Annotated in this window: 48 protein-coding genes, 1 pseudogene and 1 riboswitch; of the genes and pseudogenes, 45 read left to right on the top strand and 4 right to left on the bottom strand. The window is 59.1% G+C overall.

The window, feature by feature from the left end; all coding sequences use genetic code 11:
- Window positions 1-180: 180 nt before the first annotated feature.
- The 9 genes from hflX to ACUVTU_RS06425 all read left to right on the top strand — a co-directional run bounded on the left by hflX (window position 181) and on the right by ACUVTU_RS06425 (window position 9,066).
- Window positions 181-2,001: a GTPase HflX gene (hflX, locus tag ACUVTU_RS06465; protein ID WP_445889141.1), complete on the top strand. Its 1,821-nt coding sequence runs from the start codon at window positions 181-183 to the stop codon at window positions 1,999-2,001.
- 47 nt (window positions 2,002-2,048) lie between these two features.
- The gene (locus tag ACUVTU_RS06460) at window positions 2,049-2,309 is read left to right on the top strand and encodes a DUF4160 domain-containing protein (RefSeq protein ID WP_445889140.1); all 261 of its coding nucleotides are present in this window, start codon (window positions 2,049-2,051) and stop codon (window positions 2,307-2,309) included.
- Between the two features lie 23 nt (window positions 2,310-2,332).
- Window positions 2,333-2,626: a DUF2442 domain-containing protein gene (locus ACUVTU_RS06455; protein ID WP_445889139.1), complete on the top strand. Its 294-nt coding sequence runs from the start codon at window positions 2,333-2,335 to the stop codon at window positions 2,624-2,626.
- A gap of 138 nt (window positions 2,627-2,764) precedes the next feature.
- Complete coding sequence (locus tag ACUVTU_RS06450) at window positions 2,765-3,952, top strand: DegT/DnrJ/EryC1/StrS family aminotransferase (protein ID WP_445889138.1); 1,188 nt, start codon at window positions 2,765-2,767, stop codon at window positions 3,950-3,952.
- 363 nt (window positions 3,953-4,315) lie between these two features.
- Complete coding sequence (locus tag ACUVTU_RS06445; RefSeq protein ID WP_445889137.1) at window positions 4,316-4,528, top strand: 4Fe-4S dicluster domain-containing protein; 213 nt, start codon at window positions 4,316-4,318, stop codon at window positions 4,526-4,528.
- 6 nt (window positions 4,529-4,534) lie between these two features.
- Window positions 4,535-5,683: a 2-oxoacid:acceptor oxidoreductase subunit alpha gene (locus ACUVTU_RS06440; RefSeq protein ID WP_445889136.1), complete on the top strand. Its 1,149-nt coding sequence runs from the start codon at window positions 4,535-4,537 to the stop codon at window positions 5,681-5,683.
- Complete coding sequence (locus ACUVTU_RS06435) at window positions 5,676-6,497, top strand: 2-oxoacid:ferredoxin oxidoreductase subunit beta (protein WP_445889135.1); 822 nt, start codon at window positions 5,676-5,678, stop codon at window positions 6,495-6,497. The genes ACUVTU_RS06440 and ACUVTU_RS06435 overlap by 8 nt, the downstream gene beginning before the upstream one ends.
- 7 nt (window positions 6,498-6,504) lie before the next feature.
- Window positions 6,505-7,041 (top strand): 2-oxoacid:acceptor oxidoreductase family protein, encoded by a 537-nt coding sequence (locus ACUVTU_RS06430; RefSeq protein ID WP_445889134.1) that lies wholly within the window; start codon window positions 6,505-6,507, stop codon window positions 7,039-7,041.
- A gap of 162 nt (window positions 7,042-7,203) precedes the next feature.
- On the top strand, window positions 7,204-9,066 hold the full coding sequence (locus ACUVTU_RS06425) for a sigma-54-dependent Fis family transcriptional regulator (protein WP_445889133.1): 1,863 nt from the start codon (window positions 7,204-7,206) through the stop codon (window positions 9,064-9,066).
- Here the strand turns inward: ACUVTU_RS06425 and ACUVTU_RS06420 are convergent.
- The gene (locus ACUVTU_RS06420; RefSeq protein WP_445889132.1) at window positions 9,050-9,196 is read right to left on the bottom strand and encodes a hypothetical protein; all 147 of its coding nucleotides are present in this window, start codon (window positions 9,194-9,196) and stop codon (window positions 9,050-9,052) included. The genes ACUVTU_RS06425 and ACUVTU_RS06420 overlap by 17 nt on opposite strands.
- Before the next feature lie 158 nt (window positions 9,197-9,354).
- Here ACUVTU_RS06420 and ACUVTU_RS06415 point away from each other — a divergent pair, with 158 nt between their 5' ends.
- Window positions 9,355-9,960: an FmdE family protein gene (locus tag ACUVTU_RS06415; protein ID WP_445889131.1), complete on the top strand. Its 606-nt coding sequence runs from the start codon at window positions 9,355-9,357 to the stop codon at window positions 9,958-9,960.
- A gap of 93 nt (window positions 9,961-10,053) precedes the next feature.
- On the opposite strand, the gene ACUVTU_RS06410 is transcribed toward ACUVTU_RS06415, so the two are convergent.
- Window positions 10,054-10,446, bottom strand: a complete 393-nt coding sequence (locus tag ACUVTU_RS06410) for a hypothetical protein (RefSeq protein WP_445889130.1) — start codon at window positions 10,444-10,446, stop codon at window positions 10,054-10,056.
- Window positions 10,447-10,518: 72 nt separating this feature from the next.
- A complete protein-coding gene (locus tag ACUVTU_RS06405) occupies window positions 10,519-12,057 on the bottom strand; it encodes a SpoVR family protein (protein WP_445889129.1) in 1,539 nt (512 codons plus the stop codon).
- Window positions 12,058-12,786: 729 nt separating this feature from the next.
- Between ACUVTU_RS06405 and ACUVTU_RS06400 the strand changes: the two genes are divergently transcribed.
- The 16 genes from ACUVTU_RS06400 (at window position 12,787) to ACUVTU_RS06325 (ending at window position 33,070) form a co-directional block, all read left to right on the top strand.
- A complete protein-coding gene (locus ACUVTU_RS06400; RefSeq protein ID WP_445889128.1) occupies window positions 12,787-13,155 on the top strand; it encodes a DnaJ family domain-containing protein in 369 nt (122 codons plus the stop codon).
- A 142-nt stretch (window positions 13,156-13,297) separates the two neighbouring features.
- Window positions 13,298-13,816, top strand: coding sequence for a thioredoxin family protein (locus ACUVTU_RS06395; protein WP_445889127.1), 519 nt, complete (start codon window positions 13,298-13,300; stop codon window positions 13,814-13,816).
- Window positions 13,817-13,833: 17 nt separating this feature from the next.
- Window positions 13,834-14,196 carry an ArsR/SmtB family transcription factor gene (locus ACUVTU_RS06390; RefSeq protein ID WP_445889126.1) on the top strand — a complete coding sequence of 121 codons (363 nt, stop codon included), beginning with the start codon at window positions 13,834-13,836 and terminating at the stop codon, window positions 14,194-14,196.
- A 157-nt stretch (window positions 14,197-14,353) separates the two neighbouring features.
- The gene (locus ACUVTU_RS06385) at window positions 14,354-17,890 is read left to right on the top strand and encodes a PD-(D/E)XK nuclease family protein (protein WP_445889125.1); all 3,537 of its coding nucleotides are present in this window, start codon (window positions 14,354-14,356) and stop codon (window positions 17,888-17,890) included.
- Window positions 17,865-21,857 carry a helicase-exonuclease AddAB subunit AddA gene (gene addA, locus ACUVTU_RS06380; RefSeq protein WP_445889124.1) on the top strand — a complete coding sequence of 1,331 codons (3,993 nt, stop codon included), beginning with the start codon at window positions 17,865-17,867 and terminating at the stop codon, window positions 21,855-21,857. The genes ACUVTU_RS06385 and addA overlap by 26 nt, the downstream gene beginning before the upstream one ends.
- 19 nt (window positions 21,858-21,876) lie before the next feature.
- A complete protein-coding gene (locus ACUVTU_RS06375) occupies window positions 21,877-23,877 on the top strand; it encodes a cell division FtsA domain-containing protein (protein WP_445889123.1) in 2,001 nt (666 codons plus the stop codon).
- A 265-nt stretch (window positions 23,878-24,142) separates the two neighbouring features.
- A complete protein-coding gene (cax, locus tag ACUVTU_RS06370; protein WP_445889122.1) occupies window positions 24,143-25,183 on the top strand; it encodes a calcium/proton exchanger in 1,041 nt (346 codons plus the stop codon).
- Window positions 25,184-25,453: 270 nt separating this feature from the next.
- The gene (locus ACUVTU_RS06365; protein ID WP_445889142.1) at window positions 25,454-25,795 is read left to right on the top strand and encodes a DRTGG domain-containing protein; all 342 of its coding nucleotides are present in this window, start codon (window positions 25,454-25,456) and stop codon (window positions 25,793-25,795) included.
- A gap of 21 nt (window positions 25,796-25,816) precedes the next feature.
- A complete protein-coding gene (locus tag ACUVTU_RS06360) occupies window positions 25,817-26,233 on the top strand; it encodes an ATP-binding protein (RefSeq protein WP_445889121.1) in 417 nt (138 codons plus the stop codon).
- A gap of 64 nt (window positions 26,234-26,297) precedes the next feature.
- The gene (locus tag ACUVTU_RS06355) at window positions 26,298-27,641 is read left to right on the top strand and encodes a [Fe-Fe] hydrogenase large subunit C-terminal domain-containing protein (protein ID WP_445889120.1); all 1,344 of its coding nucleotides are present in this window, start codon (window positions 26,298-26,300) and stop codon (window positions 27,639-27,641) included.
- The gene (locus ACUVTU_RS06350) at window positions 27,634-28,008 is read left to right on the top strand and encodes a DRTGG domain-containing protein (RefSeq protein WP_445889119.1); all 375 of its coding nucleotides are present in this window, start codon (window positions 27,634-27,636) and stop codon (window positions 28,006-28,008) included. Before ACUVTU_RS06355 ends, ACUVTU_RS06350 begins: the two co-directional genes overlap by 8 nt.
- A gap of 100 nt (window positions 28,009-28,108) precedes the next feature.
- On the top strand, window positions 28,109-28,615 hold the full coding sequence (gene nuoE / locus ACUVTU_RS06345) for an NADH-quinone oxidoreductase subunit NuoE (RefSeq protein WP_445889118.1): 507 nt from the start codon (window positions 28,109-28,111) through the stop codon (window positions 28,613-28,615).
- Window positions 28,615-29,190: an ATP-binding protein gene (locus ACUVTU_RS06340; protein ID WP_445889117.1), complete on the top strand. Its 576-nt coding sequence runs from the start codon at window positions 28,615-28,617 to the stop codon at window positions 29,188-29,190. The genes nuoE and ACUVTU_RS06340 overlap by 1 nt, the downstream gene beginning before the upstream one ends.
- Entirely contained in the window at window positions 29,165-29,539 is a 375-nt protein-coding gene (locus tag ACUVTU_RS06335) for a (2Fe-2S) ferredoxin domain-containing protein (RefSeq protein WP_445889116.1), read from the top strand. Before ACUVTU_RS06340 ends, ACUVTU_RS06335 begins: the two co-directional genes overlap by 26 nt.
- A complete protein-coding gene (nuoF, locus tag ACUVTU_RS06330) occupies window positions 29,536-31,329 on the top strand; it encodes an NADH-quinone oxidoreductase subunit NuoF (protein ID WP_445889115.1) in 1,794 nt (597 codons plus the stop codon). The genes ACUVTU_RS06335 and nuoF overlap by 4 nt, the downstream gene beginning before the upstream one ends.
- A 16-nt stretch (window positions 31,330-31,345) precedes the next feature.
- Window positions 31,346-33,070, top strand: a complete 1,725-nt coding sequence (locus ACUVTU_RS06325) for an NADH-dependent [FeFe] hydrogenase, group A6 (RefSeq protein ID WP_445889114.1) — start codon at window positions 31,346-31,348, stop codon at window positions 33,068-33,070.
- 122 nt (window positions 33,071-33,192) lie between these two features.
- On the opposite strand, the gene ACUVTU_RS06320 is transcribed toward ACUVTU_RS06325, so the two are convergent.
- Window positions 33,193-34,107, bottom strand: a complete 915-nt coding sequence (locus tag ACUVTU_RS06320; RefSeq protein ID WP_445889113.1) for a LysR substrate-binding domain-containing protein — start codon at window positions 34,105-34,107, stop codon at window positions 33,193-33,195.
- Window positions 34,108-34,295: 188 nt separating this feature from the next.
- On the opposite strand from ACUVTU_RS06320, the gene ACUVTU_RS06315 reads away from it, so the two are divergent.
- The 19 genes and pseudogenes from ACUVTU_RS06315 to ACUVTU_RS06225 form a co-directional block, all read left to right on the top strand.
- Window positions 34,296-34,946 (top strand): thiamine diphosphokinase, encoded by a 651-nt coding sequence (locus tag ACUVTU_RS06315; RefSeq protein ID WP_445889112.1) that lies wholly within the window; start codon window positions 34,296-34,298, stop codon window positions 34,944-34,946.
- A gap of 76 nt (window positions 34,947-35,022) precedes the next feature.
- A riboswitch (TPP riboswitch) is annotated at window positions 35,023-35,128 on the top strand.
- A 133-nt stretch (window positions 35,129-35,261) separates the two neighbouring features.
- A complete protein-coding gene (locus ACUVTU_RS06310; RefSeq protein WP_445889111.1) occupies window positions 35,262-35,897 on the top strand; it encodes an MtnX-like HAD-IB family phosphatase in 636 nt (211 codons plus the stop codon).
- Window positions 35,898-36,101: a sulfur carrier protein ThiS gene (gene thiS / locus ACUVTU_RS06305; RefSeq protein WP_445889110.1), complete on the top strand. Its 204-nt coding sequence runs from the start codon at window positions 35,898-35,900 to the stop codon at window positions 36,099-36,101.
- Window position 36,102: 1 nt separating this feature from the next.
- Window positions 36,103-36,894 (top strand): thiazole synthase, encoded by a 792-nt coding sequence (locus ACUVTU_RS06300; protein WP_445889109.1) that lies wholly within the window; start codon window positions 36,103-36,105, stop codon window positions 36,892-36,894.
- A 1-nt stretch (window position 36,895) separates the two neighbouring features.
- Entirely contained in the window at window positions 36,896-38,014 is a 1,119-nt protein-coding gene (gene thiH / locus ACUVTU_RS06295; protein WP_445889108.1) for a 2-iminoacetate synthase ThiH, read from the top strand.
- A 93-nt stretch (window positions 38,015-38,107) separates the two neighbouring features.
- Window positions 38,108-38,734 carry a sulfur carrier protein ThiS adenylyltransferase ThiF gene (gene thiF / locus ACUVTU_RS06290; RefSeq protein WP_445889107.1) on the top strand — a complete coding sequence of 209 codons (627 nt, stop codon included), beginning with the start codon at window positions 38,108-38,110 and terminating at the stop codon, window positions 38,732-38,734.
- 206 nt (window positions 38,735-38,940) lie between these two features.
- Window positions 38,941-39,516: an ANTAR domain-containing response regulator gene (locus ACUVTU_RS06285; RefSeq protein ID WP_445889106.1), complete on the top strand. Its 576-nt coding sequence runs from the start codon at window positions 38,941-38,943 to the stop codon at window positions 39,514-39,516.
- 184 nt (window positions 39,517-39,700) lie between these two features.
- Window positions 39,701-40,036 (top strand): ethanolamine utilization microcompartment protein EutS, encoded by a 336-nt coding sequence (gene eutS / locus ACUVTU_RS06280; RefSeq protein ID WP_445889105.1) that lies wholly within the window; start codon window positions 39,701-39,703, stop codon window positions 40,034-40,036.
- 71 nt (window positions 40,037-40,107) lie between these two features.
- Window positions 40,108-40,542, top strand: a complete 435-nt coding sequence (locus ACUVTU_RS06275) for a EutP/PduV family microcompartment system protein (RefSeq protein WP_445889104.1) — start codon at window positions 40,108-40,110, stop codon at window positions 40,540-40,542.
- Between the two features lie 22 nt (window positions 40,543-40,564).
- Window positions 40,565-42,010 (top strand): sensor histidine kinase, encoded by a 1,446-nt coding sequence (locus ACUVTU_RS06270; protein ID WP_445889103.1) that lies wholly within the window; start codon window positions 40,565-40,567, stop codon window positions 42,008-42,010.
- Between the two features lie 23 nt (window positions 42,011-42,033).
- Window positions 42,034-42,507 carry a response regulator gene (locus ACUVTU_RS06265; protein WP_445889102.1) on the top strand — a complete coding sequence of 158 codons (474 nt, stop codon included), beginning with the start codon at window positions 42,034-42,036 and terminating at the stop codon, window positions 42,505-42,507.
- Between the two features lie 64 nt (window positions 42,508-42,571).
- Window positions 42,572-42,727 (top strand): hypothetical protein, encoded by a 156-nt coding sequence (locus ACUVTU_RS06260; protein WP_445889101.1) that lies wholly within the window; start codon window positions 42,572-42,574, stop codon window positions 42,725-42,727.
- Between the two features lie 25 nt (window positions 42,728-42,752).
- Window positions 42,753-44,174, top strand: coding sequence for an ethanolamine permease (eat, locus tag ACUVTU_RS06255; protein WP_445889100.1), 1,422 nt, complete (start codon window positions 42,753-42,755; stop codon window positions 44,172-44,174).
- A gap of 25 nt (window positions 44,175-44,199) precedes the next feature.
- Window positions 44,200-45,576 carry an ethanolamine ammonia-lyase subunit EutB gene (locus ACUVTU_RS06250; RefSeq protein WP_445889099.1) on the top strand — a complete coding sequence of 459 codons (1,377 nt, stop codon included), beginning with the start codon at window positions 44,200-44,202 and terminating at the stop codon, window positions 45,574-45,576.
- Window positions 45,577-45,578: 2 nt separating this feature from the next.
- Entirely contained in the window at window positions 45,579-46,523 is a 945-nt protein-coding gene (gene eutC / locus ACUVTU_RS06245) for an ethanolamine ammonia-lyase subunit EutC (protein ID WP_445889098.1), read from the top strand.
- A gap of 24 nt (window positions 46,524-46,547) precedes the next feature.
- Window positions 46,548-48,005, top strand: a complete 1,458-nt coding sequence (locus ACUVTU_RS06240) for an ethanolamine ammonia-lyase reactivating factor EutA (protein WP_445889097.1) — start codon at window positions 46,548-46,550, stop codon at window positions 48,003-48,005.
- Window positions 48,006-48,039: 34 nt separating this feature from the next.
- Window positions 48,040-48,693 (top strand): ethanolamine utilization microcompartment protein EutL, encoded by a 654-nt coding sequence (eutL, locus tag ACUVTU_RS06235; RefSeq protein ID WP_445889096.1) that lies wholly within the window; start codon window positions 48,040-48,042, stop codon window positions 48,691-48,693.
- A gap of 46 nt (window positions 48,694-48,739) precedes the next feature.
- Entirely contained in the window at window positions 48,740-49,024 is a 285-nt protein-coding gene (gene eutM, locus ACUVTU_RS06230) for an ethanolamine utilization microcompartment protein EutM (protein WP_445889095.1), read from the top strand.
- Window positions 49,025-49,062: 38 nt separating this feature from the next.
- Window positions 49,063-49,539: pseudogene (locus ACUVTU_RS06225) on the top strand (hypothetical protein); the annotation flags it as partial.

Here is a 49,539-nt window from a genome sequence, read left to right as displayed (position 1 = left end):
TCTATGGACATTATAATAAATTTTTATATAACAATAATCCGTAATTAAATATTTGTATATTTTCCCGGTACTGTGCCCGGTGGTCCAGGTGGGCCTGTGCCAGTTCCGGCAGATCCAGTTGCCTGGCGGTTCTGGTTTTGTTAAGCTGAAAGTACAGGTAGGGCAGAGAGGAGAACTGGTTTGGACCGGGAAGTTTATGGACAGATCAAGGGTCTGGGCAGGAGCGATCTGGAAACGCTGCGCAGCCTTTATGCTCTGGCGGTGGACCGGGCACAGCTGGTGAGTGAGGATATTGTTTCCGTGCTGGTAGCGCTGACCGAAAAACTGCGGCGGGAAATAGCGGTATTCCTCGACCGGCACGGCCGGGTGGTCAGTGTGGGGGTGGGCGATGCCGGCACGGCGCCTCTACTGGCCAGGAGCCGGCGGCGGGGCGATTTGCGCCTTTCCGGCCTGCGCTGCGTGCATACCCATCCCGGCGGCAGCGGTATGCTCAGTTCGGTGGATCTGGCCGCGCTGCTGAGCATGCGGCTGGACGCCATGGTGGCTCTGGGGGTGCGGGATGGCCGCCTGCGGGAAGCCTTTGTGGCCCTGCCCGAGGTCCGAGAGGGTCGGCTGGCGGATGGTGGGCGAACCTATGGCCCAATGACCGTAAGGGAACTGGAAAGGTTTGACTGGCGGCGAGCGGTGGATGAGGTGGAAAAACAGCTGGGCAGAACCCCGGCGGATTTCAGGACAGGGGAACAGCCGGAGAAAGCGCTGCTGGTTTCCATTGACAGTGAGGAATCGTTGGACGAACTGGCCCGGCTGGCCGAGGCGGCCGGTGCCGGGGTATTGCACAAGGTTTTGCAAAGACGGGCCAGCCCTGATGCTGCTCTGGCCATCGGCCGGGGCAAGGTGCGGGAACTGGCTCTGCTTTGCCAGAGTCTGGGGGCCGAACTGGTCATATTTGATGATGAACTCACTCCAGTACAGGCCAGGAATTTGCATAAAGAGCTGGGCTGCCGGATGATTGACCGCACGGCGCTGATTCTGGATATATTCGCCCGGCGGGCCCGCACCCGGGAGGGACAGCTGCAGGTGGAACTGGCCCAATTGCGCTACCTGCTGCCCCGTCTGACCGGGCAGGGCGAGGCTCTCTCCCGGCTGGGGGGCGGTATCGGCACCCGGGGGCCGGGGGAGACCAAGCTGGAAACCGACCGCCGGCACATTCGGCGGCGTATCGAAGATATCAGCCGGGAGCTGGAGGAAGTGCGCCGGCACAGACAGCAGCAGCGGCGGAAAAGGCAGCAGGGGGAAATACCCGTGGTGGCCCTGGTGGGCTATACCAATGCCGGGAAAAGTACCTTGCTCAATGCGCTGACGGGGGCCGACGTACTGGCGGCCGACCAGCTTTTTGCCACGCTGGACCCCACCACCCGTCGGCTGTTGCTGCCGGATAAACAGCCGGTTTTGCTTACCGACACGGTGGGTTTTGTGCGCAAGCTGCCCCACCAGCTGGTAGCCGCCTTTCGGGCCACCCTGGAAGAGGTGCAGCAAGCCGACCTGTTGCTGCATGTGGTGGATGCCAGCAGCGCGGACATGATGGGGCAGATGGCGGCCGTGGACAATGTGCTGCGGGAGCTTAATGCACATAATAAGAAAACCGTACTGGTTTTGAATAAAATGGATTGTCCGGTGCAGCCCGAACTGCTGGAGCAGGTGCGGCTTTCCTTTGCGGGCCCTGTGCTGGAGATTTCGGCCCGCACCGGCTCCGGTTTGGAGCAATTGAAACAGGAAATAGCCCGGCAACTGGACCTGAGGGGATGGCTTTTTCAAGGCGTGATCCCTTACAACCGGGCTGATTTGCTGGCTCTGGTGCACCGTACGGGCCAGGTGGAGCAGGAGGAATATCTCCCTGAGGGGATCAGGGTGGTGGCCCGTTTGGCCGGTCGACCCGATCCGCGTATAAGGCATTATCAGGGCAATACTGGGTTTACTCCTGGAGCTATAGATTCCGATTGAGTGCTATTAATCTAAATCGCTTCTAAAGAAAACAGGAGTCGATAAAAATGGTTCAACTCAGCTGGTTTCACGGCATAAAAGTATCTATGTTTTATAGCGATCACTTGCCACCACATGTTCATGTGGAATACGGTGATTACAAGGCGATTGTGGATATTCAAAAGGCGGTGATCATTTCAGGCAGACTGCCGCGTAAACAGGCGAGTTTTGTAATTGCCTGGACATTGCTACACCAGGATGAATTAATGGATAACTGGCATAATGCCTGTCACGGCAAAGAATTATTTAAAATTGATCCGCTTAGATAGCCATGGGTTCAGCGGGACGGGAGGTGAATTATTTATTGATACCGCCTGATTTGATTCAAGTTTTCCCTGATGACAAATGCGATTATAGTATTATTTGTCAGTTTGTGGATGGCAAGGTAACTCGCTATAAGATGGGAGATAAATTGTCGGGGGTATTTGAAGTATTAAAAGACAGGCAAATTTTCCGCGATAAATTAACCATACTCAATGGCACTGCGGCCTGGGATTTAACAGGTAAAAGAGATGAGACTCAGTGTCTGGATCTTGATCCCTGGGTGCTCTACAATGCTGAGGATGTCACGGAAGAATTTATGTAAGCTAAAATTTTGTGTGATGAACTTTAGGAAACCTACCATTATTAATCTCTGGTTATCAGTTTTTGCCAGGGGGAAATTTTTATTTTAAAAGTTGGTGATAATTTGCCTGGTTTACCCGCAATTGAGGGAGGCAAACCGGTGCGCTCCGAGTTGCTCCCCTTTCAAAAGCCCTGGATCACTGAACAGGACATAGCAGCCGTTAAGCAGGCTCTGCAGGGAAGTACAGACCTGTCCGCCGGGCTGCTGGTGCGCCGTCTGGAAGAAAAATTTGCCGCTCTGGTGGGCAGCCGTTTTGCTGTGGCCACATCCAGCGGTGCGGCCGGTTTGCATATTGCCCTCATGGCCGGCGGAATCGGTCCCCAGGAGGAGGTTATCGTTACCTCGCTGACCCATCCGGCTACTACCAACTGCGTGCTGTACCAGAAAGCTGTGCCCATTTTTACCGATATCGACCCCGCCACGGGCAATCTGGATCCCGGGGCGGTACAGTGGCGCCTGACCGAAAGGGCCCGGGCTATGATTGTTACCCATTACGGCGGTTTCCCTGCTCCGCTGCAGCCGCTGCTGGAAATAGCGAAGGCCAGAGATTTGCTGGTGGTGGAGGACTGTACCCGGGCGGTGGGAGCGCGCTATGACGGACAGGCGGTGGGCAGGGCCGGACACATGGGTGTGTACAGCTTTTCTCCGGCCAATGGGCCCACTTGCGGCCAGGCCGGTATAGTGGTGACCGATGACGAGGAAACCTATAACTGGCTGGCCATGTTCCGCGACAACGGCCTGGTGCGGGATGCCGCCCGCTTTACCCGGAGGCGGGGAAGCTGGCAAGTGGCCGAAATGCAGGACCTGGGGTTTAACTACCGTTTGACCGAAATGCAGGCCGCCCTGCTGCTCAGTCAGCTGGAGCGCTGGGAAGAGATGTGTGCCCGCCGGGAGAAGATTGCTTCTGTATACAACCAGGCCCTGGCGGAGCGCCGGGATGTGGAACTGCCCCGCTGGTCGGCGAAAGGCGAGCCGGGATGGAATTTTTACCCTGTTCTGTTAAGCCTGGAACAATTAACCGTGAGCCGGGAGCACTTTGTGGATGCTTTGAGAGCGGAAAACATCGAGACTGCGGTCAAATACCTTCCGGTGTATCTGCAGCCCTACTACCTCTGGATTGGTCACCCCGATGTCTGTACCATCACGGACAGCCTGTGCCCGGGGGCCGAGGAGTTTTTCCAGCGGGTGGTGTGTTTGCCTGTGTATCCGGCCATGAGCGAACAGGATGCGGTTGATGTAGTAGCGGCGGTGGCCAAATTGCTGGATTATTATGCAAAAGCCGCATAATAAATCTGGCGGTGTGTCTTGCCCGAGCCAGACTTGTAAGATTCGAACTACAACACCTGATGCAGGTACTGAACCGGATCGCTGGGCGCGGACACCTGACCTGCGTCAGGGCTGACCTGGGTAGCGGTATCATATTGAGATGATGTCTCATATTGATATAGGGATGTGCCGGGCGGGCAGGTTTATTTGTATCATCGTGAGATGGCTATGTCCTGTATGGATGGTCAGTTTTCAGCTAAAAGCGCCCAATATATTGGCAGCCGGCTTTTTTTCAGGAAAAAAATTAACTGGCACACATATTGCTAAGAAGCATGGCAAAGAACAAAAGCCTGTGTGCTAACCTGGAAAGGGCTGGTGATAGATATGGCAGTCAGAAAATTGGCCACTAAACCGGTAATCAGCATCAACAAGGCCTGGTGCAAGGGCTGTGGCATCTGTGCCGCCCTGTGCCCGCAAAAGGTACTTACCCTGGATAGCCGCAAAAAGGCCGTGGTGGTGCGGGAAAGCGCCTGTATCGGTTGTGGCAGTTGTGTGTGGCATTGTCCGGATATGGCCATAAGTCTGGAGAGAGAGTGAAAAGATATGTCTGATCCTACCCCCCTGGCCAGCCTGATGCAGGGCAACGAAGCAGTAGCCAGCGCTGCCCTGGCGGCTGGCGTGTCTTTTTATGCCGGCTACCCCATTACGCCGTCCACCGAAATCGCCGAGTACATGGCCAGGTACTTGCCCGATGTGGGCGGCGTCTTTATTCAGATGGAGGATGAAATCTCCTCCCTGGCGGCGGTGATTGGAGCTGCCGCTACCGGGGCGAGAGCCATGACAGCTACCAGCGGACCTGGCTTTTCACTGATGCAGGAGAATCTCGGTTTTGCCGTGATGGCCGAGATACCGCTGCTGCTGGTCAACGTGATGCGGCAGGGGCCGTCCACCGGTATGCCCACGGCGCCCGGACAGGGTGATGTGATGCAGGCCCGCTGGGGCTCGCACGGCGATCGTTTGTTGCCTGTGCTGGTGCCGTCCACGGTCAGCGAAGCCTACCACCTGACTGTTGAGGCGGTGCGCTGGGCGGAGGAAGTGAGCACGCCGGTCATCCTGCTCATGGATGAGGTGGTCGGGCATTTGCGGGAGCGGGTGGTGCTGCCCCCGCAGGGGCCGGCTTTGCCGGCGCGCCGGCAGCCCGACTGCCCGCCCGGAGAATATCTGCCCTATCGCACCGGGGAGGACGGGGTGCCCGTACTGGCCGCCTTTGGTGGGGCATACCGCTATAATATTACCGGTCTGGTGCACGACCAGCGGGGGCTGCCCAGCAACAGCCCGCGGGTGGCCGGGGAACTGCTGCGGCGCCTGCGGGACAAGATTATCCGGCGGCTTGCCGATTTCCCGGCTCCCGAAGTGTACCAGGGCGATGATGCGGAATACCTGGTGGTTGCCTACGGCGGCGTGGCCCGGGCAGCGCGCCAGGCGGTGCGCCGGGCCCGGCAGGAGGGAGTGGCGGCCGGCCTTTTCCGTCCGGTGACCCTGTGGCCCTTCCCGGGTGAGAAGCTGGCAGCAGCTCTCTCCGGTAAAAAGGGTGTGGTGATTGCGGAAATGAACGACGGGCAGCTGGCGGCGGAAATAGAGCGCTGGCTTCCTTCCGGGTGCCGGCAGGTTTATTGTTTGAAAAACTGCGGCGAGCTGATCGCCCCCGATGAGATCAGCGGTGCGCTGCGGGAGGTGGCCGGCGGTGTCTGAAAACTGGCTTTCCTATTTCCGGCCCAACACGCTGCCGCATATGTGGTGCCCGGGCTGCGGTAACGGCATTGCGGTGCAGGCCATGTTGCGCGCCATTGATAAATTGCAGCTGGATAGAAATAAAGTGGTGGTAGTGGGAGGTATTGGATGTTCCTCCCGGGCGGTCAGTTATCTGGATTTTCACACCCTGCACACCACCCACGGCCGGGCGGTGGCTTTCGCCACCGGCATTAAAATGGCCCGTCCGGACCTGACGGTCTTTGTAATCATGGGGGATGGTGATGCCAGCGCCATTGGTGGCAACCATTTAATCCATGCGGCCCGGCGCAATATTGATTTGAATTTGCTGGTATTCAACAACAGCATTTACGGCATGACCGGCGGCCAGGTATCGCCCCTGACGCCCGGCGGCAGCAAAACCACCACCTCACCCTACGGGGCCATCGATCCGCCATTCGACCTGGTTCAGCTCATGAAAGGGGCGGGGGCCACTTTTGTCGCCCGCTCCACCACCTACCACGCCCGTTTACTCAGCGAGCTGATTGTGCGGGCGGTGCAGCACAAGGGACTCAGTTTTGTCGAGGCGGTCACCCACTGTCCCACCTCGTTTGGCCGGCGCAACAAAATGCCCGATCCGGCCGTGATGCTGGAATGGCAGAAGCAAAGCGGTGTACCCAAAGAGAAGTATGAGCAGCTGGCGCCCGAGGAAAAGGTGGGCAAATATCCCATCGGTCTGCTGCATGTGGCCCGGGCACCGGAATACTGTGAGACCTATGCCGCCCTGCTCCAGGCGCGGCAGCAAAAGCCGAGGTGAAAACGCGGTGAGTTACTACCGGGAAATTTGCCTGAGCGGTTCGGGCGGGCAGGGCATTATTCTGGCCGGCATCCTGCTGGCCGAAGCCGCCATTTTAGAGGGCCGCTATGCTCTGCAGACCCAGTCCTACGGGCCGGAAGCACGCGGTGGGGCCAGCCGGGCCGAAGTGATTATCAGTGAGGAATTTGTGGACTACCCCCATGTGCAGCAGCCCGACGTGCTGCTGGCCATGAGCCAGGAAGCCTATGAAAAATATGTATCCGCCGTCCGGCCGGGCGGGCTGGTGCTGGTGGATGCCACCTTTGTGCAGCCTGACGGTGCGGCCAGCTACAAACAAATATCGCTGCCCCTGACCGAGACCGCTCGCCAGCGGCTGGGCAAGGAAATATCCGCCAACCTGGTGGCCCTGGGGGCGCTGGTGCGCCTGACCGGGCTGGTGCGGCCGGAGAGTTTGCAGCAGGCTGTGACCGGGAGGCTGGGAAGCGCTCCGGCCAACCTGGCAGCGCTGGAAGCCGGCCGGGAGCTGGCGGAGAGTGCGGGATAATCTCTGGGTCATTTTGCTGTGAAACCGATGGGTAAAGGTAGCACAGTCTGAACATAGTCCAGGTTGATGAGCCATACATCTGGCCCTGTTTGTCAAAGCAGGGCGTTTCTTTTTGTTTGCGCCGGTGGTAGAATAGTATGGACTACCGGAGGGGAAAATCTTATGTCAGCAAACCATACTGCTTCCCGTCTTTCCCAGGTGCGGGGCAGCGGCCAAAAAATTGCCGCCGCCATGGCCAGTGTGCTGGGTGTCGAGGTGGAAATCATCGACACCCACCTGGTGCGGGTGGCGGCTACCGGCAGTGTGCGCAGCCAGGTAGGGTCGCGCCTGAAACACGGTTTTGTGAATAAATATGTCCTGGAGCACGGCCAGCCCGTGTTCATCAATCAGGCCGGTCATCATGCCATTTGTGCCGCCTGCCCGCTCCAGGGGGACTGTTTTTACCGGGCCTCTATTGTTTATCCCATCCGCGCTGCCGAGGCGGTGATTGGTACCATCAGCCTGACCGCCTTTGACGAGGGTCAAAGAGAGCGTCTGACCACCAACACCGAGAATTTGCAGGAATTTATCGGTCACATGGCCGACCTGATCGGCAGCAAAGTGCTGGAAATCGAAAGTTTTGCTGAAAAAAGCAAGGTGGCGGGCCAGCTGGCCGCCGTGGTGGATGCGGTTTACGAGGGGCTGGTGGCGGTGGACCGGGAGGGTGTGATCACCCATTTCAACAGCTCGGCCGAGCGCATCTTCAAGCTGCCCAAGGAAAAGGCCCTGGGCCGGCCTTTGAAGCAGGTGCTCACCGGCGTACCGCTGCTGGAGGTGCTGCAGGATGGGCGGGGCTTCAGCTCACGGGAAGTTTTCGTCAATGCCGGCGGCAGGCGCTTTCACCTTTTATCCACGGCCCGCTCCATCCGGGGGGAGAATAACCTGGTGTTGGGGGCGGTGGCCTCTTTTCGGGACTTTCAGGAAGCCCAGAAACTGGCTTATGAATATATCAGTGCCGGGCAGGTCATCACACTGGATCAGATTATCGGGGTCAGCCCGGCTATGCAAAGGGTGAAGGCCCAGGCCGAAAAAATTGCTCACGGCAACTCCACGGTGCTTATTCTGGGTGAAACCGGTACCGGCAAGGAAATCTTCGCCCGGGCCATTCACGCCGAAAGCCCCTTTGCCGGTAAACCCTTTGTGGCCATCAATTGCGGGGCCATCCCGGAAAGCCTGCTAGAGAGCGAGTTGTTTGGTTACGAGGAAGGTGCCTTCACCGGGGCACGGCGGGGCGGCAAACCCGGCAAATTTGAACTGGCGGACGGCGGCACCATTTTTCTGGACGAAATTGGCAACATGTCGCTCTATCTGCAGGCCAAGCTGCTGCGGGTGCTGCAGGAGCGCCAGGTGGAGAGAGTGGGCGGTACCAGGCTGATTCCGGTGAACATCCGGGTGATTGCCGCTACCAATGCCGATCTGCAGGAAATGGTGCAAAAGGGCACTTTCCGGGAGGATTTGTATTACCGGGTCAGTGTCATTCCGCTGGTCCTACCGCCGCTGCGGGAGCGCCAGGAGGACATCCCCCTGCTGCTGATGTACTACATGAAACGTTTTGCCGATCTGTTGCACAAGGATGTGCGGGGTTTTACCGACGAAGCCATGCGGGCCTGTGTAAGTTACCACTGGCCGGGCAATGTGCGTGAACTGATCAATGTGGTGGAGTATGCGGTGAATATAGAAGATGCAGAGCTGGTTTCGCTCTCCAGCCTGCCGGCCCGCCTTTGGCAAAAGGATGAAGCTGTCTTCCGGGAGACGGTGGAAAAAACACCAGAGGAAAACCTGTCCGGCCAGCCTGCCGGCGGATCCGCAGAGGAGCATGGCGCCATTGTTCCCCTGGAGGAAATGGAAAAGGTGGCCATCCAGCGGGCTTTGCAGCGCTTTGGCTGGCATGAGGAAGGCAAGCGGCAGGCGGCGGCTGCTCTGGGGATCAGCCGGGCCACCATTTACCGCAAGATAGAGAAATACCGGCTCAGGCCGGAAAATTAACAGTTATAACAACCTGCTCGGCGGCCATGTTTTTGCGCCCCTGGATGTGCTGCAGGCTTTTGAATCCCAGCGCCCGCAAGTGGTGAAAAATACCTTCTAGATAATCGCCACCGACCACCAGGATAGACATGGTGCAAGCCCCCTTATGCAAATGATAATCATTTTCAATATTAATAATGACAGAGGCAGGGCGGACTGTCAAGAGGTAAAAATCTGCCGTTCGGTAGCAGAATATTGCCAGTGGGCATTCTTTATTGTATGATTTTTGCAAAAACAGGGGGCCTGTGTATGTGCGTTAAAAATGATTGGGAGAGATGCGTGGAATTTCACGGCCATGCCTGTCCGGGCCTGGCCATCGGCTACCGGGTGGCCAGGGTGGCACTGGAGGAGCTGACCGCCCTGCGGGCGGCGGATGAGGAACTGGTGGCCATTGTGGAAAACGATGCCTGCGGGGTGGATGCCATCCAGGTGCTCACCGGTTGCAGTATCGGTAAGGGCAACTTGATTTACCGGGACTACGGTAAGCAGGTTTACACCTTTGTCTGTCGCAACAGTGGACAGGCGGTGCGGGTGGCCATCAAGGCGGCCAACTGGCGGGTCAATCCCGAAGTGGATGCCCTGCGCCGGAAAGTGTTCGCCGGTGAGGCCACGGAAGAAGAAAATGCCGCTTTCCAGCGGCATCAGCAGGAACGGATTAACAATATTCTGACTCAGCCGGTGGAGCAACTGTGCGATGTGCGCCGCATCCAGATGCAGCCACCGGGCAAAGCGCGCATTTTCCCTTCACATGTCTGTGCGGTTTGCGGCGAGACGGTCATGGAGCCCCGGGCCCGCGTCAAAGGGGGCCAAATTGTCTGCATTCCCTGTGCCGGGGAGTACAGCCGGGGCTGGTAGGCTGGCGGCAGCACTTTTCATGACCGCAATGGGCCAAAAATAGACATGGCCCGGTTTTCCGCGGCCATGTCTATTTTGGTCCGGGGAAAAGGATCAGATTTTTCCGCCGTTTCTTTTGATGATTTCTTCTGCCTGCTGAACCCTGCTTTCCTCGGTAACCAGAGTCAGGAGGAAGGGTTTTCCCCCTGCTAATCCGTAGTCTTTACCGCCCATGCCGCTGACCGAAGGATCGGCGGCCAGCAGGACCCGCTCGGAGTCAGTGAGCTGATCCCCGGTACTGTTGTTGTATAGCACTGGCCCGGTGGCGGTGACGGCCCGGTTCAGGGGATTGTCGTATTCCCGGTCAATGCTCGTGCCGAAGCGCGATACCCGGTCAACATCGGTTACGCCGTATCCGGCGGCGGTCAGTTCTGCGGCGGCACGCCGGGCGGCATCGCTGGTGGGGAAATAGGCCAGGATGGACCTCTGGCCGGGAGGTAACTGCATCTGGCGCATCCTCCTGTGAAAGTGGTTTGCTCATATTATGGGTGTGACCGGGGGCTTTTCATGCACGGGACATTAAACGAATTTCTTGCTGCACTTTTCCCCGTTGTACGAAAAGAGAACCTTTTTGTTATCCAGAACGGTTTCCAGGTGCACCTGGCGGCCCCAGATGTGGTAGACCATGGGCAGGGTTTTTTCCAGATAAAAAACGTCCAGCTCAATTCCTTCATACTGGTGGCGCAGGTAGAGGTCGCCCCGTTTGCCGTAGTCGCCATCTTCCACCACAATGCAGGGATAGCCGCAGTTGGTCATGCTGGCCACAATATGATCGCGCACCACTTCCCAGTTTTTATCGGTTATTTTCCAGTCGTAGCCTATTTTCTTGAACAGGTACAGATCCATTTCCTCAATCAGCTCTCTGGTCAGGTAGTTGCGCAAAAAAGAAATGTCGTTCTCGGTTTCCCGTACTTCAAAAATTTTACTTCTGCCTTCACCGCCCGGTCGCCCGTACTTTTCTTTTTCCTCCTCCGTGGGCTCATCCCAGCGCTTTTCAATATCCTCAAATATTTTCAGCCCCAGCAGGTAGGGGTTTAAGTGCATTTTACTGGCCTGCACCACCCCGGCGTGCATTTTGGCAAAATCCAGCGCCTCGTTTTCCGGCAGGTCGATTTCCCGCATGATGCGCAAATGCCAGTAGGTGGCCCAGCCCTCGTTCATGATTTTGGTCTCCATCTGGGGCCAGAAGTAGAGCATTTCCTGCCGGATGACCGTGATGATGTCCTGCTGCCAGTCATCCAGGTCCCGGGCGTGGTGCAGCAGAAACAGCAACAAATCTTTTTCGGGTGCCGGGGGTATTTTGCGCGGCTTTTCCTCCTCCACCGGCAGGTCGGATTTATCCAGATTCCACAGGTCGTCGTAAGGGGTTTCCCGCTGCCCTGCCTTCCGGCTGCTTTTGCGGCCTGCTTGGGGTCGGCTGCTGCAGCCGGTGCCGCCGCTCCGGCAGGCGCCGCCGCAGGCAGGGGCAGCATCCTGCCGGTCGCCGGAACAGCCACCCCCACAGTGATCGCAGGAAGCACCCCCCTCGTCTGGATCGCCGGTTCTGCTTTTGATGTAGCGGCGGGGATCAATGTGTTCTTGAATAGAGATGACGGCATCCAGGAATTTCTCCACTTTTTCCCGGCCATATTTGAACTCATATTTGCGGAACCGCTCGGCTGCCGCCGACATGCTTTCAATCATGTTTTTGGGGGTGGGCTTGAAATAGGCGTTGTTCTTGAAAAAATCACTGTGTCCCAGCACGTGGGCCATGACCAGCTTGTTCTGGACCAGACTGTTTCCTTCCAGCAAGAAGGCATAACAGGGATCGGTATTGATCACCAGTTCATATATCCGGCTCAGGTTATAATCGTAATGGGTTTTCATCTTCTGGTAGGCCTTGCCAAAGGTCCAGTGAGTGAAACGGGTGGGCATACCGTAGGCGCCGATGGTGTAAATGACTTCTGCCGGACAGATTTCAAAATGCATATTATAAAAATCCAGGCCGAATTCGCGTGCTTTGGCCAGAATCCTGTCCGCCGCTTCTTCCAGCAGCTTTACCTCTTCCTGCGGGTGCATAGGCCATCCCTCCTTGGGATTAGCATATGCCGGCAGGATGGAAATATTGTCATCGATTGCTGCCGCAGCAAGCGGACGCTGTGTGACATTGTGGAAAAAATTACCTGTAAATATTGCCTCCATCCGTGTATGAACCAGAAGGAATTGGCCATAATATTGCCAGAAGGGTTCGCAATGGCCGAGCCCAGACTGCTGCAGGGTCCGGAAAGGGCTCTGTAGTAGTCGGCCAAAGATCAGTATCGGGTCTTAAGGGCTCGATGCTGGTCGGCGGGCAGAGCGGTGCATGTTCCGGCAGGCTGTCCGGCAGTCCGAACGATTGCCGGATGGTCGCAAGGGATGTGCACCGGTCGAGCTAAGATTATTATGGGTGTCGAAAACCCCCTGTACATCTTTAAAAGTTTTAAGGATTTGGTGGGAGCGGGGTTTGCAGCAGTCGAGAGACTCATGCAGGCTCCTTAGATATCCATAATAGTCGAGCAAAGACTATTGCGGGTGTCGTAATGGTCTATAGTAGCCGAAAGGTTGCTGTGGGCTACGTAGATACGCGCAGTGGTTGTAGCGTAGGTCATTGCGGGCTCTAAGCAAGAAACCCTCTATTCATCAAAAATGAATGGAGGGTTTCTTTTTGGCACTGTATCTTTAACAGCTTTCCCTGCCGGCGTTCTTGCTCCTGTTGACGCAGGCTTTCAGACATTTTATGATAGAAAAAACAAAAGCGGGTGGTGGGGCTTGGATATTGTGGCTGTGATCGCTGAGGGCAAGATTCGCGAGGCCATAGCCCGGGGGGAGCTGGACAATCTGGCCGGCAGCGGCCGGCCCCTGGAAATCGACGACCTTTCTCATGTACCGGAAGAGCTGCGGTCCGGTTACATCATGCTGCGCAATGCCGGTGTGCTGCCCGAGGAAATGCAGCTGAAGAAGGAAATTGTCACTCTGCAGAAGCTTATAGACTGTTGCGACGCGGATGTGCAGAAAAAGTGTCTGCAGACAAAGCTCAACCAGAAGATCCTGCGCTTCAACATGCTTATGGAGGGTCGCCGGGCCAGCGTCGCTCTTAGCCAGTACCGCAGCCAGCTGTACCGGCGGCTGGGCGGCTAGCGGTCGCCGGTATGGTAAAGGGATGGTGCCTGTAGTTTGATTGCAGCAGGTATGATGATGAACCAGGTAGCCGGTGTTTGACTTTAGAACAATTATTAGTATATAATTATCTAAGTATAACATAGATCCGGGGTGGCGTGTTATGGCCGGTTGTTGCGATCCGCGGGCTCCCAGAGCAGTTCCTCTGCCGGTTAACGGTCGACAGGTGGGCATTATTGGTCTGGAGCAGGCTGTGATGGAAGTGATCAGTCAGGGAATATCTGATGAAAGCCGGGTTGCCGAAGAACTGCTCCGGTTGATCAAACAAAAAAATTATGTGCCGGAGAGTGCTGCTGAGCATTACCGGCAGGCCTTGCTGGCCTATTACCGGCAGCAGGGGCAAAAATTAAACCATTCCCAACAGGAGAGGAGTGCGGGCAGAATGCAGATTAAAGTGCTGGGACCGGGATGCAAGAAATGCAAAGCTGTCTACGAGGCGGTACAGAAGGCGCTGGCCAACACCGGGGTGGATGCGGAAGTGGTGAAGGTGGAAAATCCGGCTCAGATTGCCGACCACGGCGTGCTGATGACCCCCGGCCTAATGATCAACGGAAAGCTCAAGGTTTCCGGCCGGGTGCCCGGACAGGCCGAAATAGAGAAGTGGATTAAAGAAAGTGTGTGAGCGGCTTGGAGCATTTTGTGAAAATATTCAAGGCACTGGGTGAGCCCACCCGTCTGAAGATTTTGAAGTTAGTGGCGCTGCGGCCCATGTATGTCTGTGAACTGGAAATGGTGCTGGGTATCAGCCAGCCGCGCATTTCCCAGCACCTGCGGGTGCTCAAGGAAGCGGGGCTGCTCAGTGAGAGCAAGGAGGCCCAGAGGACATTCTACGCCCTTAAAAGGCAGTTTCTTCAGGAAAACCTGGCTGCTTTCCAGGATTTCCTGGCAGCGCCCCTGTCCGCTCTGCCCGCCTTCGCCGCCGAGGCGGTGCGGCTGGCCGAGGCGGAAGAAGCGGGTTTGGCGGAAAAATGTTGCCCGGCGGGTGAGTGCGGGCGGCATTGATGCTGTTTCCGGAGTGGGATTTCTCGGGTGCCGGTGATTCATAATGCGGTATATTGTCTGGTGGGTAAGAGCTGGCGAAGACAGGGCCAGCTTTTTTTGCTAAGATGAGGATAACAGCCTGCTGGTTGGACAACCAAATAAATGGGGAAGTGATTGTGTGGGTACTTTGCGCCTGGTGGTGGGGCGGGCCGGCTACGGCAAAACCAGCCTTTGCCTGGAGGAAATTGCCGCCGCGGTGCAGCGTGAGCCTCTGGGGCAGCCATTGCTTTTGCTGGTTCCGGCCCAGTCCACTTTCAACATGGAGAAAGAGCTGGCCGGGCGGGGCGGCAGTCTGCGCGCCCAGGTTTACAGCTTTCGCCGGCTGGCCTGGCGGGTGCTGCGCGAGACAGGCGGCTTGTCCGGGCGGCCGCTGAATGAAACGGGCCGCCAGATGCTCCTGAAAAGAATACTTATGGAAAAGAGAGATCAGCTGCCACTCCTGGGCAGTCAACAAAATCAGCCCGGCTTTCTGGCCGCCCTGGCCGAGTTAATCGGCGAACTGAAGATGGGTTGCCTGGGGGCCAGCGATCTGGAGGCTGCCGCCGGTACCAGTCCGGATCCCTATCTGCAGCGCAAACTGCTGGATCTGGCTCTGGTGCTGCGTATCCTGGAGGAGCAAATGGTCGGCCGGCTGGTAGATCCGGATGATTACCTCAACCTGCTGGCCCGGCAGCTTCCCCGCAGCCGGGCCTGGCGGAACTGCCAGGTCTGGGTGGACGGTTTTATCTCCTTTACTCCCCAGGAACGGCGCGTGCTGGCGGCATTGCTGGGTTGCTGCCGCCGGGTGACCGTGACCCTGTGCCTGGATCCCGATTATCTGACACAGACTCCGCCGCCGGGTGATCCTTTTTGCCGTTCCTGGCAAACCCTGCAGCAGTTGCGTCACCTGGCTGGTTCCGGCAAAGTGCAGCTTTTAGAACAGGTGCTGTCGGGGGACAGGCGCCGTCTGGCGGAATATCCGGAACGGGACTATCTGGAGAGGCACTTTTTTTCTCTCCGGCCCCCGGTCTTTGCGGGACGGGCGCAGGGTCAGGTGCGCCTGCTGGCCGGAGCCAGCCCGCGGGCCGAAGTGGAGGGAGTGGCCCGCACTCTGCGCCGCCAGATCCGGCAGGGGCTGGTGCGTCCGGGGCAGGCGGCCATTCTGATCCGCGATGCCGGCACCTACCTGCCCCTTTTGCGCCAGGTCCTGGCCGATTACGAAATACCTTGTTTTATTGACCGGCCGCTGAGTGCCCTGCACCACCCGCTGGTGGAACTGCTGCGTTCAGCCCTGGAAGTGTGGCAGAAAGACTGGGCCTACGAGCCGCTGTTCCGTTATTTGAAGACCGGCCTGGCCGGTCTGGCGGCCGATGAAGTGGACAGGCTGGAAAACTATGTGCTGGCTGCCGGGGTGCGCGGCAGCAGCTGGTACAGTGTTAAAGACTGGCATTACAACCCGTTTTCACCGGCTGAAACCGGCCGGTCGCTGTCCGCCGGATCCCCGCCGGATCTGGCCGAGATCAACCGGCTGCGCCGCCGGGCGGTCCGGCCCCTGCGAACCGCTCAGCAGGACTGGCGGCGCCTGCAAAAAAAAGGCGGGATCAGCGGCCGGCAGTGGGCGGGCATTGTGCTCAGGCTCTGTCTGGACTTGAACCTCCCCCGTCAGCTTTATGACCTGCAGCAGGCTGCTCTGGATGCCGGCGATCCGCTGCTTTACCGCCAGCACCGCCAGGTCTGGCGGGCGGTAATGGATTTGCTGGATCAGCTGGTGGAAGTGCTGGGCGATGTTCCGCTGCGGCTGGACGAACTGGCGGCGGTGCTGGATGCCGGGCTGGCGGCGGTGCGCTACAGCCTGATCCCGCCCGGGCTGGATCAGGTGATTGTGGGTGACCTGGAGCGGACCAGGCTGCCGGAAAATATCCGGTTGCTCTTCTTATGCGGCCTGAGTGAGGGCAGCCTGCCGGCCGCGGCGCAAAGCCGGGGCATTCTCAATGCCGCCGAGCGGGACAGGCTGGCTGCGCTCTGGTCGGACCGTTTGACCACCACCGGCGTATCCCTGCAGCACGAGCAATATTTGCTTTACCGGCTGCTGGCGGAGAGCGCGGGTCAGCTCTGGCTGTGCTATCCGCTGGGCGACGCCGAGGGCAGGGCCCGCCAGCCGGCGCAACCCCTGCGGCGACTGCGGGAACTGCTGCCCGTGCCGGAGGAAGTAGTGCTGCCCGAAACAAAACCGGAACGGCCGCCCTGGGAGCAGCACGAGCATCCGGGCCGCCTGCTCTCCGGTCTGGCCGCTTGCTGGCAGTTCGCCCGGCGCGGGGGGGAAGTGCACCCGGGCTGGTGGCAGGTTTACAATGTGCTGCTGGAGCAGGAGGAGTGGCGGGCACGCCTGGCCGCGGTGCGTACCGGACTGTGGGAGGTCAATCAGGAAAAGCCGCTGGGCAGCTTTCTGGCCGAACGGCTGTGGCTGAAGAAGCAGGGCGGCCGCAGGATGCTTTACACCAGTGCCTCCCGTCTGGAAAGATATGCCAGCTGCCCTTTTGCCCACTTCCTGGCCCACGGTCTGGGCCTGGCGGAGCGCCAGCAGCACCGGCTGGCCCCCCCCGATACGGGAAGACTTTATCACGCTGTGTTGCAGGAGTTTGTGCAGCAGGTGCGGAGCAGCGGCCGGGAATGGTCACAGGTGGACGATGCCTACATCCAGTCCGCCTGTCAGCGGTTACTGGAAAAACACAGCCGGCAGTTGCAGAACGCCATCCTGCTGGGCAGCGCCCGGCAGCGAGCCGTCCTGCGCCGCCTCAAGGAAAATCTGGAGCGGGCGCTGCGGGCCATGGTGCAGCAAATGCAGGGTAGCGCCTTTCGCCCTGTTGACTGTGAAGTGCGCTTTGGTACGGGCGAAGAGGTGTCCGCCCCCCATCTGGAACTGCCTCTGCCGGGGGGAGCTCTGCTGGCCGTGGCCGGGCAGATTGACCGGCTGGATCTGGCCGGTGATGCGCAGGGACGGGTGTTTTTCCGGGTGGTGGATTACAAGACCTCTCCGCAGCGCCTGGTTCTCCCGGAGCTGCTGGCCGGTAGCCAGCTGCAGCTGCTGCTCTACCTGAGTGCGGCCCAACAATTACTTGCCGGTACGACTGCGGGCCAGTTGCTGCCGGCCGGAGCATTTTACATGCCGGTGCACAGTGCTCCGCTCCAGCTGGAGGAACCGCCGGCACCGGAGAAACTGCTTCAGGAACAGCTGAAACAATTCTGCCTGCAGGGCCTGGTGGTCGCCCACGAGCCGGGTTTCTGGCAGCTGCTGGACAACCGGCTGGGACCGGGGGTGAGTTCCCTGCTGGTACCGGTGGCCCTGACCAAAGAGGGCGCCCTGCACAAAGGTTGTCTGGGCAGTGTGTACACCCGGCAGGAGCTGGCGGTGCTACAAAACAGCCTGCAGCAGCTGTTGCAGATGATGGGGCAGGATATTCTGGACGGGCGGGTGGATATCGCCCCGCTGCGCGTGGGCAAGCGCAGCGCCTGCGACTACTGCCTGTACTATCCGGTATGCCGCTTTGATCTGTGGTTGCCCGGAAACCGCTACCGGGCGCCGGGCGTTGGTACCGGGGAACTGCGCCAGCAGGTGACCGGGCTGGCCAACGGGAAGGGGGTGGGCCACATTGTCCTCTACAGTTTGGACCGGTGAACAAAAGGCGGCTATAAATCAGCGGGGTGCCAACCTGCTGGTGGCTGCAGCGGCCGGTGCGGGCAAAACCGCCGTGCTGGTGGAGAGAGTGATTCAAATGGTGCTGGGCGATGACGCTCCGGTGGATCTGGACCGCCTGCTGGTGGTGACTTTTACCGATGCGGCGGCCGGTGAAATGCGGCAGCGCATCGGTGCCGCTTTGCAGGAGCGCCTGCGCCGCACCACGGGAGCCGAGCAGCAGCGTTTGCTCAGCCAGCTGTTGCTGCTGCCCCGGGCTTCCATCGGCACTCTGCACAGTTTTTGCAGCGAACTCCTGCGCCGCCATTTCGATCATTTGCAGCTGGATCCCGCATTCCGGATCATGGATGAAAACGAAGCCCTTTTTTTGCGCCAGGAAGTCCTGGAGGAAGTGCTGGAGGAAAAATACTCGTCCCTGGAAGAGCAGCCGGAACATCCCTTCTGGCATTTAACCACCCTGCTGGCCGGCCGGCACGGTGACGACCGGCGCCTGTTTGAGCAGACCGGGCGGTTTTACAGCTTTGCTTTGAGTCTGCCCCGGCCCCGGGCCTGGCTGAACTGGCTGGCGGACTCGCTGGAACAGACCCCGGAGCGATGGGCGGAGCAATTCTGGTGGCCTGATTGGCTGGAAGTGGTCGGTCTGGAGATGGATATGATCGCCGAATGCCTGGCGCTGGCCCGGGAACTGGCCCGGCAGCCGGGAGGGCCGGCAGCCTACGCAGCGCAGCTGGAGCAAGAGCTGACGGCCTTGCAGGAGTGCCTGGCCTCTGGCCGGGGCGATTATTGCCGACTCAGACAGTCTCTGCGGGCGGTGAATTTCGGCAAGCTGCCCGCGGTGAAAAAAGGTGCCTGCCGGGAGGATCTCCAGCAGCAGGTCAAAGACCTGCGCCAGCGGGCCAAAGAGGGATGGAAAAGGCTGGTGCAGGTATATTTCAGCCGTCCGGAGGCGGAGTTGCTGGACGAACTGAGGCGGGCGGCACCGCTGCTGCGGTCCCTGGTGGAACTGGTGCTGGATTTTGATACCGCCTACCGCCGGGCCAAGCGGGAGCGGGGACTTTTGGACTTTTCCGACCTGGAACACTATGCGCTGGCCCTGCTGGCCGATAACGCCGAGCTTTCTCCCCGGGGGGGCGAAGTGCCCGGGCTGCCCGGGGCACCGCTTGTGCCTTCACCGCTGGCCCGGGAGTACCGGCAGCGCTTTGCGGCCGTGATGGTGGACGAATACCAGGACATCAACGGAGTGCAGGAAGCTATCCTGTCCCTGCTGTCCGGGGAGCAAAACCGCTTTATGGTGGGTGATGTCAAGCAGAGCATTTATCGCTTCCGCCTGGCCGATCCCGGGCTATTCCTGCAGCTTTACCGGGAGTATGCAGACATGGATGATCCCGGCGGGCCGGTCTTGGGCCGGGCGGAGGAAGTGCCGGGCCTGCGCATTGATCTTACAGTCAATTTCCGCAGTGTCCCCGGCATTCTGGCAGCGGTGAATTTCCTGTGCGGCCGTCTGATGACCGCCCGGGTGGCCGAGATCGATTACGATGAGCGCGCCCGGCTGCGCAGCCCCCGGCCGGGTGAGGAAGTAAAACCGCCCGGTGATGAGGTGGAGATCCATCTGCTGGATTACCGTGCGCCGGCCGGGGGTGGGGAGCAGGCAGCGCCGGCCGGTGCTGGAACAGAGGAAGCAGTGCCAGAAGATCCATTCCCTCCGGAGGATCTGGACCGGGTGCGGCTGGAGGCACGTTATCTGGCCGGGTGGCTGAAGGAGACTGTCGACCGGGGGCTGGAACTGCCGGACGGCACGGGCGGCCGGCGCCGGGCCAGCTGGCGCGATGTGGTGATCCTGCTGCGCTCACTGCAGCATACCGCCGGCGTCTATCTGGAGGAGTTTCGTCGCCTGGGCATACCGGTTTACGCCGACGGCAGCGGAGGGTATTTTGCCGCCAGCGAGGTTCAGACTGTGCTGTCGCTGCTGCAGGTCATTGACAACCCGCGCCGCGATATTCCCCTGGCCGCTGTGCTGCGCTCGGCAATAGTGGGACTGAGCGCCGGGCACCTGGCCCGCCTGCGCCTGGCCTGCCCACAGGGCGATTTCTACACTGCGGTACAGCACGGCTGGCAGAACCCGGCCCTGCTGGAAGATGAACAGGCGGCCGCTTCCCTGCTGGCCTTTGGAGAAAGGCTGCAGGCCTGGCGGCAGATGGCCACCCGGGTGGAACCGGCCGACCTGATCGAAGAAATCTATCGCCAGACCGGTTACTATGATCTGGTGGGGGCACTGCCCGGCGGCAGCCTGCGCCAGGCCAACCTGCGCCTGCTGGTGGACCGGGCCCGGCAGTTTGCCGGCACTTCCTACCGGGGCCTGTTCCGCTTTTTGCGCTATATGGAACAACTGCAGGAACAGGGGCGCGATCTGGACACCGCCCGCTCGCTGGGTGAGAGCGAAGACGTGGTGCGGATTATGAGCATTCACCGCAGCAAGGGATTGCAGTTCCCGGTGGTGATTGTGGCCGGGCTGGGGCGCAAGTTCAACATGAAAGACAGCCAGGGGGGGTGGCTTTTGCACCGCCGGCTGGGCTGCGGTCCCCTGCTCTTCGATCCGGAGGAGTACATCTGCCGGCCCACCATCCTGCACCATTTGCTGCGGCAGCGCCTGCGCCTGGAGAGCCTGGCCGAGGAAATGCGCCTTTTCTACGTGGCGGCCACCCGGGCGCGTTACCGGCTGCTGCTGACCGCGGCAGTGCCCAATCTGCCGGAGCAGATCCGGAGGTGGCAGAGTTTTGCCGGCCTGATGGCGGGTGAGCCGGCGCTGCCGGTTACTGTGCTGGCCGGTGCCAGCAGCTGCCTGGACTGGCTGGGACCGGCCCTGTTTGCCCATCCCGCCCTGGCCGGTCTGTCCTGTCCGGAGGGTAATCCGCTGGCCCTGTCTACGCCGGCCGGTCGCCTGTGCCTGCAGCCGGCCGCCAGCCTGGCGGCGCTCTGGCAGAGCGGTGGTGAGCAAGGCGAAGAAGCGGGCTGGGTAAAATATCTCACGGAACTGCAGCCCCTGCCCCGCCAGTGGCTGGAGGAACAGTTGCCCGAGGGCGAAAAATTGCCGGGTGACCGGGAACTGGCCGCCCTGCTTTTCTGGCAGTACCCCCGGGCGGCCCTGGCCGGCATACCGGCCAAGCTGAGCGTGACCGAGTGGAGCAAGCGGCAGGCCGGGCTGGAGGACGGGCCGGGCGAGGAATGGCCGGCGGACCGAATGGCCTGGGCCAGCCTGGCCGGGAGTCCGGCGGTGGGGCGGGAACCGGCAGGGGAAGATGTGCGGCCGGGCGGGGCTTTACCGGCCGGCGGCAGTTACCCCGCTGCCGGGGAGATGCCGCCCGGGTTTGAGCTGCCCGCTTTTCACAGCGGCGGACATCCTGCTCTGGAGCGCGGTCAGGCCATGCACCTGGTCATGCAGCATCTGGATTTGGAGCAGCTAGCCCGCGCAGCCACCCGCCGGGAGATCAGCGGGGAGATCGAGAGGCAGATCGAGGCGCTGCAGGCGCAGGGGGTGCTGGGGGAAGCACAGCGGGAGCTGGTCAACGTGGAGCAGATTGCCGGCTTTGTGGACAGCCCGCCGGGGCGGCGCCTGCTGCAGCTGGCCGGTAGCGGCCGGATCTGGCGGGAGATTCCTTTCACCGTGGCCCTGTCCTGCCGGGAACTGTATCCCCGCCTGGATGTTGAGCAAGCCGGGGAGGAAAGCATCATCCTGCAGGGTATTATCGACTGCCTGCTGGATGAGCCGGACGGCCTGGTGATCATTGACTACAAGTCCGATTACCTCACGGCCGGGCAGGCGGCGGAATTTGTCCGCCGGCACAGCGCCCAGCTGCAGCTTTACGCCCGGGCTGTATCTAAAATCACCGGTCGGCCGGTGAAAGAAAAAATTCTCTATTCCTTTACTCTGGGACGGTTCTGGGTGGTATAATCCATCTTGAGGTGGTTTTATGCCGGAGCGGGTGTTTGCCCTGGATATTGGAACCCGGACCGTAATTGGTTCGCTGGTGGAGCTCCATGACGGCAAAATGCAACTGCTGGCCCAGAAAATGACCGAACACGACAGCCGGGCGGTCTTTGACGGCCAGATTCACGATATCCCCCGGGTAGCCCGGGCCGTGCAAAAAGTGAAGCAGGAACTGGAGCAGGAAACGGGGGAGACCCTCTACGAGGTGGCGGTGGCGGCCGCCGGACGTTCGCTGCAAACGCGGCGGGTACTGGTGGAGCAGGAAATCAGCCCGGACCGGGAAATCGACGCCCTGGCCTGCCGGGCGCTGGAAGGCGAGGGCATTCGCCTGGCCCACCGGCAGCTGCAGCAGGACAGCCCCGGCCCGGCGGACGGGGAAGAATTCTACTGTGTGGGCTACTCTGTGGTCAGCTACTATCTGAACGGCTACACCATCTCCAACCTGCTGGGACACCGCGGCAAAAAGATCGGGGCCGATGTGATCGCCACCTTTTTGCCCGCTTCCGTGGTCAACAGCATGTACGCGGTGCTCTCCCGGGTAGGGCTGGAGCCGGTCTGCCTGACTCTGGAGCCCATTGCCGCGGCGGCAGTGGCCATACCGGAAAACTTCCGCCTGCTCAATCTGGCCCTGGTGGATATTGGTGCCGGCACGTCCGATATTGCCATCTCCCGGGAAGGTACTATTGTAGCCTACGGCATGGTACCGGTGGCTGGTGATGAGATCACCGAGATGGTGGCCGAGGTCTGTCTGGCCGATTTTCAGACCGCGGAGGAGATCAAGAGGCGGCTGGCCGGGGGCGGGGAAATTGTCTACCAGGACATTATGGGCCTGGAGAACAGCATTCCGGCCGGTGAGCTCCTGGCCCAGATTGAGCCGGCGCTGGACCGCCTGGCGGAGAGGATTGTAGCCGAGATACTGGTTTTAAACAACAATCAGGCTCCTAAATCAGTCTTTCTGGTGGGCGGGGGTGGACAGGTGCCCGGACTGGCCGAGAAAATCGCCGCCGGCCTGCAGATTCCCCGCCAGCGGGTGGGCCTGCGGGAAAGGAAGCACCTCGGCGATATCCAGGTGGTGGCAGGAGAGATTGCCGGTCCGGAAGGTGTGACCGTGCTGGGTATCGCCCGGGTAGCCTTGAGCCGGATGGGGCATGATTTTATTAAAATCACGGTCAACGGACGGGATTACCGGCTGCTCTGGTCCCGGCAACTGACCGTGGCCGACGCTCTGGGATTGATTGAGTTCGATCTGCGTTCCCTGCTGGCCAAAAACGGCGCCGACCTGGTGTTTTATGTCAATGGTCAGCGCCGGGTGATTTTTGGCGAGCTGGGTCAGCCGGCCACCATTGTGGTCAACGGGCAGGAGGCCAGTGTAAAAACGCCCATCAAAGACGGGGATTGGATTGAAGTGAGTCCGGCCCGCCCCGGTGCGTCGGCCCGCCTGACCGTGCAGCAGTTTTTGGAGCAAGAATACCCCGGCCTGGACTGCCGGGTGGAAATAAACGGCCGGCGTGTGCAAGACTGTCAAGAAGAGATCAATAACGGCGACCATCTGATGGTGGCGCTGCCGGCAGAACATTTACCCGGTACGGCGCTTTCTCCGGTGGAGGATGGTCCGGCTGTCCCCGGTGGCACGGCAGCCGGTGCAGATCCGGAAAATAGAGCCGGTACCAGGTCCGGGGAAGGAGGTCTGCTGGTTGATGCTGAAGGCGACCGGACGGGGGCGGCGGGGCGGTCCGGGTACGGTCCGGATGTGCCGGCCGGGGAGAACAGGAAAGAAGCCGTGCCGGTGGTGACCCTGAACGGCAGCCCGGTGGAACTGCCCGGGAACAGGCAGCACCTGCTGGTGGATCTGCTCAACTACCTGCCGGCGGATTTTACACTGCCCGTGCCCGGCCGGGTACTGCGTTTTTATCTCAACGGACGGGAGGCCGGTTTCACCGCCCCCATCAGCCCCGGTGACAGCGTGGAGGCCCGCTGGGAGTAGCTGTTGTTTTTTGCGACCGGGGCTGCTAACAGTTTCTGTTGAGTTTAACCTTGTGTTAAAGGCTTTTCGGTTAGATTCGTTTCAGAATACCTTTTACTTGCAGCATAACCGGAAGGCATTCGTGCCCGGTCAAGTATACTGATATACAATATATTGCTTGCCAGGTGCCAGATGTTGGCTAGATATTGTGGTTTTGGTATCAGCCGAACACAAATTAACCAGAATGATACTGTAAGCAACAGGCAAGGGGATGATGGTTTAAGCGATGAACTTTCTCTATTATCTGCTGGCCGCCGTGCCGGTGGCCGTTTATCTGGAGTTGACCCACGCCAGCCCGCTGCTGGTTTTCATCTTTTCCTCCCTGGCCATTATCCCCCTGGCCGGGCTGATGGGCAAGAGCACCGAGGAACTGGCCATTGTGGCCGGGCCCCGGGTGGGGGGCTTTTTAAACGCCACTTTCGGCAATGCCACCGAACTGATCATCACCATTTTTGCCCTGCGGGAAGGTCTTTTTGATGTGGTCAAGGCCAGCATCGCCGGCAGCATCCTGGGCAATATTCTGCTGGTGCTGGGCTTCGCCGCTTTTTTAGGTGGTATCAAAAATAAGACCTTGCAATTCAATTACCAGATTGCCAACCTGAACACCTCGCTGCTTTTCCTGGTAGTGGTGGCGCTGGTCATTCCGGCCATGTTTTATCACGCCGGGGATTTAAGCGGCGGGGAAGCCCAGGTGCTGTCGCTGGTTACGGCTGTGCTGTTGATTTTGATTTATTTTACCAGTTTGTTTTTCTCCTTTAAAACGCACCGGCAGCTTTTTCATACGTCGCACAATGTGCTGGAAAAACCCGAGTGGAACAAATACTTCTCGCTGGCTGTACTGGCCGGCTCGGTGGTGCTGGTGGCCCTGATGAGCGAATTTCTGGTGGGCTCCCTGGAGCACATGGTGCAGCAGGTGGGGGTTAGCGAAATATTTATCGGCTTCATCCTCATTCCCATAATCGGCAATGCCGCCGAGCACAGCACCGCTGTGCTCATGGCCGTCAAAAACCGCATGGACCTGGCCCTGGAAATTGCCGTGGGTAGCAGTACCCAGATTGCCCTGATGCTCACGCCCCTCCTGGTGTTTATCAGCTACCTGTTCGGTCAGCCCATGCATTTGATTTTTCACCAGCTGGAACTGACCGGTATCGCCCTGGCCGTGCTGGTGGTCAATTTTGCCATTCGCGACGGGGAAACCAACTATCTGGAAGGATTGATCCTCTTGTTTACCTATGCCATTCTGGGCACGGCGTTTTACTTCGTATAGCAGGTATCCTTAACCGGAGCACCCGGGCGCGCAGGTCCGGGTGCTTTGTTATTTGTAAAAATAGCGCATTTTTGAGAAAAACAACGGTTTTCTGCCCTTGCGGGAGCAGTTGGCATGAAAAAGGAATATTTGCAAACAATGAGTCTTTTATGATTTTTCAGAAATAATGTAATATTCAATATAGATAAGTAAAATTAATACTAAATGATAATATTTCATTATTGATATAACCAATTTACCAAAAGCAATTTTTATGGCAGGTGATGGGCCATTAAACTTAAAGCTATTCAGGACCTGCTGCAAGCCGAGGTGCTGTGGGGTGAGGAGCAGATGGACAAGGAGATCAGTTGCGGTTTTGGATGTGATCTGATCAGCGATTCACTCAGTTTTGCCCGACCCGGATGCCTCTTGCTCACCGGTTTGACCAATGTGCAGATCGTTCGTCTGGCCGAAATGGTGGAGGCGCAGGCTATTGTCTTTGTGCGGGGTAAAATGCCGGGCCTGGAAGTGGTTGAGCTGGCCCGCCAGAAAAACCTGCCTTTGCTCAGCACCCAGTATTTTCTTTTTGAAAGCTGCGGTATTCTTTATCAGGCGGGCTTGCGCAGTCTATAAAAGCGGGGTGAACCAACCGACATGCAGCTTGCCTTCCACATTCAGCGCAATGATTTCGCCCGGGCCGGTCAGGCGGCCTCGCGCATCAAGAAAACCTTACAGATGGCCGGGATCCAGCCGGCCATTGTGCGCCGCGCCATCATAGTGGCGTATGAAGCCGAGCTGAATATAGTCATTCACGCCTATCACGGTACCATAACCGCCGGCATCAACACTGGCCGCATTGAAATTTCGGCCCGGGATCAAGGCCCGGGAATTCCGGATATTGATCTGGCCATGCAGGAGGGTTATTCCACCGCGCCGCCGCACATAAGAAAAATGGGCTTTGGAGCGGGCATGGGCCTGCCCAATATCAAGAAGAGTTCTGATATTCTGGAAATACATTCCCAAGTTGGTCAGGGCACCTTGCTGCGATCCACAATTATTATTGCCGATTAATGAGCCGGGCGCTACCGTACTGTGCGGAAATCTACATTACTATAATCAAAGTGGTGAGCATGCTGTGCCGGAATATTTCCACTCGGTTCGATTGGATGAGGAAAAATGTAAAGGGTGCACCAACTGTATCAAGCACTGTCCCACCGAGGCCATCCGGGTGCGCAAGGGCCGCGCGCGCATCATTGAGGAAAGGTGCATCGACTGCGGCGAATGTATCCGGGTCTGCCCCAACCAGGCCAAGGTGGCTATTACCGACGACCTGGATGGCATTAAAAAGTACCGCTACAGTATAGCTTTACCCGCCCCTTCACTTTACGGGCAGTTTAAACCGGACCTGACGCCGGAGCTAATTCATGCCGGGCTGCTGGCCCTGGGGTTTGACAGCGTTTTTCCCGTTGCTCTGGCGGCCGAGGCGGTTTCCCGGGCCATCAGGAATTATCTGGTGCAGCAGCGGGTAAGACCGCGCCCGCTCATTTCATCCGCCTGTCCGGCAGTGGTCAGGCTGGTGCAGGTGCGTTTTCCCAGCCTGCTGGAACAGATCATTCCTCTGGTTTCACCCATGGAAATTGCCGGGCGGGTGGCCCGGGAGGCTGCGCTGCGGCAAACCGGCTTCGGACCGGAGGAAATAGGTGTCTTTTTTCTGACACCCTGCCCGGCCAAAGTGACCGAGGTAAAACAACCGGCCGGGGACAGTTCCAGTGTGGATGGGGCCATTTCCATGTCGGTTGTTTATGGAAACCTGTTACGTATGATGGATAATTTGAACACGGCATCGCTTTCCCCTGTTGTGAGCGGGATTGGTATTGGCTGGGGCCGGGCGGGGGGGGAAAATGAGGCGATTAAAACCGGCTCTCTGCTGGCGGTGGACGGTATCCACTGCGTGATCAGTGTGCTGGAGGAGATTGAGCGGGGCGGTCTGGAGGACATAGATTACCTGGAGGCTCAGGCCTGTACGGGTGGCTGTATCGGCGGTTGTCTGGTGCCACAAAATCCTTTTGTGGCCAGAGTGCGCATGGGTAATCTGGCCCGCTCCCGGCAGAGTATAGATAATACTTTATCCATGTTTCCCGACCAGCTGGAATATTACTGCCGGAAAAGCCCTGTGCCGGCCAGGCCAGCCCTCCAGCTGGCCGACGATCCCGCGCTGGCACTGGCGCGCCTGGAAGAAGCGGAAAAAATAGTGACCGGCCTGCCCGGGCTGGACTGCGGCTCCTGCGGTTCGCCCAGCTGCCGCGCTCTGGCCGAAGATATAGTGCAGGGTTATGCCCGCCGCAGCTACTGCATATTTGAGCTGCGCCGGCGCCTGCAGCAACTGGCGGAAGAAATTGTGGAGCTGGCCCAAAAGCAGCCACCGGCCATGGGCCGGGAATGGTCTCCGGCCAGAGATGAAGGTGAGGAGCATGATTAGCTGGCTGGATGTGATCAAGGCTCTCCAGCTCTTTTCCCACTGTCCGGGTATGGAACGGATGCCTTCAATCAGGGGATTCTACTGCGGCGATATGATGAGTGATGTGCTGGCCAGAGCCGGCCGGGGAGACGTTTGGCTGACCATACAGCGCCACCAGAGCGTGGTCGCTGTTGCCTCGCTGGTGGGCATCAGCGGGATAATCATTACCGGTGGGCGTCAGCCGCTGCCCGAAACGGTTGCTCTGGCGCAGCGCGAGGGCATACCGTTATTCTCTACTCATTTGAATAGTTTTCAGGCTGCCGGCCGGGCCTACCGGCTGTTGTTGGAGGCCGGCTGGCTGGAGCAGCAGGGGGGTGATCAGGGTTAAGTGCTTCGCGCGCCGCCGTGCAGTCGGCGCACCCGGGCGGCGCGCAACCGTGTCTTTTTTTATAGTAAAATAACGGATTAATTCTAGGGGGTTGGTGTGAATGAGCTCCGCCTGTCGATGCGGTGGTGAACTGACCAGCAAGCTAAACAGCTTGCTGGAAGAACATCGAGGTCAGCCGGCGGCACTGATCCAGGTGCTGCACCGGACACAGCAGATCTATGGATATTTGCCGCGGGAAGCTCTGAAAAAAATTTCCCTGGTCCTGCATGTGCCTTTGAGCAAGGTGTACGGAGTAGTATCTTTCTATTCGCTTTTCAGCATTTACCCCAAAGGCAGGCATCAGATCAGCGTCTGCAAGGGAACAGCCTGCTACGTGCGCGGGGCCGGTCAGTTGTTGAGCCGGCTCAAGGAAGAAATGGGGCTGGAGCCCGGTCAAACCACACCCGACGGGGAATTTTCCCTGGAGGTGGTGCGTTGTCTGGGAGCCTGTGGCCTGGCGCCGGCCGTAGTGGTAGATGGTGATGTCTATGCCCGGGTTCTTCCGGAAAGCATGTCCGGCATTCTGGCGGCCTACCAGCGCAAAGCTGCTGCCGGAGGTGGCCGCTGATGGAAGAGTTGTCCTGGCATATCATGGATATTGCCCGTAATTCACTGGAAGCAGGAGCTACCAGCTTGAAAATAGTCGTAGATGAACAAACCGATGAAAATCAGTTGCGTTTTATGGTACAGGACAACGGACCGGGCATACCCGAGCACATCCAAAAGCGCTTGCTCGATCCCTTCTTTACCACCAAGACCGGCAAAAAAGTGGGGCTGGGGTTGCCCTTGCTGCAGGCGGCTGTGGAGCGCTGTGGCGGTCACCTGGAAATAGGGAGCCGGCCGGGTAGGGGAACCAGCGTCACGGCTATCTTTCCTTATTATTGCTGGGACCGGCCGCCTCTGGGGGATATGCCCCGCACGCTTACAGGGCTGCTGGCCGGGCAGGAGTCATTGCATCTGTGTTATCGGCAAACCTACAACGGGCGCGTGTTTGTTTTTGACACTGCCGAAGCGAGGAAGTACCTGCATGGTTTGCCTTTGACAACACCCGGAGTGCTGGTCTGGCTTGGCCGGTACCTGGGGGAGGGAATCAAAAGCTTGTATGGAGGTGGCATGGATGAAATCGCTCGCCGAGCTGGATAGGTTGAGAGAGGAAATACAGCGAGAGATGGCCCTGCGGGAAAAGAAAGAGGGGATTAAGGTTGTGGTGAGCATGGGGACCTGTGGCATTGCGGCCGGGGCGCGCGATGTCATTGCCGCCTTGCTGGAGGAAATCAGCAGGCGCAATCTGCAGGATGTTGTGCTCACTCAGACCGGTTGCGCTGGACTCTGCCACTGCGAGCCGCTGGTGCAGGTGGAGGGGCCGGGGGGCGAGCGGGTCACCTATGGTCATGTGGACGAACAAAAAGCCCGGGAGATAGTCTCGGCGCACCTGGTGAACGGTCAGGTGATCCAGGAATGGACGGTCCAGGAGGAGGGCGAAAAGTTATGAGGCTGTACAGGGCGCATGTTCTGGTCTGCGCCGGAGCCGGTTGTATTTCTTCGGGCTGTCAGGCAGTAAAAAATGCCTTGCTGGAGAATATTGAACGGTTGGGACTGCAGCAGGAAGTGAAAGTGGTGGAAACCGGCTGTATGGGGCCGTGTGATCTGGGGCCGGTGATTGTGGTCTATCCAGAAGGAGTATTCTATCGCCAGCTGAAGCCGTCCGATGCCGTGGAAATAGCCGAGGAGCACCTGCTCAAAGGAAGGGTGGTGCGGCGCCTGCTGTACCAGCCGGCGGAAAGTGCGGCACCGGCAACTTCTTTTGAACAGATAGATTTCTTCCAAAAGCAAACCAGGATTGCCCTGCGCAATACCGGGATCATCAATCCCGAATCGGTGGAGGAGTACATCGCTCGGGATGGTTACCGGGCCCTGGGCCGGGCCCTGGTGGAGATGACCCCGGACCAGGTGCTCGACTGTATTAAGCGTTCGGGGCTGCGCGGCCGGGGCGGAGCGGGCTTCCCCACCGGCCTGAAGTGGGAATTTACGGCCCGGGCCCCCGGTGAGATCAAGTATGTGGTTTGCAACGCCGATGAGGGCGATCCAGGGGCGTTCATGGATCGCAGTATCATTGAAGGGGATCCGCACTCCGTGTTGGAGGGTATGGCCATCTGCGGCTACGCCATCGGGGCCAGGCAGGGATATGTCTATGTACGGGCGGAGTATCCACTGGCAGTGGAACGCCTGGAACTGGCCATTACCCGGGCGCGCCGCTATGGTTTGCTGGGCGACAATATTTTCGGCACGGATTTTTCCTTTGATGTGGAAATTCGGGTGGGCGCCGGCGCTTTCGTCTGCGGTGAGGAAACCGCCCTCCTGGCATCAATAGAGGGCAGACGGGGTGAACCCCGGCCCAGACCGCCTTTTCCCGCTGTGCAGGGCCTGTGGGGCAAGCCTACGGTGATTAACAACGTGGAAACATGGGCCAACGTGCCACCGATAATATTAAACGGTGCCGACTGGTTTGCGGCTATCGGTACCGAGAAAAGCAAAGGAACCAAAGTTTTCGCCCTGGCCGGCAAGGTCAATAACACCGGTCTGGTGGAAGTGCCCATGGGAACCACCCTGCGGGAGATCATTTTCGACATCGGGGGAGGAATACCCGGCGGCAAGCAGTTCAAGGCGGTGCAGACGGGCGGCCCTTCCGGTGGTTGTATTCCGGCCAGTCACCTGGATGTACCGGTGGATTACGAGTCGCTGACCGGTCTGGGGGCGATCATGGGGTCGGGTGGCATGATTGTGCTGGACGAAAGCACCTGTATGGTGGATCTGGCCCGCTTTTTCCTGGAGTTTGTCCAGGATGAATCCTGTGGCAAGTGCTCTCCCTGCCGGATTGGTACGCGGCGCATGCTGGAGATACTGGAACGCATTATTAAAGGTCAGGGAAGGGACGGGGATATCGAGCTGCTGGAAGAACTGGGCCGGAATATCAAATCTTCCGCCCTGTGCGGGCTGGGACAGACCGCGCCCAACCCGGTGCTCAGCACCATCCGCCATTTCCGGGACGAGTACGCCGCCCACATCTATGACAGAAAATGTCCGGCCGGTGTTTGCAGGGATTTAATAGTCTATACCATCAGTGAAGAAAAATGCAATGGCTGCGGTCGCTGTGCGCTGGTTTGCCCAGCCCGGGCCATTGTGGGAGAGAAAAAGAAAGCCCACCGGATTGAAGTAGAGAAATGTATCCGGTGCGGCACATGTATGGAAAAATGCAAATTTATGGCCATTTATACCATGTAAGGCGGGAGGGAAAAAAATGTCCCTGGTGACATTAACCATAGACGGGCAGGAAGTAAGGGTGCCCCCCGGCACAACCATTCTCGCGGCGGCTAAAGAGGCCGGGGTTAAAATTCCCACCCTCTGCTACCTGGAGGAGATTAACGCCATTGGCGCCTGCCGCTTGTGCCTGGTTCAGGTGGAGGGGGCGCGAACGCTGGTAGCTTCCTGTGTGGCCCTGGTCAGTGAGGGCATGGTGGTGCATACCAGCACGCCGGAAGTGCGGCGGGCCCGGGCGATAAATCTGGAGCTGCTTCTTTCCAACCACCCGCAGGACTGTCTGACCTGTATCCGCAATACCGGTTGCGAACTGCAGCAGCTGGCGGCCGAACTGGGTGTGCGCGAAGTGCGTTTTGCCGGAGCCCTGCCGCCCTATGAACCGGACCAGAGCAGCCTGTCCCTGGTGCGCGATCCCCAAAAATGTGTCTTGTGCCGCCGCTGTGTGGCGGTATGCGACCGGGTACAGGGTGTGCACGCCATTGATGTGCAGGAAAGAGGCTTTGCCACAGTGGTGGCTCCGGCTTTTCTGGCACCGCTGGGCGATGTGGCCTGTGTCAACTGCGGCCAGTGTTCGCTGGTTTGCCCCACAGCGGCCATCCGGGAAAAGGATCAGACGGCCGAGGTCTGGGCTGCTCTAAGTGATCCGCAAAAACATGTAGTGGTGCAGACTGCACCTGCCGTGCGCGTCAGTATTGGGGAAATGTTCGGCCTGCCGCCGGGCAGTATAGTCACCGGTAAACTGGTGGCCGCGCTGCGCCGCCTGGGCTTTGACCGGGTCTTTGATACTGATTTTACCGCAGATTTAACCATTATGGAAGAGGGCAGCGAATTTATCCATCGGCTGCAGAATGGCGGCAAACTGCCCCTGATTACATCCTGCAGTCCGGGCTGGATCAAGTTTATTGAACATTTTTATCCGGAACTGCTGCCGCATCTTTCCACCTGCAAGTCGCCGCAGCAAATGTTCGGGGCACTGGCCAAGACGTACTACGCGCAAAAAGCGGGAATCGATCCGGCCAACATTTTTGTGGTCTCCATCATGCCCTGTACGGCCAAAAAATTTGAGGCGGCCCGTCCGGAAATGATGGCCAGCGGTTTTGTCGATGTGGATGTGGTGCTGACCACCCGTGAGCTGGGCCGTATGCTCAAGCAGGCCGGGATTGATTTTGCTGCGCTGCCCGAGGAGGACTATGATGAGCCGCTGGGCATTTCCACGGGCGCGGCGGTGATCTTCGGTGCTACCGGGGGAGTGATGGAAGCGGCTCTACGAACAGCCTACGAGCTGATTACGGGCAGCACTTTGCTGTCTCTGGATTTTACCGAGGTGCGCGGTTTGCAGGGTATTAAAGAAGCAACAGTCAACATAGACGGCAGTGTAATCAATGTGGCGGTGGCGCATGGTCTGGGCAACGCCCGGGCGCTGCTGGACAGCCTGGTCCGGGGTGAAAAACAGTATCACTTTATTGAAATCATGTGCTGTCCCGGTGGCTGCATCGGCGGTGGTGGACAGCCTATATCCAGTGACCCGGAGATCAGGGCTAAGCGCCTGGAAGCTATTTACCGGGCGGATCGCGAGCTGCCCTGGCGCAAGTCCCACGAAAACCCGGCCGTGCGGGCGCTTTACGAGGAATTCCTGGGACAGCCCCTGGGGCATAAATCCCACCGGCTGTTGCATACCAGCTATACAGCCCGGGAGCGGCTTTAAAGGCAGGAGCACAGGGGGGGCCGCTCAGGAAGGCTGGCGGGTCTAATGTTAAGCGGGTGTGCTTGGGAGGTAGACCGTCCCGTGGACGGGCCGGTGCCGGGTACCCCCGCTTTTTCATTGTGCTAATGGTTGGGCAGCAAACGGCGGCGGATATCCGGATCGCAGAGAAAATTTTTGAAGATGCCGGCCGAAAGTGTATCATTACCCTGTCGCGGCCAGGCCAGGTAGATGAAATAGCGATTTTGCAATCCGGGAACGTGTATAAGCCCCACCTTTCCCGCCTCCAACGCTTCCCGGGCGGCAATGCCGGATAGTACGCCGGTACCCAGACCGCTGTGTACGGCCTGGATTACGGCCTGGTTGCTACCCAGTTCCAGAAATGTGGGGAAGTAATTCAGATCGATCTGGTGTTCAGCCAGCTTTTTTTCCAGTAGCCGGCGAGTGCAGGAGCCGCTTTCGCGGGCAATCAGAGGTTCGCGCAGCAGCTCTTCGGTTGCCAGGGTGGCGCCGTTGTAGGGATGCCAGGTGGCGGTAATAAAAACCAGTTCATCCTCCAGCCAGGGCTGTGTTTCTATAGCCTCAACAGGTGTACCCTCACCCAGGATGCCCAGATCGACCTCCCTATCCTGCAGCCAGCGGGCTACCGCCTGGCTGTTGCCCACTTTCAGGCTGATTTTTACGCCCGGATGTTTTTCCCGGAAGCCGCCGATAAAGCAGGGCAGAAGAATCTCGGCTGTCATGCCGGTGGCTCCCAGCATCAGGTGACCGCTCTTGAGTCCTTCCAGTTCGCTCACTATAGCCCGGATTTTTCTGTAGTGGCGCATGAGCTGTTTTACTTCTGGGTAAAGAAGCCGTCCGGTTTCGGTGAGCACCACTTTTTTGTCGTTGCGTTCCAGCAGCGTGGCCCCCAGCTCTTCCTCCAGCGACTTGATTTGAAAGCTCACTGCCGGCTGGCTCATGCCCAGTTGCCCGGCCGCCCGGGTGAAGTTGCGCAGTTCGGCAACCAGCAGGAAGGTTTCCAGTTGTTTGATGTTCATGCGGAGCTACCTCGCTTTGCCAGATGTAAAAAGGTCTCTTGTTGACGACCGGTTCATGATAAAATAATATTGTTTAATGCCGGTGCATGGCAATACATTTCATATAATTTTCAAAATTTAAACAATAACACCAGCTTTCGGTTAAGTGAGCGAAGTCAAGAACAGGTATGGAACGGGATGGGATGTCTGTGCGCTGTGTAATCATTGCCGGTGGAGAAATGGGTGATTATGCCGGATACAGGTCGCTGTGCACGCCGGAAACCCTGGTGATCTGTGCGGACAGCGGGCTGCACCATGCCCGGGAAATGGGTGTGGTGCCGTCCTTGATCATTGGCGATATGGATTCGGTGGCACCCGATTTGCTGGAGGCTTACCGTATGGCGGGCTGCCAGATTCTGCGTTATCCCCGGGACAAAGACGAGATAGATACCGAGCTGGCCATCGAGCAGGCCCTGGCCCGCGGGGCCGGGGAGATATTCCTGCTGGCCTGTACGGGCAGCCGGTTGGATCAAAGTCTGGCCGCGCTGCACCTTTTGGGCCGGCTGGCCCGGCAGGGGATAAGCGCGGTATTGCTGGGACCGGGACACCGGGTGACGGTGGCCGCGCCACAGCGGCCGGCCGTACTGCACTGCCGGCCGGGCAGCGTCTTTTCTATTTTGCCGCTTACCGAAATAGCCCGGGGTGTAACTGCTTCTGGCTTGAAATGGCCCCTGGAAAATGCCGATTTGCACCTGGGCCGTCCTTTTACTGTAAGCAATGAAGTGCTGCAGGGTGAAGTGCGGGTCTCCTTGCGGGAGGGCTTGCTGCTGCTCATGGAAATTGATACGGGTACGGGTTAGCAAAAATTGCTGCCAAAAGCGCGGTTCGGTTTTGTTTATCCGGATATTTTATGTTACAATTGTAGCACAGCAAAATGATGCCGTCCGGGGGAGCGCCGCCAGGGCGCTGAGAAAGGCCAGAGCCTGACCCTTAGAACCTGATCCGGGTAATGCCGGCGCAGGGAGTGAACAGGCTACACTTTGGGCAGCTGTTTGATCAGGCACGGAGTGTGCTTCCCCGGTATCTTACGGTCAGGCGGGGCAGCGCACTTTTTTGTTTTATGCCCGGCAGAAGAAGTTCCGCTGATGTCTGATCATTGTTGGAGGAGTGGTCGGGTGGACTGGGTGATCTTCAGTGACTTCGACGGCACCATCACTCTGGAAGATACTTGCAACATGCTCATGCGCCGGTTCGGTTCCTCCAGGTCCTGGCAGTACGCTCGGGCCTGGGAAAAAGGGGAGTTGGACACCCGGCAGTGTACGGAATTAATCTTTCAGGATATGGAGCTGACCGAGGAAAAGGTGCGACGGGTGATTGATCAGGCCCGGGTGGATCCGCACTTTGAGACCTTTCTGGCCCGGTGCCGTGGGAAGAACATACCGGTTTATATCCTCAGCGACGGCTTCGATTATATTATCCACGCCCTGCAGCAGCGGGGCGGCTGGCCGGTGCGGGTCTTTGCCAATAAGTTGTCCTTTCCGGCCGGTTACCGTCTGGAATACCCGCACCACAACCCGCAGTGCGGTCGCTGCGGCACCTGCAAGAGTACGCTGGTGCAGGAGCTGGCCGGAACCGGGGCGCGCAAAATCTATATAGGTGACAGTACATCGGATTTCTGTGCGGTAAAGCACTGCGATGTGGTGCTGGCCAAAGGCCGGCTGGCCGATTACTGCCGGGAAAAGGGTATCGAGCACCGGGTGATTCGCGGTTTTGCCGATGTGCTGGAATGGCTGGTCAGTCAGGAGGTGTAGATGGTGAAAGTGCTGCTGAACGGCCGGGAGTATGAGCTGCCCGGAGAAATCAGTTTGCAGCAGCTGGTGGAACAAAAGGGCTACAATCCCGCCACCATAATTGTGGAGCTCAACTACAACCTGGTAAAAAGAGAGCAGTGGGGGGAAGTGCTTCTGCAGGAAAATGACCAGATAGAGATACTGCGTTTTGTGGGAGGTGGCTGATTTGTCACAGGAACAAACAAAAGACAGACTGGTAATCGGTGATCGGGAGCTGGAAAGCCGCCTGTTTCTGGGTACGGGCAAGTTTGCAACCAACCGGCTGATTCCCCGGGTGGTGGAAGCGGCCGGCTGCCAGGTGGTAACCGTGGCCGTGCGCCGGGTGGATCCGGACTTTGCCGAAGAAGACGTGCTCACCTATTTGCCGCCCGGCTGTATCCTGATGCCCAACACCTCGGGGGCGCGCAACGCCCGGGAGGCTGTGCGCATCGCCCGGCTGGCCCGGGAGGCCGGACTGGGCAACTGGGTGAAGATAGAAGTGATCACCGATAATAAATATTTGCTCCCCGATAATTACGAAACGCTGAAAGCCACCGAGATTCTGGCCGGGGAAGGCTTTGTGGTGCTGCCCTACATGAGCCCGGACCTGATGGTGGCCAAACAGCTGGTGGAGGCCGGTGCAGCGGCGGTAATGCCTCTGGGGGCACCCATTGGCAGCAATCGGGGACTGCGGACCAGGGAACTGATCCGGATCATGATTGAGGAGATTGAACTGCCTGTAATTGTGGATGCCGGCATCGGCCGCCCTTCCGAAGCGGCCGAAGCCATGGAAATGGGGGCCGCCGCCGTGCTGGTGAACACGGCCATAGCCACGGCCAGCGACCCGGTGCTGATGGCGGCCGCTTTCGGCCAGGCTGTACAGGCCGGGCGCCGGGCTTATCTGGCCGGCCTGGGCCCCGTTCGCTTTCAGGCCAGCGCTTCCTCTCCCCTGACCGGTTTTTTGCGCGAGGGTGAATGATATGAGCTATTACGAAGAAGTATATCTGCCCGTCTGCCAGGGCGTAGATGAAAACACCTTCAGCAACGTCACAGCGGCCGATGTGCGCAGGGCTCTGGGGAAAACCCGGCTCGGCGAGCACGACTACCTGGTGCTGCTGTCACCCCGGGCCGAGGAGTATCTGGAGGAAATGGCCTGGAAAGCGCACCGCCTGACGGTGCAGCACTTCGGCCGGGTGATCCAGCTCTACACCCCGCTCTACCTGGCCAACTACTGTGTGAACCGGTGTGCCTACTGCGGTTTTGGGGCTCACAATAAAATCAAGCGGGACCGGCTGACACCGGCCGAGGTGGAGCAGGAAGCGCGGGCCATATCGGGCATGGGCTTCAAGCATATCCTGATTCTCACCGGCGAGTCCCGGCACCATTCGCCTGTTTCCTATATCCGGGAATGTGTGCAGGTGCTGAAAAAATATTTCTCCAGCATCAGTATAGAAATTTACCCTCTGACCGAAGAGGAGTACGGCGAATTAATTGCTGCCGGTGTGGATGGCCTGACCATTTATCAGGAAGTCTATGATCCGGCGGTATACGACCGGGTGCACCTGGCCGGACCCAAAAAGGACTATCATTTTCGCCTGGATGCTCCCGAGCGGGCCTGTCGGGCCGGTATGCGCACCGTCAATGTGGGAGCACTGCTGGGCCTGCATGATTGGCGCAGTGAGGCCTTTGCCACGGGACTGCATGCCGCATATTTGCAAAAGAAATTCCCCGCCGTGGAGGTCAGCCTTTCCCCGCCCCGCCTGCGCCCCGAGGTGGGCGGTTTTGCCGCGCCGGTACTGGTCAGCGACCGGAACCTGGTGCAGTACATGCTGGCTTTTCGCCTGTTCATGCCCCGGGCGGGCATCACCCTGTCCACCCGTGAACCGGCCCGGTTGCGCGACCACCTGGTTAAACTGGGAGTGACCAAAATGTCGGCCGCCTCCTGCACAGCGGTGGGCGGACACAGTGCGACGGGCCAGAAGACCGAAGATCAGTTTGCCGTGGCCGACAGCCGGAGCCTGGACGAGGTCATGGCCATGCTCTACGCCCAGGGATACCAGCCGCTGTTCAAAGACTGGCAGCTGCTGGAGGCCAACTGAGTCCCAACCCGTCCGGCGTGTGATCGACCGAATGCGCGCCAGGTGAACTGTCGACCGGGCCTGTTCCAGGGCGGATTTAAAGGAGGGTTTGCTTTGGAAGATATTTTGGCAGCCGCTCTGGCCAGGATGGTGGGCGAGGCCAATCTGGCGGTGGCCCGCCGGGTGAAGATCGGCATTGCCGGGGCGGGGGGCCTGGGCTCCAACTGCGCCCAGTTTCTGGTGCGCAGCGGCTTTACCCGGCTGAAAATAGTGGACTACGACCGGGTGGAGGTGAGCAATCTCAACCGGCAGTTTTATTTCGCCCACCAGGTAGGCCGGTTGAAAGTGGAGGCTCTGGGGGAAAACCTGGCCGCCATCAATCCGCACCTTAAGCTGGAGCTTTGGCCCGTAAAGATCCAGGAAAGCAATGTGGGCGCACTGTTTGCCGATTGCGACGCCCTGGTGGAGGCGCTGGACCGGGCGGAAACCAAGCGTTTGCTGGTGGAGACTTACTGGAACACGGGCAAATTGCTGGTGGCGGCTTCCGGTCTGGCCGGCTGGGGCCGGGCCGATGTCATTGCCGTGCACAGAATCAAAGATCATATCTTTCTGGTGGGCGACCGGCATTCCGAGGTCTCGCCACAGCTGCCCCCGGTAGCTCCGGCTGTGGTGGCGGCAGCGGCCAAACAGGCCGATGTGATCTTGCAGTATTTCTGGCCTTCCCCGGAGCACCGGGAATAAAACGGTACCGGCTGTCTTTTTCGGTTCCCCGGCGGACCTGCCGGCACGCACCGTTCTGATCATGACATATAGTGGAAGTACTTGTCTGCCAGAAGATTTGGTGTTATTTTAATAATACTATTGTTCGAATGCCGTGGAAAATGTTTTTCCTTTTTAGAGTGCTGAGGCTTCTTATCTGATAGCCGCCCTGCAAAGGGGGAATTGCTGTGCGGGTGCTTTTGGCCGAGGATGATCCCATCTTCCGCCTGGATCTGGCCCAGATGCTGGGCGAGATGGGGGCCAGCGAGGTCTGCCAGTGCCGCAACGGGGAGCAGGCGCTGGCCATGCTGCAGGAGAAAAAATGGGATCTGGTAGTGCTGGATGTAGCCATGCCCGGTCTGGACGGCCTGCAGGTGGCCGGCGAAATCAGCCGCCGCCGGCTGGCGCCGGTGATTCTGGTTACGGCCTACAGTGACGACCAGACCATCCAGCGGGCGCTGGACAGCGGGGTGATGGCCTATCTGGTCAAACCGGTGGAGGAGGGCCGCCTGCGGGCGGCGGTGGAACTGGCTCGGGCCAGATTTGCCGAAATGCTGCAGGTGCGCCGCGATGTGCTGCGCCTGCGCGGTGAACTGGCCGACCGGGAAGCCCTGCAGCAGGCCAAGGAAAAACTGCAGCGGGAGAAAGGGCTGAGTGAGGAGGAGGCGTACAGCTATATCCGCCGGCAGAGCATGCTGCAGCAGCAGAAGATGGGGCAGGTGGCCCGGCAGATTCTGGAGGGGGAAGCTTACCCCGGCAAGTAAGACCGGGCCGCGGAGCAAATAATTCCGCTTGCATTTTACCGGTGAATAATGTAGTATGTTGTCAGGAAAGTTTAAGTCTATTTTTATTTTTTATAAACAGCATAGCCAGGGTGCAGAAGCCTTCTGACTTGCGGGCAGTGACGCCGGCCGGACAGGGGGCTTTTTTGGTGTAGGAGAGCCTTTTATGGAAAAAACCAGGATTATTCAGGAATATGTGCCGGGCAAACAGGTGACCCTGTGTCACCTGATCGCCCATCCCGATGGAGAAATATATAAAAAGCTGGGCGTGAAGCAAGCGGGAGCCATCGGCATTCTCACCCTCACCCCGGGTGAGACGGCGATTATTGCCGCCGACCTGGCCACCAAGGCGGCCGATGTTTCCATCGGCTTTCTGGACCGTTTTACCGGTTCACTGGTGGTGCTGGGCGATGTGGCCGGGGTGGAAACCGCTTTGCGCGAAGTTAATCGAATATTGTCGGAAAGCCTGGGCTTTACCCCTGCCCGGGTGACCAGATCTTGATGTACTGCCCTGGAAATGAACTGTTCAATCTGCTGGGCGCGGAGTGACCGGGTAGGGAGGAGGTGCGGGCGGTGAGCAGGATTATGTTGATTGGGGCCAGTGAGGCGGGCAAAAGTACCCTGCTGAACGTGCTGCACGGCCGGGGTCCACTGAGCAGCAAGACCCAGGCTCTGGAGTTTACCGCCCGCACAGTGGACACGCCGGGCGAGTATGCGGAAAACCCTCGCTATTACCGGGCGCTGCTGGCCACGGCCATGGATGTGGAATATGTGCTTTTTGTGCAGGATGCCACACGGGAAAACTGTATCTTTCCCCCGGGTATGGGCCAGATTTTTCCCGGCTATACTCTGGGTGTGGTGACTAAGACCGATCATCCGGCGGCCTGTGTGTCCCGGGCAATGGAGTTCCTGGAAACCGTGGCTTTGAAAGGTGATGTCATTGCGGTTTCCGCCCTGACCGGGGTGGGGATGGACGAGTTGAAGCGCAAGATTGGCTGGTACGATTAACCAGCAGGGGGGCTGGAGTGCCGTGGATAAAACCTATCTGCCCGAGCTGGCGGCCCGCCTTTTGCGGCGCCAGGCCTATACGCCGGATGAGCGGGTGCTGGAGCAGGATCTGAATATTATCGGCTCACTGGCCGCCAATCTTCCCTATATTGCCGATCTGGCGGGAGCCGATATGTTTATAGATATGTTCACCGAAGACCGGCGGGTGGCCATTGTGGTGGCCGAGGCCAGGCCGCGCACCGCCCCCTCCCTGTATAGCAGCACGGTGCTGGGCCAGGCGGCCTATGCCGAAAATGAGCCGGCGGTTTTTCAGGCCTTCAACACGGAAAAGCCGGCCCTCAATGTGCGCGGGATCAGTCAGGAGGGTGTGCCCATCGCTCAGACCGTGCTGCCGGTGCGGGGTGTGAGCGGAGAGATTATTGCCGTGCTGATCATGGAAAGGGACAACAGCAGCCAGGTGCAGCAGGAAAAGTCCCTCAAGCTGCTTTCGGAAACCGCCCAGAAGCTCACTGACACCCTGTTTAACCTGGATTCCATGGGCAATGTGCTGCCCACCCTGATTCATGACGCCCTGCTGATCACCAACGGGAAGTATGAAGTAGCCTACATGAATAAAGTAGCGGAAAACCTGTTCACCTCGCTGTGCGGCACCTATTTCGCCCCCCGCTCCCTGATTGAGATTGAGCAGCGCCTGCCCCAGCTTACACCGGTCTTTTCCAGCGAGCTGGATGTGGAGGAAGTGCAGGTGGGGGGCAGGACGCTGCTGGTTCGTTCCCTTTCCCTGCTGGATGGCAGCGTGTTGAAAGGCAGTGTATACTTGTTGCGCGACATCACCGAACTGCGTCAGAAAGAGAAGCAGCTGATTGCCAAGTCGGCGGTGATTAAAGAAATCCACCACCGTGTGAAGAATAACCTGCAAACCATAGCCAGTCTTTTGCGCCTGCAGATGCGCCGGGTGGATGTGCCCGAAGTGCGGCAGGCCTTTCAGGAGAGCATCAACCGGATCAAGTGCATTGCTCTGGTGCATGAGTTTTTCTCCCGAGAGAGCCCGGAGATCATTGAAATGAAAAGTTGCATTGAGAAGATTGCGGCCATGCTGCGGGAGAGCATGCTCACGGTCGACAGCACGGTTGTTATTACTGTGCAGGGGGACAAGATCTACCTGCCTTCGGAAAAGGCTACGCCGGTAGCCATTATTGTAAACGAGCTTTTGCAGAACGCCCTGGAGCACGGTATGGCCGGACGAGAAGCCGGGCAGATTGCGGTGGATATTGTGGCCGGTCCCCGGGTGCAGATCAGTGTTGCCGATGATGGCCGGGGTTTGCCGGCCAACTTCTCTCTGGAGAGCATGACCAACCTGGGGTTGCAGATAGCCTTAACTCTGGTACGGGAAAACCTGGGGGGCGACCTGCGCGTGCTGCCCCGGGAAAAGGGAACACGGGCCGAGCTGGTTTTCCCTTCTGGATGAGCCGACGAGAAAGGAAGCTGAATATGTCGGAAGAGAAATATCGCATACTGCTGGCCGACGATGAAGCGCTCACCCGCCTGGACTTAAAAGAAATGCTGTATGAAATGGGGCACCAGGTGGTGGGGGAAGCGCGTAATGGCCTGGAGGCGCTGGAACTGGCTGAGAAACTGCGGCCCGATCTGGTGATTATGGATGTACGCATGCCCCGTCTGGACGGGGTGAAGGCGGCCAAATTAATTAACGGCCGCAAGCTGGCTCCGGTACTGCTGCTCACAGCCTACAGCGATACCGACATCATTCGCCGGTCGGTGGAGGCCGGGGTGATGGGTTACCTGACCAAACCGGTGCTGGAAAGGGATCTTTCTCCGGCCGTGCGGGTGGCTGTACAGCGATCCAGAGAATTGGGCAAGCTCAAGCGCTACAAGGTGGTGCTGCAGGAAAACCTGCAGCAGGAGAGGCAGCAAAGGCTGCGCCGGGCGGGAAAAGCGCTTTCCTGATCCGGACGACAACAGCATCACGGGCGGTGTGGCCCTTTTTCAGCCGGCAAGGATGGCGGTTTGTTTGGCCATTTTTGCCGGCTGGGAAAGGGCTTTTTATATTCCCGTTATATTGCACAGCAGGGGGGATGAGAAGACAAAGAGGTTGGGGTTTAAAGCATTTTGTATCAGTGAAAGCAGCGCAGCAAAAAGTAAATGCGACCAGGCGCTGCCGGAATAATTACTCCAAGGAGGTAGGGAAAGGCATGTCAAATGGACAAGCGAAAGAAGTTGAGGGTGCTGCCTGCGGTCACGGGGAAAGCGGGCAGCTGAGGAGATTTGCCGGGCCGCTGCTGCTCTGGGGCCTGGGTGTGGGTTATGTTATCTCGGGTGACTATTTTGGCTGGAACTTTGGTATCGCTGCCGGTGGTTTCTGGGGGTTGTTCATCGCCACCATTTTGATGGGAATTATGTATACCGCTATGTGCTTCACTATTTCTGAACTGGCCACGGCCATTCCCTTCACCGGTGGTGCTTACGCTTTCGCCCGCAAGGCCATGGGGCCCTGGGGTGGCTATCTGGCCGGCATCGGCGTGGTGCTGGAATATGTACTGGCTCCCGCGGTTATTGCCAACGGTATCGCCGGCTACATCACCTTCATCATGCCCGGCCTGCCCAAGTGGATTCTTGTGACTGGCGTTTTTGTCATCTTCCTGGCCCTGAATACTTTCGGCGCCAAGACTACCCTGACCTTTGAGCTGGTGGTGACCAGCACCGCGCTGGTGGGTCTGGTAATTTTCGCCGCTCTGGCTGCTCCCCACTTTGACATGAGTAAATTGCTGGAAATTGCCCCCGCCGCCGGCAACAGCCAAACCATGCCTTTCGGCCTGCTGGGCATCTGGGCGGCCATTCCCTATGGTATCTGGTTCTTCCTGGCTATAGAAGGTTTGCCGCTGGTTTCTGAAGAGTGCAAGGATCCGACCAAAGATATGCCCAGGGGGCTGATCAGCTCCATCGTTACTTTGTTAATCTCGGCTTTTGTGGTGCTCTTCCTGGCTGCCGGTGTGGGCGGTGCGGAAATGATGAGCAAATCTGACAGCCCTTTGCCCGAGGCCCTAGGTGCGGTTTACGGTAACGCCCACTGGGCCATCAAGGGCCTGGGCATCATCGGTTTGGCCGGCCTGATTGCCAGCTTCAACGGCATTATCTTTGGCGCCGGACGGGCCGTGTTTGCTCTGTCCCGGGCCGGTTATCTGCCCCGTTTCCTGTCTGCGGTGCACCCCCGCTTCCGCACTCCCTATGTAGCCATTCTGGTGGGCGGTGTCATCGGCATAGTTTCGGCCATTCTGGGCAATGGTGACGTGTTGATTCAGATTGCCGTGTTTGGTGCGGTAATTTCCTACATCATGATGATGCTCTCCGCACTGGTGCTGCGGGCCAGAGAACCCCATTTGCACCGTCCCTACAAGGTGCCTGGCTATCCGCTCACCCCGATCATTGCTCTGGTGCTGGCCATAGTGGCGCTGTTTGCTGGTTTCTTCTATGCTCCCAAGGTAATTCTCTGGACCGCCCTGGTTTACTTGGTATTTGTCCTCTACTTCTGGCTCTACAGCCGTCACCACCTGGTGGCCAGCGCTCCGGAAGAAGAATTTGCCATTCTGGCCAAAGCCGAGGCAGAACTGAACTAGTAGAAACAAAGGAGGTCGGAAGGCTTTGAGGCTGAAGACCAGGCTGTTTGGCCGCACCTTTGCCTTTAAAGATGTAAAGGATGTGCTGGCCAAGGCCAATGAGGAAAAGTCCGGGGACATCCTGGCCGGTATTGCCGCCGCTTCAGCGGAAGAAAGAGTGGCCGCCAAGGCCGTGCTGGCCGAGTTGACCCTGGAGGACCTGCGCCAGAACCCTGTCGTTCCCTACGAGATTGACGAAGTAACGCGCATCATTGACGACAATGTCAACGAACCGATTTATCAGGAGATTAAGAACTGGACGGTGGCTCAGCTGCGGGAGTATATCCTCAGCGACAGCACTTCCGGTGCCGACATCCAGCGCATCAGCCGCGGCCTGACCAGCGAAATGGTGGCGGCGGTGGCCAAACTGATGACCAACCTGGACCTGATCTACGGAGCCAGGAAGATCAACATCACGGCACGGGCCAACACCACCATCGGCGTGCCCGGCTGTCTGGCCGTCCGCCTGCAGCCCAACCACCCCACCGACAGCCCGGAAGGTGTGCTGAGTTCCATCCGGGAGGGGCTGTCCTACGGGATCGGGGATGCCGTAATCGGTATCAACCCGGTGGAGGACAATGTGGCCGGTACCACCCGCCTGCTGGAAACCATGTACAACTTCATCCAGGAATGGCAGGTGCCCACCCAGATCTGCGTCCTGTCGCACGTCAGCACCCAGATGAAGGCCTTCCAGCAAGGGGCGCCCGGTCACCTGATCTTCCAGAGTCTGGCCGGGACCCAGAAGGGCAACGAGGCTTTCGGGGTGAGCGTGGCCATGCTGCAGGAGGCGCGGGAGATTGCCCTGAAATACGGCCGGGCCAGCGGTCCCAATGTGATGTACTTTGAAACCGGCCAGGGCTCCGAGCTGTCCTCGGATGCCCACCACGGTGCCGACCAGGTGACCCTGGAGGCCCGCTGCTACGGTCTGGCCAAACAGTTTGCCCCCTTCCTGGTGAACACCGTGGTCGGCTTTATTGGGCCCGAGTATCTCTACGACAGCAAGCAGGTGATCCGGGCCGGCCTGGAGGACCACTTCATGGGCAAGCTGACTGGCATCCCCATGGGCTGTGACGCCTGCTACACCAACCACATGAAGGCGGACCAGAACGATATAGAGAACCTGGCCGTACTGCTGACGGCGGCCGGCATCAACTACTTCATGGGCATTCCCATGGGAGATGATGTCATGCTCAACTACCAGTGCACCAGCTTCCATGATATCGCAGCGCTGCGCCAGCTTTTGGGCCTGACTCCGCTGCCCGAATTTACCGCCTGGCTGGAGAAAATGGGCCTGTGGGAGAACGGGCGACTGACCGCCCGGGCCGGTGACGCATCCATTTTCACCGGGAAAGGAGGCTGCTAGGCATGGTGGCAGATGAACAAATCAAACAAATTGTGCAGGCCGTGCTGTCCCAGCTGGCAGCCCGTCCGGCTGAACCGGCACTTGTAGAAGACCGGGCAGTACCTGCCCCGGAGCAGGAACCGGGAGCCCGGGTTGACGGAGCAGTATGCAGCGGCTGTGCGGCCGGCTGTCTGACCGGTGAAGATGACGGTCTGGAGGATCTGGCCCTGGTGGATATGCAAAAAGAGATTCTGGTACCGCAGCCTCAGGACCGGGCGGCGCTGGAGTATTTCAAGTCCACCACACCGGCCCGCATCGGGGTGTGGCGCAGCGGCCCGCGGCCTTTGACCAGAACCGTGCTGCGTTTCCGGGCCGACCACGCTGTGGCCCAGGATGCGGTTTTCAGTGAGCTGGACGAGAGCCTGGCCGAAAAGTTCGATTTGCTGCTGGTTGAGTCCCAGGTCTCCAATAAAGACGAGTTTCTCACCCGTCCGGATCTAGGCAAAAAGCTCTCTGCCAGTTCAGTCGAAAAGATTCGCCAGCACTGCCCCACCGGGGTGGATGTGCAGCTGGTAGTGGCCGACGGGCTGAGCTCCAAGGCCTTGCCGGCCAACCTGCCCCACATCCTGCCGCCTTTGCTGGAGGGCATCAAGGCTCAGGGTTTGACTGTGGGCAAAGGAGTGCTGGTGCGCTACGGCCGGATGGAGATCATGGATCAAATCGGTATGCTGGTGCAGGCTAAAGTGGTGGTACTGCTGGTGGGTGAACGGCCCGGTCTGGGCACGGCGGAAAGCATGAGCGCTTATCTGATTTACCAGCCTCACGCCGGCACCCTGATAGCCGACCACACTGTAGTTTCCAATATCCACAAAGGCGGCACGCCGCCCGCCGAAGCCGGCGCCCACCTGGCCACACTGGTGAAAAAGATTTATGACGCCAAGGCTAGCGGGGTCAACCTGCCCCTGTAGCGGCGGGAAAAGTGGTGGAACCTTGTGGGGAAAAGCGCCCAGGAAATTATCAGTGTGGGCATAGATGTGGGTACTACCACCACCCAGCTGGTTTTCAGCCGCCTGGTGGTGGCCAATACCGCGCCGGGGGCCAGCGTGCCCCGGCTGGAGATAGTGGAAAAAGAGATCATCTACCGCAGTGCGGTGCATTTTACCCCGCTGCTCAGTCCCGAACTGATTGACGCCCAGGCGGTGAGCGCCATTGTGGCCCGGGAGTACCACGCAGCCGGGATGGAGCCCGGCCGCGTGGAAAGCGGAGCGGTGATTATCACCGGTGAAACGGCCAAAAAGGAAAACGCCCGCCAGCTGCTGGAAAGTCTGGCCGGCTATGCCGGCAACTTTGTGGTGGCTACCGCCGGGCCGCGCCTGGAATCCATCATTGCCGGGCGGGGAGCGGGAGCGGCGGCCTGGTCCCGCCAGAACCACCGCACGGTGTGCAACATTGATGTAGGTGGTGGTACGGCCAACCTGGCTGTGTTTCAAGAAGGCAAAGCCATTGATGCTTCCTGTGTGAACATTGGCGGACGGCTGCTGGTGCTCCGTCCGGGCAGCGGAGAGATTCTTTACGTCTCCCGGCCCGGGCGGGCGGCTCTGGACAGCGCCGGCATTCCGGCCGGAGTGGGCGATGTGCTCACCCTGTCCGAACTGCACCGTCTGACCGGGGTTATGGCCGAGGCCGTGCTGGCCTTGCTGGAACCGGGGGCCGGCGACCGGCTGGCGGAAATGCTGCTGATGACGCCACCCCTGCGCCTGGATTACCCGCTGGAGGCCTTGATGTTTTCCGGTGGCGTGGCTGAGTATATGTACGAGCGGGCGGCCGTGCCTCTGACCCTGTCCGAAGGGACGCGCTTTGGCGACATCGGGCCCTTTCTGGGACAGGCCCTGCACCGGGCCTGTCTGAACCGGGGCTGGAATCTGGTGCGACCCCGGGAAACCATTCGGGCCACGGTGATTGGGGCCGGTACCCAGACCATGAATATCAGCGGCTGTACCATCCACGTTGATCCGGCCTGGCTGCCCCTGCGCAACCTGCCTGTGCTGCGTCCTTTTGGCCGCAGCGTACCGCCGGGGCGGCAGGAAATTGCCCACCGCATCAGTGAGCAGCTGACTGCTACCGGCCTGGACCGGGAAGGTCAGCCGCTGGCCCTGGCTCTGCCCGGTCCGGCCGATCACACCTACCAGGCGGTGGTGGAGCTGGCCCACGGTATTGTGCAGGGCCTGGCCGGCTACCTGGCCGGCCCCCACCCGCTGGTGGTGGTGCTGGAACAGGACTGCGGCCGGGTAGTGGGACAAACGCTGCGCCAGTTGCTGGGTCCGGATCGGCCGCTGATCAGCATCGACCAGATTAATGTGGACGACGGAGACTATATGGACATTGGCACCCCGCTGATGGACGGCCGGGTGGTGCCGGTGACCGTGAAGACACTGGTTTTTAACAACTGATGCCAGGACAGGCAAGGAGGTGGCGAAGCAACCCATGATCTTGCAACCCATTAAAGCAGAGATCCTGGCCGTGCGCATTATTCCCAATGTATCTCCCGACCTGGCGGCCAACCTGAAATTGACGCCGGAACAGCGCAGCGTGGGCATGCTCACCTGCACCATCGACGATGCCGGTTACACGGCCATTGACGAAGCTACCAAGAAGGCCCAGGTGGAAGTGGTCTATGCCCGTTCCTTCTATGCCGGGGCGGCCCATGCTTCGGGCCCGCTCTCGGGTGAGTTTATCGGCATCATTGCCGGTCCCAACCCGGCCGAGGTGCGCAGCGGGCTGGAGGCAGCCATTCTCACTCTGGAGGAAGAAGCGTTCTTCTACACGGCCAACGAAGAAGGTACTATTGCCATGTATCCCCATGTAATCTCCCGCACCGGCAGCTACCTGTCCAAAGTAGCCGGCATTGCGGAAGGGGAACCCCTGGCCTACCTGATTGCCCCACCGCTGGAATCGGTTTACGCGGTGGACGCGGCGCTCAAGGCGGCCGATGTGCGCATGGTGGCCTGGTACGGCCCACCCAGTGAGACCAACTTCGGTGGTGCTCTGCTTACCGGAACACAGAGCGCCTGTAAGGCAGCCGCGGAAGCCTTCCGCGATGCCGTGATCAGCGTGGCCAACAGCCCGCGCCAGTATTAAGCAAGTAATTAATTAAATTCAGCAATAAAAACAGGAGGTTTACACAATGAGCACAACCAATGCTCTGGGCATGATTGAAACCAAAGGTCTGGTAGGCGCCATTGAAGCTGCCGATGCTATGGTCAAGGCAGCCAACGTATCGCTGATTGGCAAGGTGCATGTGGGCGGCGGTCTGGTGACCGTGATGGTGCGCGGCGATGTGGGCGCGGTCAAGGCGGCCACCGATGCCGGTGCGGCAGCGGCGCAGCGCATTGGCGAACTCATTTCGGTGCATGTCATTCCCAGGCCCCATGCTGATGTGGAATACATCCTGCCCAAGCTGGAGAAGTAATGTAGCCGCCTGACTCCAGGTCCGGGGGGGGATAAGTATTGAAAGTGATCACCGAACTGGAACTGCGCGATCGCTACCGGCAGGCACCTTTTTCCAGCTTCGAGTTGCCGGCGGGTGCCCGTCTGACACCGGCGGCCGCCCAGTTTCTCCATGAACGCAAAATCAGTCTGATTCAGCCGTCACCCTCCCCCCTGCCCGCAGCGCAGCCGACGGCCCGCTCCCGCGGGCCCGCCGCGCCCGCGGCCGCCCGCCCGCAGGCCGGCCGGCTGGCGGAAACTTTGCCGGGCGGCGGGGGCGGGGTGTCACCCGTGGCCGTCGGGTTTGCATCGACGCGCCTGCGGACGGCGGGGGTATCGTGGCGGGCGCGGGGGGGGTCGGGTATCGGTTGGGGGCGCGGGGGGCGGGTGCGGGTGTGGGGGGGGGGGGGCGGGCCCCCCCCCCCCCCCCCCCGGGGGGGGGGGGGGGGGGCCTCACTGGCATGTCTCATGTGCTCCGGCAGGTCCTGGACGGCCAGG

Source organism: Desulfurispora sp., from assembly GCF_052744395.1.
Note: the sequence above shows the minus strand (reverse complement) of the source record. Positions and strands in the feature narration are given on the sequence as shown.

What these genes read in the sequence shown, in the direction of transcription:
- ACUVTU_RS06265 (WP_445889102.1), top strand. Translation starts at nt 42,034, where the DNA reads ATGTCGGAAGAGAAATATCGCATACTGCTGGCCGACGATGAAGCGCTC.
- ACUVTU_RS06415 (WP_445889131.1), top strand. Translation starts at nt 9,355, where the DNA reads ATGTGCGTTAAAAATGATTGGGAGAGATGCGTGGAATTTCACGGCCAT.
- ACUVTU_RS06420 (WP_445889132.1), bottom strand. Translation starts at nt 9,196, where the DNA reads ATGTCTATCCTGGTGGTCGGTGGCGATTATCTAGAAGGTATTTTTCAC.
- ACUVTU_RS06320 (WP_445889113.1), bottom strand. Translation starts at nt 34,107, where the DNA reads ATGAACATCAAACAACTGGAAACCTTCCTGCTGGTTGCCGAACTGCGC.
- ACUVTU_RS06335 (WP_445889116.1), top strand. Translation starts at nt 29,165, where the DNA reads ATGAAATCGCTCGCCGAGCTGGATAGGTTGAGAGAGGAAATACAGCGA.
- ACUVTU_RS06440 (WP_445889136.1), top strand. Translation starts at nt 4,535, where the DNA reads ATGTCTGATCCTACCCCCCTGGCCAGCCTGATGCAGGGCAACGAAGCA.
- ACUVTU_RS06340 (WP_445889117.1), top strand. Translation starts at nt 28,615, where the DNA reads ATGGAAGAGTTGTCCTGGCATATCATGGATATTGCCCGTAATTCACTG.
- eat (WP_445889100.1), top strand. Translation starts at nt 42,753, where the DNA reads ATGTCAAATGGACAAGCGAAAGAAGTTGAGGGTGCTGCCTGCGGTCAC.
- ACUVTU_RS06325 (WP_445889114.1), top strand. Translation starts at nt 31,346, where the DNA reads ATGTCCCTGGTGACATTAACCATAGACGGGCAGGAAGTAAGGGTGCCC.
- thiS (WP_445889110.1), top strand. Translation starts at nt 35,898, where the DNA reads ATGGTGAAAGTGCTGCTGAACGGCCGGGAGTATGAGCTGCCCGGAGAA.
- ACUVTU_RS06350 (WP_445889119.1), top strand. Translation starts at nt 27,634, where the DNA reads ATGATTAGCTGGCTGGATGTGATCAAGGCTCTCCAGCTCTTTTCCCAC.
- cax (WP_445889122.1), top strand. Translation starts at nt 24,143, where the DNA reads ATGAACTTTCTCTATTATCTGCTGGCCGCCGTGCCGGTGGCCGTTTAT.
- nuoE (WP_445889118.1), top strand. Translation starts at nt 28,109, where the DNA reads ATGAGCTCCGCCTGTCGATGCGGTGGTGAACTGACCAGCAAGCTAAAC.
- ACUVTU_RS06375 (WP_445889123.1), top strand. Translation starts at nt 21,877, where the DNA reads ATGCCGGAGCGGGTGTTTGCCCTGGATATTGGAACCCGGACCGTAATT.
- thiH (WP_445889108.1), top strand. Translation starts at nt 36,896, where the DNA reads ATGAGCTATTACGAAGAAGTATATCTGCCCGTCTGCCAGGGCGTAGAT.
- ACUVTU_RS06460 (WP_445889140.1), top strand. Translation starts at nt 2,049, where the DNA reads ATGGTTCAACTCAGCTGGTTTCACGGCATAAAAGTATCTATGTTTTAT.
- ACUVTU_RS06445 (WP_445889137.1), top strand. Translation starts at nt 4,316, where the DNA reads ATGGCAGTCAGAAAATTGGCCACTAAACCGGTAATCAGCATCAACAAG.
- ACUVTU_RS06425 (WP_445889133.1), top strand. Translation starts at nt 7,204, where the DNA reads ATGTCAGCAAACCATACTGCTTCCCGTCTTTCCCAGGTGCGGGGCAGC.
- eutM (WP_445889095.1), top strand. Translation starts at nt 48,740, where the DNA reads ATGAGCACAACCAATGCTCTGGGCATGATTGAAACCAAAGGTCTGGTA.
- eutC (WP_445889098.1), top strand. Translation starts at nt 45,579, where the DNA reads ATGGTGGCAGATGAACAAATCAAACAAATTGTGCAGGCCGTGCTGTCC.
- ACUVTU_RS06410 (WP_445889130.1), bottom strand. Translation starts at nt 10,446, where the DNA reads ATGCAGTTACCTCCCGGCCAGAGGTCCATCCTGGCCTATTTCCCCACC.
- ACUVTU_RS06360 (WP_445889121.1), top strand. Translation starts at nt 25,817, where the DNA reads ATGCAGCTTGCCTTCCACATTCAGCGCAATGATTTCGCCCGGGCCGGT.
- nuoF (WP_445889115.1), top strand. Translation starts at nt 29,536, where the DNA reads ATGAGGCTGTACAGGGCGCATGTTCTGGTCTGCGCCGGAGCCGGTTGT.
- eutS (WP_445889105.1), top strand. Translation starts at nt 39,701, where the DNA reads ATGGAAAAAACCAGGATTATTCAGGAATATGTGCCGGGCAAACAGGTG.
- eutL (WP_445889096.1), top strand. Translation starts at nt 48,040, where the DNA reads ATGATCTTGCAACCCATTAAAGCAGAGATCCTGGCCGTGCGCATTATT.
- ACUVTU_RS06405 (WP_445889129.1), bottom strand. Translation starts at nt 12,057, where the DNA reads ATGCACCCGCAGGAAGAGGTAAAGCTGCTGGAAGAAGCGGCGGACAGG.
- ACUVTU_RS06395 (WP_445889127.1), top strand. Translation starts at nt 13,298, where the DNA reads ATGGCCGGTTGTTGCGATCCGCGGGCTCCCAGAGCAGTTCCTCTGCCG.